The organism is Alkalimonas collagenimarina, assembly GCF_030717845.1.
GTDB classification, from domain to species: Bacteria; Pseudomonadota; Gammaproteobacteria; order Enterobacterales; family Alteromonadaceae; genus Alkalimonas; species Alkalimonas collagenimarina.
Window position 1 is genome coordinate 57,672 of record NZ_JAUZVZ010000009.1, and the last position, 57,671, is coordinate 115,342.

Annotated in this window: 52 protein-coding genes and 1 tRNA gene (2 of these 53 cut by a window edge); 29 read left to right on the forward strand and 24 right to left on the reverse strand. The window is 49.9% G+C overall.

Annotated elements, in window-relative coordinates; translation table 11 throughout:
* A protein-coding gene (locus Q3O60_RS07955) for a tryptophan halogenase family protein (RefSeq protein WP_305893383.1) crosses the window boundary here: on the forward strand, positions 1-28 show its final stretch. The gene continues 1,484 nt to the left of window position 1, outside the view; the window shows 28 of its 1,512 coding nt (coding positions 1,485-1,512); the start codon falls outside the window, past its left edge; its stop codon occupies positions 26-28.
* Between the two features lie 88 nt (positions 29-116).
* On the opposite strand, the gene Q3O60_RS07960 is transcribed toward Q3O60_RS07955, so the two are convergent.
* Positions 117-1,211, reverse strand: coding sequence for a dipeptide epimerase (locus Q3O60_RS07960; RefSeq protein ID WP_305893384.1), 1,095 nt, complete (start codon positions 1,209-1,211; stop codon positions 117-119).
* A 66-nt stretch (positions 1,212-1,277) separates the two neighbouring features.
* Positions 1,278-2,435, reverse strand: coding sequence for a DUF819 family protein (locus Q3O60_RS07965; RefSeq protein ID WP_305893385.1), 1,158 nt, complete (start codon positions 2,433-2,435; stop codon positions 1,278-1,280).
* Positions 2,436-2,823: 388 nt separating this feature from the next.
* Between Q3O60_RS07965 and Q3O60_RS07970 the strand changes: the two genes are divergently transcribed.
* The 7 genes from Q3O60_RS07970 (at position 2,824) to Q3O60_RS08000 (ending at position 12,345) form a co-directional block, all read left to right on the forward strand.
* Positions 2,824-4,698 carry a glycoside hydrolase family 3 protein gene (locus tag Q3O60_RS07970; RefSeq protein WP_305893386.1) on the forward strand — a complete coding sequence of 625 codons (1,875 nt, stop codon included), beginning with the start codon at positions 2,824-2,826 and terminating at the stop codon, positions 4,696-4,698.
* A gap of 35 nt (positions 4,699-4,733) precedes the next feature.
* Positions 4,734-6,317, forward strand: coding sequence for a penicillin binding protein PBP4B (gene pbp4b, locus Q3O60_RS07975; protein WP_305893387.1), 1,584 nt, complete (start codon positions 4,734-4,736; stop codon positions 6,315-6,317).
* A gap of 202 nt (positions 6,318-6,519) precedes the next feature.
* On the forward strand, positions 6,520-8,133 hold the full coding sequence (locus Q3O60_RS07980; protein ID WP_305893388.1) for a sodium:solute symporter: 1,614 nt from the start codon (positions 6,520-6,522) through the stop codon (positions 8,131-8,133).
* The gene (locus Q3O60_RS07985; protein ID WP_305893389.1) at positions 8,130-9,023 is read left to right on the forward strand and encodes a glucosamine kinase nucleotide-binding domain-containing protein; all 894 of its coding nucleotides are present in this window, start codon (positions 8,130-8,132) and stop codon (positions 9,021-9,023) included. The genes Q3O60_RS07980 and Q3O60_RS07985 overlap by 4 nt, the downstream gene beginning before the upstream one ends.
* A 51-nt stretch (positions 9,024-9,074) precedes the next feature.
* Positions 9,075-10,031: an N-acetylmuramic acid 6-phosphate etherase gene (gene murQ / locus Q3O60_RS07990; protein ID WP_305893390.1), complete on the forward strand. Its 957-nt coding sequence runs from the start codon at positions 9,075-9,077 to the stop codon at positions 10,029-10,031.
* 106 nt (positions 10,032-10,137) lie between these two features.
* Positions 10,138-11,391 (forward strand): diaminopimelate decarboxylase, encoded by a 1,254-nt coding sequence (gene lysA / locus Q3O60_RS07995; RefSeq protein WP_305893391.1) that lies wholly within the window; start codon positions 10,138-10,140, stop codon positions 11,389-11,391.
* Positions 11,392-11,505: 114 nt separating this feature from the next.
* Positions 11,506-12,345, forward strand: coding sequence for a MurR/RpiR family transcriptional regulator (locus tag Q3O60_RS08000; RefSeq protein WP_305893392.1), 840 nt, complete (start codon positions 11,506-11,508; stop codon positions 12,343-12,345).
* A gap of 147 nt (positions 12,346-12,492) precedes the next feature.
* Here the strand turns inward: Q3O60_RS08000 and Q3O60_RS08005 are convergent, their stop codons facing one another.
* The 4 genes from Q3O60_RS08005 to Q3O60_RS08020 all read right to left on the reverse strand — a co-directional run bounded on the left by Q3O60_RS08005 (position 12,493) and on the right by Q3O60_RS08020 (position 18,523).
* Positions 12,493-15,582, reverse strand: coding sequence for an efflux RND transporter permease subunit (locus Q3O60_RS08005; protein ID WP_305893393.1), 3,090 nt, complete (start codon positions 15,580-15,582; stop codon positions 12,493-12,495).
* A gap of 11 nt (positions 15,583-15,593) precedes the next feature.
* Positions 15,594-16,712 (reverse strand): efflux RND transporter periplasmic adaptor subunit, encoded by a 1,119-nt coding sequence (locus tag Q3O60_RS08010; protein ID WP_305893394.1) that lies wholly within the window; start codon positions 16,710-16,712, stop codon positions 15,594-15,596.
* A gap of 69 nt (positions 16,713-16,781) precedes the next feature.
* Positions 16,782-17,498, reverse strand: a complete 717-nt coding sequence (locus tag Q3O60_RS08015) for a TetR/AcrR family transcriptional regulator (protein WP_305893395.1) — start codon at positions 17,496-17,498, stop codon at positions 16,782-16,784.
* A gap of 95 nt (positions 17,499-17,593) precedes the next feature.
* Positions 17,594-18,523, reverse strand: coding sequence for a DMT family transporter (locus Q3O60_RS08020; RefSeq protein WP_305893396.1), 930 nt, complete (start codon positions 18,521-18,523; stop codon positions 17,594-17,596).
* 108 nt (positions 18,524-18,631) lie between these two features.
* Here Q3O60_RS08020 and Q3O60_RS08025 point away from each other — a divergent pair, with 108 nt between their 5' ends.
* The gene (locus Q3O60_RS08025) at positions 18,632-20,071 is read left to right on the forward strand and encodes an aminotransferase-like domain-containing protein (protein WP_369812650.1); all 1,440 of its coding nucleotides are present in this window, start codon (positions 18,632-18,634) and stop codon (positions 20,069-20,071) included.
* Here the strand turns inward: Q3O60_RS08025 and Q3O60_RS08030 are convergent.
* The gene (locus Q3O60_RS08030; RefSeq protein ID WP_305893397.1) at positions 20,051-21,214 is read right to left on the reverse strand and encodes a cellulose-binding family II protein; all 1,164 of its coding nucleotides are present in this window, start codon (positions 21,212-21,214) and stop codon (positions 20,051-20,053) included. The genes Q3O60_RS08025 and Q3O60_RS08030 overlap by 21 nt on opposite strands.
* A 161-nt stretch (positions 21,215-21,375) precedes the next feature.
* Here Q3O60_RS08030 and Q3O60_RS08035 point away from each other — a divergent pair, with 161 nt between their 5' ends.
* Entirely contained in the window at positions 21,376-21,702 is a 327-nt protein-coding gene (locus tag Q3O60_RS08035; RefSeq protein WP_305893398.1) for a hypothetical protein, read from the forward strand.
* Between the two features lie 28 nt (positions 21,703-21,730).
* Here the strand turns inward: Q3O60_RS08035 and Q3O60_RS08040 are convergent, their stop codons facing one another.
* The gene (locus Q3O60_RS08040; RefSeq protein ID WP_305893399.1) at positions 21,731-22,192 is read right to left on the reverse strand and encodes a tellurite resistance TerB family protein; all 462 of its coding nucleotides are present in this window, start codon (positions 22,190-22,192) and stop codon (positions 21,731-21,733) included.
* 98 nt (positions 22,193-22,290) lie between these two features.
* Between Q3O60_RS08040 and Q3O60_RS08045 the strand changes: the two genes are divergently transcribed.
* Complete coding sequence (locus Q3O60_RS08045) at positions 22,291-23,112, forward strand: M90 family metallopeptidase (protein ID WP_305893400.1); 822 nt, start codon at positions 22,291-22,293, stop codon at positions 23,110-23,112.
* A 3-nt stretch (positions 23,113-23,115) separates the two neighbouring features.
* Here the strand turns inward: Q3O60_RS08045 and Q3O60_RS08050 are convergent, their stop codons facing one another.
* The gene (locus Q3O60_RS08050; RefSeq protein ID WP_305893401.1) at positions 23,116-23,526 is read right to left on the reverse strand and encodes a hypothetical protein; all 411 of its coding nucleotides are present in this window, start codon (positions 23,524-23,526) and stop codon (positions 23,116-23,118) included.
* Positions 23,527-23,528: 2 nt separating this feature from the next.
* Positions 23,529-23,819: a hypothetical protein gene (locus Q3O60_RS08055; protein ID WP_305893402.1), complete on the reverse strand. Its 291-nt coding sequence runs from the start codon at positions 23,817-23,819 to the stop codon at positions 23,529-23,531.
* A 230-nt stretch (positions 23,820-24,049) separates the two neighbouring features.
* Here Q3O60_RS08055 and Q3O60_RS08060 point away from each other — a divergent pair, with 230 nt between their 5' ends.
* Positions 24,050-24,310 carry a TIGR03643 family protein gene (locus tag Q3O60_RS08060; RefSeq protein ID WP_305893403.1) on the forward strand — a complete coding sequence of 87 codons (261 nt, stop codon included), beginning with the start codon at positions 24,050-24,052 and terminating at the stop codon, positions 24,308-24,310.
* A 66-nt stretch (positions 24,311-24,376) separates the two neighbouring features.
* Positions 24,377-25,246 (forward strand): transporter substrate-binding domain-containing protein, encoded by an 870-nt coding sequence (locus tag Q3O60_RS08065; RefSeq protein WP_305893404.1) that lies wholly within the window; start codon positions 24,377-24,379, stop codon positions 25,244-25,246.
* Here Q3O60_RS08065 and Q3O60_RS08070 read toward each other — a convergent pair.
* The 4 genes from Q3O60_RS08070 to Q3O60_RS08085 all read right to left on the reverse strand — a co-directional run bounded on the left by Q3O60_RS08070 (position 25,233) and on the right by Q3O60_RS08085 (position 28,773).
* Complete coding sequence (locus Q3O60_RS08070) at positions 25,233-26,459, reverse strand: GGDEF domain-containing protein (protein WP_305893405.1); 1,227 nt, start codon at positions 26,457-26,459, stop codon at positions 25,233-25,235. The genes Q3O60_RS08065 and Q3O60_RS08070 overlap by 14 nt on opposite strands.
* A 142-nt stretch (positions 26,460-26,601) precedes the next feature.
* Entirely contained in the window at positions 26,602-27,303 is a 702-nt protein-coding gene (locus Q3O60_RS08075; protein WP_305893406.1) for a cytochrome c biogenesis CcdA family protein, read from the reverse strand.
* 5 nt (positions 27,304-27,308) lie between these two features.
* Positions 27,309-27,740, reverse strand: a complete 432-nt coding sequence (locus Q3O60_RS08080) for a thioredoxin family protein (RefSeq protein ID WP_305893407.1) — start codon at positions 27,738-27,740, stop codon at positions 27,309-27,311.
* A gap of 112 nt (positions 27,741-27,852) precedes the next feature.
* Positions 27,853-28,773, reverse strand: a complete 921-nt coding sequence (locus Q3O60_RS08085) for an AraC family transcriptional regulator (protein WP_305893408.1) — start codon at positions 28,771-28,773, stop codon at positions 27,853-27,855.
* A 76-nt stretch (positions 28,774-28,849) separates the two neighbouring features.
* Between Q3O60_RS08085 and Q3O60_RS08090 the strand changes: the two genes are divergently transcribed.
* Genes Q3O60_RS08090 through Q3O60_RS08100 form a run of 3 tightly spaced genes read left to right on the forward strand, consistent with a single transcriptional unit; the run spans position 28,850 to position 31,810 of the window.
* Positions 28,850-29,356, forward strand: a complete 507-nt coding sequence (locus Q3O60_RS08090; RefSeq protein WP_305893409.1) for a DinB family protein — start codon at positions 28,850-28,852, stop codon at positions 29,354-29,356.
* Positions 29,344-30,957, forward strand: a complete 1,614-nt coding sequence (locus Q3O60_RS08095; RefSeq protein ID WP_305893410.1) for an NRDE family protein — start codon at positions 29,344-29,346, stop codon at positions 30,955-30,957. Before Q3O60_RS08090 ends, Q3O60_RS08095 begins: the two co-directional genes overlap by 13 nt.
* Complete coding sequence (locus Q3O60_RS08100) at positions 30,917-31,810, forward strand: GNAT family N-acyltransferase (protein WP_305893411.1); 894 nt, start codon at positions 30,917-30,919, stop codon at positions 31,808-31,810. Before Q3O60_RS08095 ends, Q3O60_RS08100 begins: the two co-directional genes overlap by 41 nt.
* Positions 31,811-31,821: 11 nt before the next feature.
* Here Q3O60_RS08100 and Q3O60_RS08105 read toward each other — a convergent pair whose 3' ends face one another.
* Positions 31,822-32,427 (reverse strand): DUF502 domain-containing protein, encoded by a 606-nt coding sequence (locus tag Q3O60_RS08105; protein WP_305893412.1) that lies wholly within the window; start codon positions 32,425-32,427, stop codon positions 31,822-31,824.
* Between the two features lie 173 nt (positions 32,428-32,600).
* Here Q3O60_RS08105 and Q3O60_RS08110 point away from each other — a divergent pair, with 173 nt between their 5' ends.
* A complete protein-coding gene (locus Q3O60_RS08110; RefSeq protein WP_305893413.1) occupies positions 32,601-33,413 on the forward strand; it encodes a substrate-binding periplasmic protein in 813 nt (270 codons plus the stop codon).
* A gap of 1 nt (position 33,414) precedes the next feature.
* Here the strand turns inward: Q3O60_RS08110 and Q3O60_RS08115 are convergent.
* The 4 genes from Q3O60_RS08115 to rpsU all read right to left on the reverse strand — a co-directional run bounded on the left by Q3O60_RS08115 (position 33,415) and on the right by rpsU (position 37,974).
* Positions 33,415-33,491: transfer RNA gene (locus Q3O60_RS08115), tRNA-Ile, on the reverse strand.
* A gap of 366 nt (positions 33,492-33,857) precedes the next feature.
* On the reverse strand, positions 33,858-35,693 hold the full coding sequence (gene rpoD, locus Q3O60_RS08120) for an RNA polymerase sigma factor RpoD (RefSeq protein WP_305893414.1): 1,836 nt from the start codon (positions 35,691-35,693) through the stop codon (positions 33,858-33,860).
* Between the two features lie 84 nt (positions 35,694-35,777).
* Positions 35,778-37,535: a DNA primase gene (gene dnaG / locus Q3O60_RS08125; protein WP_305893415.1), complete on the reverse strand. Its 1,758-nt coding sequence runs from the start codon at positions 37,533-37,535 to the stop codon at positions 35,778-35,780.
* Between the two features lie 223 nt (positions 37,536-37,758).
* Positions 37,759-37,974 carry a 30S ribosomal protein S21 gene (gene rpsU / locus Q3O60_RS08130; RefSeq protein WP_305893416.1) on the reverse strand — a complete coding sequence of 72 codons (216 nt, stop codon included), beginning with the start codon at positions 37,972-37,974 and terminating at the stop codon, positions 37,759-37,761.
* A 256-nt stretch (positions 37,975-38,230) separates the two neighbouring features.
* On the opposite strand from rpsU, the gene tsaD reads away from it, so the two are divergent.
* Positions 38,231-39,244 carry a tRNA (adenosine(37)-N6)-threonylcarbamoyltransferase complex transferase subunit TsaD gene (gene tsaD / locus Q3O60_RS08135; RefSeq protein WP_305893417.1) on the forward strand — a complete coding sequence of 338 codons (1,014 nt, stop codon included), beginning with the start codon at positions 38,231-38,233 and terminating at the stop codon, positions 39,242-39,244.
* A gap of 1 nt (position 39,245) precedes the next feature.
* Here tsaD and plsY read toward each other — a convergent pair whose 3' ends face one another.
* Complete coding sequence (gene plsY, locus Q3O60_RS08140; protein ID WP_305893418.1) at positions 39,246-39,851, reverse strand: glycerol-3-phosphate 1-O-acyltransferase PlsY; 606 nt, start codon at positions 39,849-39,851, stop codon at positions 39,246-39,248.
* Between the two features lie 143 nt (positions 39,852-39,994).
* Between plsY and folB the strand changes: the two genes are divergently transcribed.
* The 5 genes from folB to Q3O60_RS08165 are packed head-to-tail and all read left to right on the forward strand — an operon-like array spanning position 39,995 to position 43,782.
* Positions 39,995-40,348 carry a dihydroneopterin aldolase gene (gene folB / locus Q3O60_RS08145; protein ID WP_305893467.1) on the forward strand — a complete coding sequence of 118 codons (354 nt, stop codon included), beginning with the start codon at positions 39,995-39,997 and terminating at the stop codon, positions 40,346-40,348.
* A complete protein-coding gene (folK, locus tag Q3O60_RS08150) occupies positions 40,348-40,842 on the forward strand; it encodes a 2-amino-4-hydroxy-6-hydroxymethyldihydropteridine diphosphokinase (RefSeq protein WP_305893419.1) in 495 nt (164 codons plus the stop codon). The genes folB and folK overlap by 1 nt, the downstream gene beginning before the upstream one ends.
* Positions 40,839-41,645, forward strand: a complete 807-nt coding sequence (locus tag Q3O60_RS08155; RefSeq protein ID WP_305893420.1) for an undecaprenyl-diphosphate phosphatase — start codon at positions 40,839-40,841, stop codon at positions 41,643-41,645. Before folK ends, Q3O60_RS08155 begins: the two co-directional genes overlap by 4 nt.
* Before the next feature lie 28 nt (positions 41,646-41,673).
* A complete protein-coding gene (locus Q3O60_RS08160) occupies positions 41,674-43,023 on the forward strand; it encodes an NAD(P)/FAD-dependent oxidoreductase (RefSeq protein ID WP_305893421.1) in 1,350 nt (449 codons plus the stop codon).
* A gap of 42 nt (positions 43,024-43,065) precedes the next feature.
* Positions 43,066-43,782 (forward strand): DUF445 domain-containing protein, encoded by a 717-nt coding sequence (locus tag Q3O60_RS08165; RefSeq protein WP_305893422.1) that lies wholly within the window; start codon positions 43,066-43,068, stop codon positions 43,780-43,782.
* 52 nt (positions 43,783-43,834) lie between these two features.
* Here the strand turns inward: Q3O60_RS08165 and Q3O60_RS08170 are convergent, their stop codons facing one another.
* Positions 43,835-45,172, reverse strand: a complete 1,338-nt coding sequence (locus Q3O60_RS08170; protein ID WP_305893423.1) for an MFS transporter — start codon at positions 45,170-45,172, stop codon at positions 43,835-43,837.
* 204 nt (positions 45,173-45,376) lie between these two features.
* Between Q3O60_RS08170 and Q3O60_RS08175 the strand changes: the two genes are divergently transcribed.
* The 4 genes from Q3O60_RS08175 to Q3O60_RS08190 all read left to right on the forward strand — a co-directional run bounded on the left by Q3O60_RS08175 (position 45,377) and on the right by Q3O60_RS08190 (position 52,017).
* A complete protein-coding gene (locus Q3O60_RS08175; RefSeq protein ID WP_305893424.1) occupies positions 45,377-47,455 on the forward strand; it encodes a M13 family metallopeptidase in 2,079 nt (692 codons plus the stop codon).
* Positions 47,456-47,745: 290 nt separating this feature from the next.
* Positions 47,746-50,343 (forward strand): bifunctional aconitate hydratase 2/2-methylisocitrate dehydratase, encoded by a 2,598-nt coding sequence (acnB, locus tag Q3O60_RS08180; RefSeq protein ID WP_305893425.1) that lies wholly within the window; start codon positions 47,746-47,748, stop codon positions 50,341-50,343.
* A gap of 114 nt (positions 50,344-50,457) precedes the next feature.
* Positions 50,458-51,519, forward strand: coding sequence for an SMP-30/gluconolactonase/LRE family protein (locus tag Q3O60_RS08185; protein WP_305893426.1), 1,062 nt, complete (start codon positions 50,458-50,460; stop codon positions 51,517-51,519).
* A 75-nt stretch (positions 51,520-51,594) separates the two neighbouring features.
* On the forward strand, positions 51,595-52,017 hold the full coding sequence (locus tag Q3O60_RS08190; protein ID WP_305893427.1) for a secondary thiamine-phosphate synthase enzyme YjbQ: 423 nt from the start codon (positions 51,595-51,597) through the stop codon (positions 52,015-52,017).
* 23 nt (positions 52,018-52,040) lie between these two features.
* On the opposite strand, the gene Q3O60_RS08195 is transcribed toward Q3O60_RS08190, so the two are convergent.
* Positions 52,041-53,261 (reverse strand): multifunctional CCA addition/repair protein, encoded by a 1,221-nt coding sequence (locus tag Q3O60_RS08195; RefSeq protein ID WP_440132263.1) that lies wholly within the window; start codon positions 53,259-53,261, stop codon positions 52,041-52,043.
* A gap of 76 nt (positions 53,262-53,337) precedes the next feature.
* Here Q3O60_RS08195 and Q3O60_RS08200 point away from each other — a divergent pair, with 76 nt between their 5' ends.
* Both Q3O60_RS08200 and Q3O60_RS08205 read left to right on the forward strand, forming a co-directional pair.
* On the forward strand, positions 53,338-54,249 hold the full coding sequence (locus Q3O60_RS08200) for an ExeA family protein (RefSeq protein ID WP_305893429.1): 912 nt from the start codon (positions 53,338-53,340) through the stop codon (positions 54,247-54,249).
* Between the two features lie 28 nt (positions 54,250-54,277).
* The gene (locus tag Q3O60_RS08205) at positions 54,278-55,087 is read left to right on the forward strand and encodes a general secretion pathway protein GspB (RefSeq protein ID WP_305893430.1); all 810 of its coding nucleotides are present in this window, start codon (positions 54,278-54,280) and stop codon (positions 55,085-55,087) included.
* Positions 55,088-55,101: 14 nt separating this feature from the next.
* Here Q3O60_RS08205 and Q3O60_RS08210 read toward each other — a convergent pair whose 3' ends face one another.
* Both Q3O60_RS08210 and putA read right to left on the reverse strand, forming a co-directional pair.
* A complete protein-coding gene (locus Q3O60_RS08210; RefSeq protein WP_305893431.1) occupies positions 55,102-56,217 on the reverse strand; it encodes an HD-GYP domain-containing protein in 1,116 nt (371 codons plus the stop codon).
* A 139-nt stretch (positions 56,218-56,356) separates the two neighbouring features.
* A protein-coding gene (gene putA, locus Q3O60_RS08215; protein WP_305893432.1) for a bifunctional proline dehydrogenase/L-glutamate gamma-semialdehyde dehydrogenase PutA crosses the window boundary here: on the reverse strand, positions 56,357-57,671 show its final stretch. 2,456 nt of this gene lie beyond the right edge of the window; the window shows 1,315 of its 3,771 coding nt (coding positions 2,457-3,771); its start codon lies off the right edge, out of view; the stop codon is at positions 56,357-56,359.

Here is a 57,671-nt window from a genome sequence, read left to right on the forward strand (position 1 = left end):
CCAATATTGCAAGGCAATCGGTCGCTGAGCAATCGTATCAACGAGTGAAAAATCAGGCATAAAAAAATCGGTGAGCACTTTGCCCACCGATTGGAATGACGACAGGGAGAACGCCGTCAGGGCAACATCACTAAACCTTTAATGCTCTGAATGCCTAAGCCTGGTGCATCGTTGATGCTGATATCTGCACCATCGAAATTCACACTGCCAACCACCGGGTCGAAGGCACACAGCGATGGGCCATCTAAATCGACTTTGGTGATCACATCGGATTTTGCGACGGCCAGGTGTACCGCAGCAGAGACACTGACACTGGTTTCCAGCATGCAGCCAATCATGCACTGCATGTCGTAAAATGAGCAGATATCTGCGATTTTAATGGCATTGGAGATACCACCGGTTTTCATCAGTTTGATATTGATAATGTCGGCAGCACGCATTTTGATTAAGTCGATGACTTCGCGTGGGCTAAAGGTAGTTTCATCGGCCATCACTGGTGTATGCACCCGATCCGTCACGTACTTTAAGCCATCAATATCCAAGGCTTTGACCGGCTGCTCTACCAGCTCTAGCCTGACGCCAGCATCTTCCAGCTTATGAAGCGCATAGACTGCTTCTTTTGCTGTCCAGCCCTGGTTTGCATCCAATCGGATCAAGGCGCGGCCTTCTACAGCGGCATAAATCGCTTTCACCCGCTCAATATCAACACCAATGTCTTTGCCAACTTTCACTTTCAAGGTTTCAAAGCCACGATCCACTGCATCGAGCGAGTCGGCGACCATTTTATCGATGTAATCGACACTGATGGTCAGATCGGTGGTGAGTTTCGGTACGCCACCACCCAACATTTTGTAAAGTGGGGCTTTGTATAATTGAGCAAATAAATCATATACAGCGATTTCAACAGCAGCTTTAGCGCTGTAGTTTTTCATAATACAGTTTTGAATGGTACGAGTGACATGGTTCAGATCAGAGATATCCAGACCGATCAGTTTGGGCTTGATCACGGTACGGATGGCTTCAATGATGGAGCCGTGAATATCGCCAGTGATCACCGCCGTGGCGGGTGCTTCACCATAGCCAATATGGCCGGTGTCCGTCTCAATCATCACAATGACGTCTTCAATCTCATTCACGGTTCGAAGCGCCGTTTTAAAGGGCGTTTTCAGTGGAACTTTCACCATACCCAAACGGATATCAGTTATTTTCATGTGTAACCTCAAAAGCAAGCAACCAATCGCTTATTTCATCATTATTACTATAGGTTGGCTCTGACTTCAGGCCAACCAGGATAATATCTTTCCAACCAGCAAGCCACCAGCGGTTCCAACCACGTAGCCAAGCATAGCCATGAGCACACCCACAGGGATCAATGCTTTGGAGTAGGCTGCTGCCAGAATAGGGGCTGAAGCCACTCCACCTATATTGGCAAGCGAGGCAACACCACAGGTGAAGAGATCCAGTTTAAATACCTTTGCGACCAGTGCCATCAGTACGCCATGAATACACAAGATCATCAAACCAGCAGTGACATAGAGCGGCGCTTTGGCTAAATCGGCAAAATCAGCCCTGGAGGCAATTAAAGCGATGATGATCAATAACATTATTTGTGATAATTCGACAGAGCCTGCCATTTTTCCTAAACGGCTCATCGCAGCCAGAACACCGAGCAGGGTAACCAGTAAAATGGTCCAGGTCATGGTGGTTAAAAATGCCGTCGTGGGCAGCCAGGCTGCTACTGCCTGACTACCTGCTGAAACCAGCAGACTGGCGCTTAGTAAAACCAATAAGTCGATTTGAGTCACTGGCTTTTCAGTCGCCTGGCTGGCAAGGCGCTGCCCCGCTTTTTCCAGCTGGCTGCTATCAGCCTTGGTCCAGCCATTAAATTTGGCTGCGTAAGGCACTAAAGCCAGCAGGATCATCACCCAGAGGGCATAGTCGATAGAATCCATCAACAGGGTGTAGCCCATGCGGCTATCAGGCACATTTAGGGCAGACTGAATAGCGGCCATGTTGCCAGTACCGCCCATCCAGCTACCCGAGAGAGCGGCAAACGTCTGCCATGCATCGCTCTCAAGCCAACGATTAAATACGGCAAAGGTGATAATAAAGCCCAGCATGATAGTGATTACGGCAGTAAAAAAGGCCCCCAACATGCGGGGACCAAGGTGGGCAATCGCTCGTAAATCACTTTTCAATAACATAAGGAAGATCATGGCAGGTAGCAGGTTATTTCGCACCACCAAATAGGTCTGGCTGATACTGTCCGTTTGCGACCAGAGACCAAAGCTGGAAGCTAGCATCACACTAAAGTACAACAGCACAATACCAGGCAGAATGGTAAAAATACGCCAGCCACTGTGTTTTTCGACTAAGGCAAGAGCTGCTGCAAAACAGAGCAGTACGGTTAGAAACAAAAAGCCATCGGTAATCATCTTGTCATTAACACCCTAAGTAATGGGATAGTGCGTAATTAAATATTCTATCTTGAATAAGACATTAGCATAAATTATTCCGATGGGAAATCTTTTTGCTGGATAATTCAACAGCAGTTGTGGATTGATGTGGTTGAAGAATATCTTTGCAAGGTCATATTATGATGATTTTTTTGAATAAAAAATTCCTTTTATTTCCTGTTCTGGAATAATTTAGTTGTTCGTTTCAGGACGGTTTGTTATGGTGGTGTCACTTTTTCGTTGATACACATTGGTTATGAAAACAAGTGAGTTCGCCATAAACGGTAACAAGCATAAAAAAAGTGTACTGCATTTTAGTTGGATTGCTACTATAGCTTTGTTGATAATTTATCTGGGGTGGCAAAGCGTGTCTGACCAATTGAGTCTGGAACAAAAAATTGCGCAAAAAATGATGATTGATGTGCGCTATTTCTGTCAGGAAAGCAAGCCGATGAGTTCGTCAGACAACTCGCCAGTCCCTTGCCGCTCCGCAGTGACTCGTTTGCCTGACGAATTGCATACTCTGATTAAAGACACCAGCTTAGGTGGTGTTATTTTGTTTGCTGAAAACCTGCAAACTGTCGAACAAATAATTGATTTAACCCAGCAATTGCAAGATGCAGCTTTGCAATCAGCTGCCGCTCGTCCACTGTTTATTTCGATTGATCAGGAGGGGGGGCGTGTGTTTCGTACCCCCAGAGCCATCACTACCGGTTTTGCTGGCAATATGGCCATAGGTGCCACCTATGCCAGACATGGCGTAGATTATGCGGGGGAAGTGGGTGCCGTGCTGGCTAAGGAGTTATCGGTGCTTGGAATTAACACCAATCATGCGCCGGTCATCGATGTAAACAGCAACCCTGACAACCCGGTGATTAATGTGCGCTCTTTTGGTGAACAGCCGCAGATGGTGGCTGAATTATCTGTTGCTATGCTAAAGCAGATGCAGCAAGCAGGTGTGATGGCGACGTTAAAGCATTTTCCCGGTCATGGCGATACCCATCTCGACAGTCACTTGGCATTGCCAGTCGTCAATCACCCGCGCCATCTGATTGAGCGCGTCGATTTGGCTCCTTTCCAATGGGCAATTGATTACAGCAAGCCTGCCATGATCATGACCGCACATATTCAGTATCCGGCACTGGATGACAGCCGTGTGAGCAGCCGTGACGGTGAGTCGCTGATTCGACCTGCCACCATGTCGCGAGTGATCCTGACCGATCTACTACGCCATCAGATGAACTTCGAGGGATTAGTGATCACCGATGCGCTTGATATGGCCGCCATCAGTCACTATTTTGAGCCAACAGAAGCCGTGATTGAAACCTTTGCCGCTGGGGCTGATATCGCCTTGATGCCATATCCCATTCGAACCGTAGATGATATTGCTGCATTGAAGGCCATGATTGCTGATATTGCCGCCGCCGTTCGACAAGGGCGGATTGATGAAAGCGAACTGGATCAGTCATTGGCGAGAATTACCCGATTGAAGCAATCTTTTTTGGCAGACAGCAAAGTCGTTGCCGATCGCAGCCATTTGTATCAGCAGGCTAAGGCTGTATTAGCCCAGCCATCTCACCGGTATCTGGAGCAGCGTCTGGCCAATGAGTCGGTGACACTTGTGCAGGCGAAAACTGGGGTTTTGCCACTGCAAAGCAGTCAGGTTGAGCATGTACACCTTATTGCAGCGACGGAGCTGCAGGCAGCGATGCTGCAACAAGAGTTTCAACACCATTGGCCTGCACTGGCGAATGGTGAGGTGCGGTGGACCCAGTCGGTATTTTCTGACTGGCAACAAGTAGAAGCCGAGCAGCTCAGTGCGCAGGCAGACTGGGTGATCCACGCGGGTTGGCAACGGTTGGCTAGTTTAGTCGATATCGGTGGTATGGCCGATCAAGCCTCTCAGCAGCGTCCTGCCATTAGCTATGACGATGCCATGAAGGCTAGTGAGCTGGCGCTGGGTGCTGCCAGAGCACAGCAGCGCCAAATATTCTTACTTGGCTTTGGCACACCCTATGAGCTCGAACCCTTATTACCACTGAGCGATGTGGCCATTGTAGCCTACCACCATGGTATTCACCGCGATGCCGATAGCGAGAGACTGGCAGGCCCCACATACAGGGCGGTTGTGGCTGCATTATTCAATCAATCCCCCTTTCACGGGGATCTGCCTGTGCAGCTAAGCATGCCACACTGTGACTTGTGTATTGATGACAGCCTGTCGCAGCAGGGGGCTCTGTGATGTATCGAGCTTTATCATGGCTGGGTTGGTGCTGCTTGAGCACTGCTTCTGTGTTTCCTGCAACTGCCTCTACCTCTGAGTGGGAGATGCTGCTGCGAGGCCCGGCGCAGCTTGAGGTGGAGTTGCCAGAGCAGCGTAGTCAACGTCAGTGGGTCAATGACCGACGGATGTTTTACAGTTATCAGGGGCAAGGCACCTTGTGGCTGGATATGCAGCAGGCGAGTGCGGCGACGATTATGGTGAATGGCAAGTCACTGAACTTGCCTGAAAACATCACGCAGCAGCCGATGATCCTATCGTTGGCGGATTACACCCGGGATGGCTTGAATCAACTGCATGTGAAGGCCGTCGAGCCGGAAAATACCAGTATTCAGCTGCGACTGTCCTATCCGGTGTTGCAGCAAGGCAGCGCGGCCGAAGCTGGCTTTTCTTCAGCACGCTTGTCCGAGCTGGATGCGATGATTGAACAAGAAGTGGCAGATGGTTTTCCCGGCGCTGTGTTAGTGGTAGTAAAAGATGGTCGGGTGATCAAAGAAAGCGCTTATGGCTATGCTAGCCGCTACGACTCGGAAGCCAGAGACTTAACAAACCCAGAGCCGATGCAGACCGACACCTTGTTTGATATTGCTTCAAACAGCAAAATGTACGCGACTGTGTTTGCCCTGATGAAGCTGGTGACTGAAGGCAAGTTGGATATCAATCTACCGATCCAACACTATATTTCCGAGTATCAGGGGGATGGTCGCGAACAAAGACTGGTTCGGGATTTGCTGGACCACAGCGCGGGGTATGGCCCGGAGTTGCACTTTTTTAGACCAGATAACCGGTTAGGTAAGGATTTTTACTCCATTGATGCGCAACGCACCCGGCAGTTGTTAGCCACAGCAGTGCCCTTTGTGCGCGAGCGCGGGCAGAAGTCGGTCTATAGCGACACCGGTTTTATGCTGTTGGGCGTCTTGATAGAGCGGATCACCGGCCAGCCGCTGGATCGGTATCTGGAGCAAGCCATTTATCAGCCGCTGGGGCTGGAGCAGACGTTGTTTAACCCGCTACAAAAAGGCATAGCGCCGCAGCGTATTGCTGCCACTGAACTGGATGGCAATACCCGTGGCGGCATGCGCCAGCAGTTTCCTGCCATGCGCCGCGGCGTATTAAGAGGCGAAGTGCATGATGAAAAAGCATTTTACTCGTTGGCTGGGGTAGCGGGGCATGCCGGACTGTTCAGCACTGCCCGGGAGCTTGCTGCCTTGATGATGGTCGCCAACTATGGAGGCTATGGCGATGTGTCGTTATTTAGCCCTGCAGTATTGCAGCAATTTGTACGGCCAGGTACTCGCGATCATCGTTTTGGTATGGGCTGGCGCATGGCAGTACAGGGTGATCTGGACTGGCATTTTGGCCCCTACGCTAGCCGTTATGCCTATGGACATACTGGCTGGACCGGCACGGCAACGCTTATAGATCCGCATTACGATTTACTAGTGGTGCTACTGACCAACAAAAAGCACTCGCCGATCCGTCGTGATGCGTCGGGGTATTACTTTGCTGGTGACCGTTTTGAAACCGGCCGTTATGGCAGCGTAATGAGTAAGATTTATGAGGCAATGTTAGGGTTGTAGAACTGCTATAACATACTTGAACCAGAGAGCTTTGTGTAAGGACTGGGTGGCTGGAGATACTTACTCCACCGGCTTCAAGGATCACGTCCCTGTGCCCTTTCAGCCTGCGCAGCATCCATGCTGCTGTTGCGTAAGTACACCAGCAAACCAGCCCTAGTCTTGGATCGTAAGCTTACTTAGGGATAAAGCATCAGGAGTTTGCATGGATATAAAATTGACAGCGCTGGACTGGCTGGTATTTGCCGCTTACTTCGTGGTGTTGGCGGGGATGGGGTGGTATTTGAGCCAGCGTCGCTCCGGCGATGCCCGCGATTACTTCTTAGGTGGTAACCAGATGCCTGTCTGGGCGGTGGCTATTTCGGTGATGGCGACCTCACAATCGGCTGCCACTTTTCTGGGGGGGCCTGATCAAGGTTTTCGTGGCGACTTGACCTATATGGCCACCAATATCGGTGCATTTATCGCCGCCTTTGTGGTGATGGCATTTTTGATCCCTCGCTATTATCAGGCACGAGTCAGTACGGTTTATGGCTTGTTGGAACAACGCTTTGGAGCGTCTGCCAAGCGCCATGCCGGTGGCATGTACCTGTTTGGCCGGGTGTTTGCCAGTGGTGCCCGTCTTTATATGGCCGCGATCGCTGTGTCGATGGTGATGTTTCATAACATTCAGGCCGATAGTGTGGTGATGTCTATTTTGCTGCTGGCTTTTGGTGCGCTGGCATATTCAGTCGTGGGAGGAATTCGTTCGGTTATTTATACCGATGCGTTGCAATGCGGCGTCTATGTGCTGGCGGCTTTGGCTGTGCTCGCTTATTTATTGTGGATGATCCCGGCTGATATGAGCACTATTTTTAGTGCGCTTCGACAACCACTGGATGGCTCCGGTTCAAAATTAATGGTGCTGGATTTTTCATTGGATTTCAGTTCGACTGGTGTCTTTACGTTTTGGTCCGCTATTACCGGTTTTGTGCTGCTGAATATTGCAGCCTTTGGTATGGATCAGGACATGACCCAGCGCGTCCTCACCTGTAAAGACGGCCGCTCGGGCGCTAGCGCTATGTTGCTGTCGGTGGTGATGATTATTCCGGTGATGTTGCTGTTTATTTTTATTGGTATGCTGCTGTATATTTTTTATCAACGGCCAGATTTAATGCAGCAGGGCACTGAACTGGGTACGACTTTCGCAGGGGAGTCCGTCACCGTGTTTATGTACTATGTATTGAATGAGATGCCAGCAGGACTAAGAGGCTTGGTGACCGTGGGGGTAGTAGCTGCTGCGTTATCGACCATGACTTCAGGTTTAAACTCAATGTCTTCTGTGTTGATTCAGGATTTATACCGGCCATGGAAAGAACGTCGCCACGTGAAGGATTCAGACACATCTCAGAGCCAGAGAGAACGACACTTTGTTCGTGCTGGTCAGCTTGGTATGTTGCTGACTGCGATGGCGTTATCCGGTATGGCGGTATTGTGTTTTTATTGGCAGCAATACAGTGATATGCCGCTGCTGGCATTTGCGCTCAGTGTAATGGTTTTCTCATACAGCGGCTTATTAGGGGTGTACTTTACCGTGCTGTTGACCAACCGTGGTAATGCCCGCAGTGTTACTGCCGCACTCATTACTGGCTTTTTGGTGACCTTATTCTTTCAGCCCTATGTACTGAGTTTATTTGATCCATGGTTTGCTGGTTGGGATTTAGGCTTTACCTGGCAGTTATGTATCGGTACCTTAATTGCTTTTGTGGTGTGCTGTTTGGGACGATCTGTCCAGCACACGCCATCCATTCAACTTGACGCTACAGGAGACGCACAGTGACCGATTTCGTACTGGGCATAGATGCGGGAGGCACCAAAACTCTGGGCCGGCTGCAACAACGGAGTACAGGCCGGAGCTGGCAGCTGAAAATGGGCTCAGCATCGCTGACCAATGATTACAATAATGCTGCGGCGACCTTGTATCAGCTGATCAGTAACTTATTTGAACTGGCGCAATGCACCGGCGAGCAGGTGACCGTAGTCGCTGGGGTACCTGGGGCCGGCAACTTGCAGCTACGCAAATCGTTGGAGCTGCACTTAGCAGAATTATGCCCGAATTTATGGATCACCACCGATGCCAAAACCTCGGTCTATGGTGCTAACCATGGTCAGCCGGTTGTGGTGGTTGCCTTGGGAACCGGCTCTGTCGGTATGCGACTGGAAGCCAATGGTGAAGAGCGCCAGTTTGGTGGCTGGGGCTTTATCATTGGTGATGAAGGTAGTGGTGCTATTTTAGGCAAGATGGCGGTTCGTCAGGTCTTGGATGAGTTAGATCGTACCCGTCGTTTCGGCTCCAGGTTGGCCAAAGCGGTGACGGCGGTTATCGGTACTGATCCAGCGAATATTTTATCCTGGTTGAAAAATGCGGCGGTTAATGATTTCTCGCGTCTGGCCCCGTTGGTGTTACCGCTTGCTCAAACCTGTCCGCAAGCCTCTACAGTCTTCAAACGTTATTTGGTGGATGTGGTGGAATTGATCGACTTATCTTGTCTGGAGGTCGATTTACCGGTGGTTATACTCGGGGGGCTCGCTGAGGGGACTATTCCTCATTTGCCGGAGCGGATCCGCCGCAACATTATTCCTGCTTCAGGGACTTCAGTGGATGGCGCTCTGCTACTGGCTGATAAGTGGCTGGGCGGTGAGTTAAAAAAAACCGAGCCCATGTTTTAAATGACGAGTAAAACACCTGAGTGATAAGGGAAACCAAATGAGTACATTGCTATGAATCAAAAGCCAGAATTAGCTGAGGCGCAAGAGCAGCAACTGCTTGAGGAACTCAATGTCTTCTTATCGGAAAGCCGTAACCCGGATACTCTGGATTTGGATACACTAAGTACCTTGCACTTGCTGGAGCGGATTAATCAGGCTGATCAGCAGGTGCCGCTTGTGATCAAACAGATTTTGGCTGATGTTGCTAAAGCAGTTGATGCTATCGTGGCTGCTTTCTCAAAGGGTGGGCGTTTAATTTATATCGGCGCTGGCACCAGCGGACGTTTGGGCGTATTGGACGCTGCGGAATGTCCTCCCACTTTCAGTACACCTCCTGAGCAGGTGCAGGCGCTGATCGCTGGCGGTGAGTCCGCCATTTTACGCGCAGTGGAAGGTGCTGAAGATAGCAAAGAACAGGGGGTAGCTGACCTGCAAGCCATTGAGCTTAGTGCGAAAGATGTCGTTGTTGGTATTGCGGCCAGTGGCCGTACACCTTATGTGGTAGGCGCCCTTGACTATGCCAATCAGGTGGGTGCAATCACGGTCGCCATCAGTTGCAACCCAGATACCGCAGTGTTGAACACTGCGGCTATTGCGATTTGTGCCGCGGTCGGTCCTGAAGTGCTCACCGGTTCTACCCGTATGAAATCAGGCACGGCACAAAAGTTGATTTTAAATATGCTATCTACTGCCAGCATGATCAAAAGTGGCAAAGTGTATCAAAACCTTATGGTCGATGTGCATGCCAGCAATCAAAAGCTCTGGGTAAGAGCGGCTCGAATTGTCACTCAAGCAACGGGCTGCAGCCATGAAGTAGCGAAAGCGATGCTGGCCGACTCTGATTACAATGCCAAGCTGGCGATTTTACGTATTTTAACGGGAAAAGATCGACAGGCCGCAGGGCAATTGTTGCAAGAAAAACAGGGTTTTTTGCGTGAAGCTATCGCAACGACTGATTCGAGCGACTAAAGTTTTCAGGACAACCCCTGCATTGGGGTGGAATAATTTATTCTATGCAGCTATGATGATGAATAAATAATTCAACTCCCTGTTGCAGGGGTCTGGAGTCCTTGTTATGGCTATCGCTTATCAGCAGCAGGAATTGCACATCGAGCAACTTGCTGCATCCTCTTTATTGCAGCGCTACGGTTCCCCGTGCTATGTCTATTCCAAACAACAATTCCTCGCTAATTTTCATGCGTTTGAACAAGCTGCGACGGGCTTGGATGCGTTGATCTGCTTTGCCGTCAAAGCCAACTCCAATCTGGCAGTATTGAGCTTGCTAGGCAAAGCGGGTGCTGGAGCGGATGTGGTATCTGGCGGAGAATTACGCCGTGCGCTGGCTGCGGGTATCCCAGCTGAACGGATTGTGTACTCCGGGGTTGGTAAAAACTCAGCGGATATGCAACTAGCACTCAATGCGGGGATCTTGCAATTTAATGTGGAGTCGGTCCCTGAGTTGGAGCGATTGAGTCGTGTTGCTACTGAGTGTGGCAAAGTCGCAGCCGTTGCGGTGCGGGTCAATCCAGATGTGGATGCCGGGACCCATGAAAAAATTGCCACAGGCAAGGCCGAGAATAAGTTTGGTATTGCCTGGCAGCAAGTGGATGAAGTGTATGCACTAGCAGCTCGTCTGCCGGGGATCTCCATTCAAGGGGTCGATATGCATATCGGCTCACAAATTACCAGTTTGACTCCATACCGAACTGCCTTTGAACGTATGCTGGAATTAGTGCAAAGGCTGCAGGCAATGGGGCACCCAATCCAGACCATCGATATTGGTGGTGGCTTAGGTGTGTTGTATCCCGATACCAAACAAGCGGTGAGTATTGCCGATTACATGGCGTTAGTTCGCGAGGTATTTGCTAATAGTCAGTGCCGTCTGATCATGGAACCTGGTCGCTCACTGGCTGCAAATACGGGTGTGTTGCTGTGTCAGGTCGAGTATATCAAGCAAGGCCCCCAGAAGCGGTTTTTAATTCTGGATGCGGCGATGAATGATTTATTGCGTCCGGCCATGTATGGTGCGGTGCACGATGTCTGGCCGGTGCGACAAGTGCCAGAGCGTGAGTTGGTACGTTATGATGTAGTGGGGCCGGTGTGTGAAACTGGCGATACCTTTAGTCTGGGGCAGCTACTGCCTGAGCTACACGCTGGCGAGGCGGTAGCGCTTGGACAGGCTGGTGCTTACGGTGCGGTGATGGCGTCGTTCTACAATACCCGCGCCATCACACCTGAGGTTTTGGTCAGTGGCAATCAGTCTGCTTTGATCCGTCGGCGTATCGAGGTCGATGATCAGCTCAATTGGGATCAATTGCCAGATTTTTAACATTGTTTACCGCGGATAGGCTGTCGGGTTATAGTAGGGCAAGATAAGGATATTAATAGCCTATTGTCGCCACCCTGGCTCGGATCTGGCCTTAACACGAGTATAAAAACAATTATGGTGTGTCTACTGAAAATCAGAGGTTTGCAGGATCAAATGTCTGCTATCGAACGCAAGCTTGCTGACTTTATTCTGGATAATTCGCATTTGTTACGCGATTACTCGTCGCAGCAGTTGGCTGATGCTGTGGGTGTCAGCCAATCCAGTGTGGTGAAGTTTTGTCAGAAAGTTGGTTACAAAGGCTATCCAGATTTTAAACTAGCAGTCAGCGAAGCCTTGGTGGCTCAATCCAGCTATAGTCGTGATGAACCGACCGATGTGACGAAAGCTCCCTTGGCAGAAGTGGAACAGTTTCAATACCAGCTGGCCGCTAACTTTCGTACTCTAACCGAAATCAATGAAACCAAGACGTTAGAGCGGGCGGTCAAAGTACTGGATTCTGCCGATAAAATTTTGCTGTCAGGTTTCGGTGGTTCAGGTCTGGTAGCGGCCGATTTTTCTTTTCGTTTGCAGCAATTGGGCAAAACCGTCTGTTATCATCCGGACCCAGCAGTGCAGTTGCAATTTAGTGCTCAGTTGACTGAGCAGAGTGTGTTACTGGCCGTGTCACAGAGCGGTGAAAACCAAGATGTGCTGCGATTGGCCCGGCAGCTTAAACCGCAAAAAGTCCAATTGATCTCAGTCACTTCATTTAAAACCAATCCCCTTAGTTTATTAGCGCAGACCGCATTGTATGTGCTTGGGGGGGACAGCAGCCCCCGGTTAGACCCTTTACTGGAACAGTTAAGCGCGCAACACTTGTGTCACTTACTGTATTTACAGCTCAGCAAAAAAACCAACAATGCGAAAGTGCTTGAGCACAGTCAGCGGCTGATGAAAGAACTGGCTCAGCGATAGCGACTCCAGGTATAGATCTTCTCGTTTCTTGTAGCTGGTTTAGTGATGCCAGCAAAAGCCCTGTTTACAGGGCTTTTTTGATGCGAAAAATTAATGCAGAAAAAAGCCAGCGACAAGCGCTGGCTGGGCAAAAGACTAAGTAAACACTTAGTCAGAAGGAACAGGTGCAGCATGTACCGGCTGCTCGTTGCTTTGCGGCTCAATGGTTTTGGCCAGCAACAAGTACATGGCTGGTACCACAAAGAGTGTGAAGGCGGTACCAATGGTCATGCCGCTGGCAATCACCAAGCCCATGGCGTAACGTGAGGCAGCACCAGCACCACTGGCCATCAGCAATGGGATCATGGCCAGAACGGTGGCGGCTGTTGTCATCAGAATAGGCCGTAACCTGACGGCGGTGGCTTCTTCTATGGCCTCACGTTTACTGCGGCCCTCGGCCTGCAGCTGGTTGGCAAACTCGACAATCAAAATACCATGCTTGGCGATTAAGCCGACCAGAGTGAGCAAGCCAACCTGAGTGTAGATATTCAGACTGGTAAAACCGAGGCTAATAAATATCAGCGCCCCACAGACACTCATCGGTACTGTGACCAGAATAATCACTGCGTTTTTAAAGGACTCGAACTGAGCTGCCAGCACCAGGAAAATGACAATCAAAGCAAAGAAAAAGGTGACCACTAATTGCTGACCCTCTGCTTTAAACTGACGAGACTGCCCGGCGTAATCCACGGTAAAACCGGCTGGTAGTAGCTCAGCAGCAATGTCCTCAAGTACCGCCAAGGCTTCACCTAAAGGGACACCCGGGCGAGGTACCCCTGATATTTTTACTGCATTGAGTTGTTGAAAGCCCTTCAACGCTTGCGGTTGCACACTTTCTTCCAGATGGATCAAAGTTGAAAGCGGCACCAGCTCACCATCGCGATTGCGGGTATAGAAATCTTTCAACTGCTCTGGGTTCAACCGCTCTGAGCGCTCAACCTGAGGGATCACCCGGTATGAGCGGTTATCCATGGCAAAGCGCCCCGCATCTGCACCGGCTGTTAGGCTACCTAGATCGGCAGCAATTTGTTGCATGCTAACCCCCATCAAAGCGGCTTTTTCGCGATCGACATGCACGGTCTGGCGTGGCCGGTTGATTTTTAAATCGGTATCGACAAAGATAAAGCGGCCACTGGCCATGGCGCGGCCCATGACCTGCTGTGCAACCTCTTGCAGTGCTTCATACGATTGGGTCGAGCCTATTACGAACTCAACCGGCAAGCCACCACCCGGTGAGGGTAAGGAGGGCGGCACCACTGCAAAGGTGTTCAGTCCAGGCAGGGACTCAAGAAACGGCGTGATTTGCTGGTCTAAAATTTCCTGGGTCGAGCGTTCACGCTGATCCCATGGCGCTAATACCAAGCCAGCAATGGCGCTGTTGGTACCGCCCATACCATTAATGATAAAGACATTCTCCAGTTCCGGGATATCATCCAACAAGCGGTTCAGTTCTTTGGTGTTGCGCTCTAAGTAGTCAAGGGTAGCGTAACTATCTGCTTCGGCAATAGAGAACACGAAGCCCTGATCTTCAGCCGGCTCCAACTCCGCAGGGCTGCTGATAAACAAGAAGTAACAAGACACCAAAACAATGGCACCAAAGGTCAGTAAGACTGGATAGAAGTTTAACGCGCCATGCAACTGGCGTTGATAGCCCCGGCGTAAACTGGCAAAGCGGCGATCTAACCAAGCTTCTAAGCGCGGTTTTTCGGCTTCGCTTTTATGCGCTTTTAAAATATAAGCACACATGACCGGCGATAAGGTTAATGCGACCACACCAGATAAAATAACTGTGGCCGCTAAGGTAAAGGCAAACTCGACAAAAAGTACTCCCGTCAAGCCACCGACAAAGCCGATAGGAATGAAGACCGCCACCAGGGTAGTGGACATGGCAATAATAGGCCAGGCCAACTGACGCGCACCTAGTATGGCGGCTTCGGTACGCGATTTGCCTTCTTCCATAAAGCGGTGAATATTTTCCAGCATGATGATGGCGTCATCCACCACAATACCAATGGCAAGCACCATGGCCAGTAATGTCAGGAGGTTGATGGAAAAACCTAGCAGCCACATCAAAAAGAAGGTACCAATCAACGACACCGGAATCGCAAGTGCAGGAATAATGACACTGCGCATTGAGCCCAAAAAGGCATAGATCACCAACACCACGATCAGCAGGGCTAAGACAATGGATACCACCACTTCATTGATCGCATTTTCAATGTATTCAGTTGAATCATATGGGATATCGGCTGATAAGCCCTCAGGCAGCTGAGTGATAATATCCTGCTCCCAGACCCGACGTACGTCGGCAATCACATCCAGGGCGTTGGCATCTGGGGCAATTTCAATGCCCATAAAGGTAGCGGCTAGACCATTAAAGCTGACGGAACTTTCATAACTTTCAGCACCAAGTTCAACAGTAGCAATATCATTTAACCGCACCAAGGCATCACTGTCAGAGCGGATCACCAGCTGTTCAAATTCACCCTGACTGCGTAGGTCGGTTGCAGCATTTAAATCCACTGCAACCATCTGGCCTTTGGTACGGCCAAGTGCTGCCAGTACATTGTTACTACGCAGAGCCGTGCTGACATCACTGCCTGTAATACCTAAAGAGGCCATCCGGGTTGGATCCAGCCAAATCCGCATGGCAAAGGTACGAGCTCCTAAAATTTCGGCCCGCTGTACGCCTGGGATCGTTGCTAGCTGAGGCTCTACCACCCGCACCAGATAATCGGTGATTTGGTTGTTACCCAGCACTTCACTGTAAAACGACAGATACATGGCAGCAGTGTCTTGCCCCACTTTCAAATCGACCACAGGATCGCGGGCGTTTTCCGGCAGCTCAGAACGTACTTTGTTCACCTGTGCGGCTATTTGCGTCAGCGCTTCATTCGGATCGTAATCCAGTCGTAAATAGGCTTCGATGCTGCTCATGCCAGCAACTGAGGTTGAGACGATGTAGTCTATACCTTCGGCGGCCGCGATTTCACGTTCCAATGGGCTGGTGATAAAGCCTTGGATCAAATCAGCATCGGCGCCGATATAGGTGGTGGATACCGTGACGACGGCATTTTGGATCTCTGGGAACTGACGGACATTCATATCAAAAATGGCACGAAATCCCAGCAACAGTATAAACAGACTGACCACGGTCGCCAGTACGGGTTTACGGATGAACACATCGGTAAAACGCATAACGCCGCTCCTTATTGATTCTCTGGCTGTGGATTGAGATCGGCACTGGGTTGCGCATTGCCATTTTCACTCACTTTGACAGCTGCTCCGTTGCGTAATTTCAATAAGCCTGAGGTGGCAACACGATCGCCGGCTTCGAGGCCATCAAGCACCCGGATCAGATCACCACGGCTTTCGCCCGTTTGCACAAATCGTTGAAACGCTTTTAGTTGGCCATCCTCTTCCCGTAGCACGAAGACCGAATTGCCATAGGTATTAAATTGCATGGCTGTTTGTGGGATCAGCAAGACATCCTGCTCTTCCCCCGTATGGACATCAATTCGAGCAAACATGCCCGGTCGTAGTAGTTGATCCGGGTTTTCAAAGGTGGCCTGAATTTCGACACTGCGGCTGGATGCGCGCACAGCCGGCGCAATAGCGGTAATTTGGCCGGTAAAGGTTTGATCGCGATGGGCATCCACTTGGATGGACAGGTTTTGCCCCGGATGAATTTGCGATAAACGTTGCTCAGGCAAGGTAAAGTTTAGATAAATCGGGTCCAGTGATTCAATGGATACCACAGCAGAACCCGGTGACACCAACTGACCTAAATTAACACGACGAATGCCGGCAATACCGCTAAATGGTGCTCGAATGACTTTTTGTGCAATTCTGGCCTGCTGAATGTTAACGGCAGCACTGGCTTGCTCGGCCTCGCTTTCACGACGGCGCAATTCAAGCTCAGAAACGCTATTGTCTTGATACAGGCGTTGCGTCCGGTTTAGCTCCAGCTTGGCTAATTGCTCGGCAGCTTTGAGACGGGACAATTCGGGTTGATCGATGCTGTCATCCAATTGCACTAAAATCTGATTTTTTTCAACAGCGCTGCCATTCTCAAACAAAATCGCATTGACGATGCCGCTGGTTTCTGCGGTTAGCTCTGTGCCTTGTACGGCAACAAAGCTGCCCACCGCTTGAATAGCAGGTTCCCAGCGATCGGCATAGGCTTCTGCTGCGGTAATGCTAGCCACTGGCATCGGCATGTTATCAAAAAACTGATTCATAAAATGATTGCCAATGGCTTTGTAACCAAAGATACCGCCAAACACGATGATGACGGCGAGTAACATCAGACTCATGCGCTTAAACATGATTGCTCCTTGATAGGCTGCTCTGCAGCCTGCTGTTTAAATGAAAGCCGTTGGAAGGGCTATCTTGTTTCATGAATGAATATTCAACTGTTGTTCGATTTGTTGTACCAGGGTTTGCAACGTCTCTGTGCTGGATAAATCCAATAAAGGATGCCAGCTCATGCCATTGAGTAATCGATTCATGTTGCGGTACATGGTCATCGGGCCACGAGGAATGGAAAAGGCTTCCAACAACCCCTGTGTATGGTCCAGCGTATGACTTCCCTGACATAAAGCCCAGGTGCCGTAAGCAAGCTCCATCGTACTGGCTCCTTGTGGATCCAGATCACCATCATCAATCGCTTGCTGCACAATGCCACTCACAATGCGGCATATGGGCTGGCCACATTGCAGCAGTTGGCTGCGTCTGGTTTCAGATGCATTTTCCCATACGGCTTCCGTCATTACGTATTGCGATAACTTGACGTAGTTGGCCTGACGCTGGTTGAAGTCTTGCTCGGCGACGCAGATGGCAAAGATACGTTGGCGTGATGGAGCTTGCCACTGCTCAATGCGTTCAAACAACTCCAGATGCAGTGCTGAATGCCGGGCCATTAATGCCATCAACAAATCTTCTTTTGAAGTGAAGTGCTGGTATAACGTACCGGTAGCATAATCGCAGGCCTTGGCCAGTTTGGCCATTTGCAGTTGCATAAAGCCTTCCTGTTCAATGAGCTGTTCAGCCGCGTCTAAAAAGAGTTGTTCCCGCTCTTCGCGCTCGCGCTGCTTTCGTTCAGATGTACCCATAGCCACCTCTATTGATAAGGCGGCATATTTTGAACTAGATTCAAAAAACGATCAAGCATTCATTTTGTGAACTTATGTAACGATTTATTGCAGTGCTATGGCACTGTGGCTAGTTTTTTGCGCGGTTTAAAACGGAGCCAAAGCGGTTTCAACTTATGAAAGGGGGTTAACACTAAGGCGTTGCCGGTAAGCACCAAAGTGAAGCCAATGAGCGTACTTAGTTGCCATTGGAAGTCTTCAAACAGTGAACTAAATACCACGGCTACTAAAGGGAATAAGACAATCACATAACTGGCTTTTTCCGGGCCCATTCGTTTCAATAGCGCAAAGTAGCAACCAAACGCAATGACTGAACCAAACAACGACAAGTACAATAACGACCACAGGTACTCTGGTGTGCTGCCGATGCTGAAGCTTTTGCCATTGAGGAGTGCTAAGGCGGTAAGAGCTACGGTTCCATATAGCATGCCCCAGGCATTCATTGGCAAGATAGCCAGACCTCGACGTGAATTGTGGACACTGAGCATATTGCCGAATGAAGCGCTGAGGGTACCCGATAGCACCAAAATCAAACCTAACAAGCTTGTGTTGAGCAGTGATCGTTCCGCTAAGTCTGGTGCAAACAGGACAACAATCCCACCAATGCCGAGCAGGGCGCCGACATAGATCCGCTTGGCGATGGGCTGACCAAAAAACAATCGGGTATTGATGATGTTCATCAACAGTAAGGTAGAAAATGCAATGGCAGCCATGGCTGATGTCAGATAGAGCTGCGCCTGATACAGCAAGTAATAATTCAAGGCAAAGTTAAGTAGTGCCATCAGGGCGACACTAAGGTGTAGCGGTAACGGCATCCGCATTGGCAATCGGCGCCACCAGCACCACAGCCATAATAACAACGCGGCAAGACCAAAACGATAGACCAAAGAAACTTCCACCGCTACGTCGCCCAGCTGAAACTCGATAGCAAACCATGTCGAGCCCCAAATCAGGACGGTGATCAGGTAGAGTAAAGCAGTGTGCATGTGTGGCTCCCTAACAGAAAGTCTGCGATCACTGGGCATACTAGCGATTTTCTGTATACTCACCATATACAGAAAATGAAAAATGTGACCTATACAGACGGGGTGTGGATGAATCCAGTGATTCAACGTGATCAAGCCGAGTTTTTGTACCAGCAAGTGGTTCGGTTGATCCGTCAACTGCAACAACAACAGGTATTACGGATTGGGGAGCGACTGCCGTCACTCAGGCAACTGAGTCAACAACTTGGGGTTAGCATTCCGACGGTGCGCCAGGGCTATGAAGAGCTGGAACGATTGGGGGTGATCGAAGCCCGGGATCGTTCAGGGTATTATCTGAAAGCCGAAAGCCAGCCCTCATGCCGGCCGGGCCGTTTGCCGCTGAACAGTGAGCCAGTTCCGGTGCGTCAGCAGACATTACTGGAGCAGTTTTATCAGGCGGTACACCAGCCTGGTATTTTGCCATTGGGTATTGCTCAACCGAGTATGGCTCACCCCTCCGAAAAAGCATTGCTGCGTACTATGCGTCGTGTCACCACGCTAGCCGGCCACCAAGTGATGCATTATGGCCCGATTGATGGGTTTGCACCGCTTAAGCGTCAGTTGGCATTTCGCTATCTGGATGTGGGGTTATCCTTGCAACCGGATGAGCTGATCATCACCAACGGTGGTCAGGAGGCTTTAGCCATCGCTTTGCAGGCGGTCGCCAAAGCTGGTGATGTGATTGCGGTGGAGTCACCAACCTATTTTGGAGTCTTGGAGTTGATTGAAACTCTCGGCATGATGGCGGTCGAAATTCCAGTCTGCCCGGATGATGGCATCTGGCTGGATGATTTGCAGCATGTGCTGGAAACTCAGCCGATCCGGGCCTGTGTATTTTCATCGTCGATCAGTAATCCGATGGGATCTTTTATGCCCGACACGCAGCGTGAGCAATTGGTCACGCTGCTAGAGCAGCGCGATATACCATTGATAGAAGATGATGTGTACGGTGAGCTCTATTTTGGCGTTCAGCGTGGCCGACCTGCGCAGTGTTTCAGCCGTAAAGGTTTAGTACTGACCTGCAGCTCATTTTCCAAAACAGTGGCCCCGAGTTATCGGGTTGGCTGGTTGCTGCCGGGGCGTTTTGGCACTGAAGTATGGCGGTTAAAACGAGCGCTATCTTTTTCGTCCTCGTTGCTCAATCAGTGGACCATGTCTGAATTTATTGTCAGTGGGGATTATGATCGCAACCTGAAAAAACTTCGCCAGGCCTTACGATTAAATAAAGATCGAATGATGGCATTGGTGCAGCAACACTTTCCCGTGGGTACCAAAGTCAGCCATCCGCAGGGCGGTGCTGTGCTCTGGATTGAACTGGCCGAAACGGTGGACTGCAATCACTTATTCCAGCAAGCCTTGCATCAGCAGATCAGTATTGCACCGGGCAGTTTGTTTTCTCCCAGTCAGAAGTTTACTAACTGTTTCCGACTGAGTTTTGGAGTGCGTTGGCAGCCGGAGGTTGAGCAAGCGATTCAGACGCTGGGGCAATTAGTAGTTGTTGCGCCGTAATGCTTGTTCGACATCAATACCAACCGTTAGCACGCCACTATGCTGGCCTGCTTCATCCACTATGGCCAGACTCAGTTGCACTTGAAAGCGTTGGGTAGATGCATCAAACACGACCGCATCAAGGAAATAATCTTTGTCTTGCTGAAATACGTTGAGAAACTTGGCCTCGTTGCCTTGCCAATAATCTGAGGTAATGGCACTGATCGCGACATTTTTCCCTTGTTGGTCGGTGACAATAATTTCATTAACGAGCCCTGCTTGCTGCTGTTGCCATTGCTGCAAAAACTGCGAAAGGGGCTGTTGTAGCATGCGGCGACCGAGCTGTGGTTCCATCTGCTCAACCTCATCTATCCATTGTTGATCTTTGGCGTGGAGCTGTGTTGGTGGCATTGGTTTGGTATTGCTCGCTAAAACGCCTTCGATCACCGCAGTGGAGCTGGCTAGTTGCTTAATTGGCGTTAACAGTAACTGAAGGATTTGTTCCTGCTCAATGGGAGAAAGTGCAAATGGTGCTTGTGCACAGGTATGGATATGTTGATTAAATTGGCTAAGAAACTCGGGATGCTGTTGTAAAAACTGATACGAAACAAATAAACCCAGCGGCACGTAACGGAAAAAGTCGCGTCGATAGGAGCGGGCATCAATAGCTAATTGTTCGGCGGCAAAGGCGAAATCTTCTAAATCAAGCAAGACCTTATCAATACGTTGACGCTGCAATACCTGCATGAGCTCGGAGAGAGTATTGACTTCAACCGCTGGCTTAATGCCTGTAAATTCATACCAATTGGCTTGATGACTACCGCGAATGACCCCATATACGATGGTATCGTCGCTTTTGCCAATACTGTCCGGGTGGGTAAACCAATACCAATTTTCCAGAAACATCGGGGCGGACAGCTCACCATAATGCTGCATTTCGGCTAGTAAAATGGCGGTAAAGTAGCCATCGAGCCGTTGCATTCTTACTTCTTGACGAGCTCGTAGCCAAGGCAACGTTTGCAACTGATAAGGCATTCGTAATTGCTGCAAAATGCAGTGTACTTGCCGTGAGGCATTATTTGGAGATGTCACCGGAACATTGGTGCCCAACTGGATTGGGCTGCTACTCAATAGTAGCAAGCTCAGGATAGGACTTATCAGCATAAAGAGACAAATATAGCAAAAATGTTTATTGACTATAGCATGATTTTAACGAGTCGCAGGTTCAGGCTGCGCTCAGCTTTCATTGGTTACACTGGCAGAAGGCATGACGGTTCCGGGCTTTTGCCGTATGATGAACCCATAGTGGGTAAGAGGTAGTGAGCATGATGTTTTCTTTTCGGCGTCAAACAGGCAGCTGGCAACAGCGTTGGCAGCAGCAACAGCAAGCGGGTCCTGTTCAACGATTATTAGCCTGGCTGGTTATGGGTATAGTGTTGTTGTTTGGTGCTATGCTGATGTTGGTGCTTTTGGTATTCAGCTGGTTGTTGATACCGATATTGTTATGGCGTTACCGGCGCAAGATGCGCGCATTTCAACAGGCAGCTCAACAAGCGCAACAACAATACCAAGGGCAGGCCAATGAAACAAAGCCAGGATCCTCACCCCATCGGGTGATCGAAGGGGAAGTGCTCGATAAAAAAGAGGACTAATGGTGTAGCCGAGCTATCCTAAGGGCTTTCAAGCCTTGTCAGGCTGAACGGCTAATTTGCATTGAATAAAATCACTGTGTCGAATGAACAATAAATCGGCGACCTTCCGCAACATCGCTTCCTCATGCGGATCCAATTCACCATCATGATAGGCAATGCGCCATAGCTGCTCGATAAAGTCGAGTCGCTGTGGGTAGCTGTAATCGGTCATTTTTGAAGTGAAACGGTGCAGGCAAACCGCATCTGCTGATAACGCTTTGGCACGTTGAAACACTACTTCGGCGTCACTGGCACTCAATTTAAACTCGTCTTGTAAATATCGCAGTACCAAATCATGCTCGTCGCTCGGGTCTTGAAAGTCGGCGGCAGCGACTTCCAACATCAGCACTACCGACATCAATTGCGCTTCATCCACCAGCCGTAATGCCGGACAGTCCTGTGTTTGTGGTGTCTCGCTGTTTTCCAGTAAGCGTTTAAAAAGTTGAAACATGAAAACCTCATTTAGCGGTTGCGGCTCTAGTATGAGCCTTGTTTTTTGTACCGCTTTACCCAATTGTAAGATCAATCTGTCTATTTCGAGTCTCTGCCGTGCCATTAGTTCTGTTGTTATTGATTACGCTGTTGATCATCGGCTGGATCCTCGGTCGGCCCTACCTGCAGCGCTGGCGCCGACAGCGTATCATGGCTCAGCCTTTTCCACATGCCTGGCGAAAAATTGTCAAGCGTCGACTGCCTTTTTTCTGGGCGTTACCGGCCGATTTGCAGCTCAAGCTGAAGAAGCATATTCAGGTTTTTTTGCATGAAAAAGACTTTGTCGGCTGTGGTGGCCTCGTCATCACTGATGAAATCCGGGTCACCATTGCGGCACAAGCTTGCTTATTGTTACTGAATCGGCCAGCGGATTACTACCCCGGCTTGCAATCCATTTTGGTGTATCCCGCTGCTTTTATTGTACCGCAACGCCAACCAGATGGCGCCGGTATTGTCAGTGATCAGGCCGGGGTGTTGTTGGGAGAATCGTGGGGGCAGGGTAAGGTGATTTTATCCTGGCAGGATTCCCTGCGAGGTGCGGCTCATCCGACCGATGGCCATAATGTTGTGATCCATGAGTTTGCTCATCAGCTGGATCAACAAAAAGGCTATGCCAATGGTGCCCCGGTACTGGGCTCCAGTAGTGATCTCAAAGATTGGAGTGAGGTATTTCAACGAGCTTTTCAGCATTTGCAACAGCAGTTGGCACGAGGCGAGACTACCTTAGTTGATCCATATGCTGCTACTAATCCGGCAGAGTTTTTTGCCGTCGTAACCGAAGTGTTTTTTGAACAGCCTCGGCAGCTGCAGCAACAACAGCCTGATCTGTACCAGCAATTAAGTCAGTTTTATCAGCTGAACCCGCTGAGTTGGCAGTAATTTTTATAGGTTTTGCTTTTTTGCTAGCACTTTTCCGTAGTCCCACAGCGCGAAGGCAATGGGTAATATGATTAATATGACTAGCAAAAAAATCATGGCTGCTTCAGTTGTCGTATAGTTATCTTCAATAAATAAGGACCACCCATTTCCTAAAATAAGCAAAATCCAAAGGATGGCAAGCAATTTCCAGAGTAAAGCCTTACCAAACTCTTTATGCCGCTTATAACTAAAACAACCTATGGTTGTAGTGACAGTGAGCCCTAAAATAGCGGTATACGAAATAATATCCCAGTTACTCAAAACCGTGATACCTGAAACGACCTCAGATAAAGTTGAAATCACAAAAAGTGTTAGGTAGAGCAGACTTAAAAAGAAAACGAGTGTTTTAAATGCTGATTTCTTATTAGTGTCCATAGTCAGTGCCAAAAACCGAATGGAATTTCACTTGGATCAGCTGGTAACTCGCGCCATCCCTCTAAATTATCAATATAGCGTTTCCTAAAGTTACTTCGCTTGGCTCCCGTCGGAGCAATGCCTTTTAGAACTTCAAAAAGACCGCGGGCTTCAGCTGAATGTCGTCCTTTTGTTTGAATAATGAAGACTAGTGATGGATAGAGGTTATTATAAATAGCGTTGGCCGCCCGCTTGGATGAAAATACACCAACAACCAGCTCAATCGGCTTACTAACAAGATTAAACACTTTCATTCTTTGCTCCCTCAAATGAATATGACGAAATAATACATAAGCATCAATCTATTTTCAATTGTTGTTTTTTTGTTTTTATTTGGAGTGTCATGGCTGCCTTTTCTGCTGCGTGTTCCCAGCCAATTTGTAGCTTTATTTACAAAGCTTATTCAGGTTTATCTTCACGGTAAGGTTGAAAACCAAGATGAAAGCATAGGCGTATACAAGGTTTTGCATATGGATACTTTTAGATGAAAGCTAGATTTCTGAGCGAGAGTGATGTATCGCGTGTTATTGAAATGGCTTGGGAAGACCGAACGCCATTTGAAGCTATTGCTGCGTTGTATGACCTGAATGAGCCTGCCGTGATTCGCTTAATGCGACGAGAATTAACCGCTGCATCTTTTCGCTGCTGGCGTAAACGAGTCACTGGTCGTGTGACTAAGCATGCTCGCTTACGTTCACCAGATATCACACGGGCGTACTGCCCGACTCAATACAAGCATCGATAAAGCCTTTTGCTTCAGAACATGACTTCGGCTAAGGTTAGGTATGGATCCTTGTACCAGGTTGAACGTATGAGCTGGCTACGCATTGTTAGTTGTCTTTTCCCGGTGTTTTTTTGTACTCATGCAACTGCTGAATCCATTCGAACCGTGGTATATGCGTTACCACATGCCCAGCAAGACCCAGATAATAATTACTACGTTCGTTTGTTAAAAGCTGCACTTGAGCATGCCGATGGTTCATTTGAGGTGCAATCAACAAAAGAGTTTATGGTGCAAGGCAGGGCGCTGCGTGAAATTGGCCGTGGTAACGAGGTGGATGTCTCTTGGAGCATGACATCGCCTGAGCGTGAAGAAATCTTGCACGCTGTGCCGGTTCCAATTGATAAAGGATTGATTGGCTGGCGGGTTTTGTTGGTTCGGCAGCCAGAGCCGCTGCAACTTCAACAGCGTAATAAACAGCAGTTTCGGTTTGTTCAAGGGCACGATTGGCCCGATACACAAATACTGCAACACAATGGTTTACGGGTAGAAACGACAGCAGAGTTCAGCTCACTATTTGCCATGGTCAGCGCCGGGCGGGTCGATGCGATGCCTCGTTCGGTGCTTGAGTTTGAGGATGAGTTGCAGACAGTGGCTTCATCGTTATTTGTAGCTCCGGATGTGCTGCTGTATTACCCCGCAGTTCAGTATTTTTTTGTGGCAAAAGAAGATAAAGAGCTGACATTCGCTTTAGAGCAGGGGCTTCAGCGTGTGTTGGATAATGGGATATTTGACCAATTGTTTGAACAAGAGTTTGGTAAGACGCTTCAGTGGCTTGAGCAACAACATCGACAGGTACTGATACTGGAAAATCCATGGTTTTCTTTACCGGAAAGGGTGCGTACTCTTCAACTTTTACAGCCATTGCCATCGCACTTTGAGCACATTAACTGGCAATAACCACGCAATTACGACCTTTCTTTTTCGCTTTATACAACGCCTGATCGGCTCGCTTTAGCAGCAGTTCGGGTTTCTCTCCTTTCAATCGAATGGCACAGCCTAAGCTAATGGTGATTTGTACCGTTTTGGTTTTCCCCGCCTGACCACGCTGTTGCTTGCCTTGCTGTGTATCTTTTGGCCGCTCGGCTTGCCGCACTACAAGCGGATAATCTGCTACCTGCTGGCGGACTTGCTCCAGCTGCTCTTGCAATCGTTTTGGGTTGGCGTGATGAAACACCAATGTAAATTCTTCACCACCATAGCGATAGGCTGTCATACCGGGTTGCTTGGCTAGAATAGCACCTAATAAACGCAACACTTGATCGCCGACATCGTGGCCATAGGTATCATTAAACTTTTTGAAGTGATCGACATCCAGCATGGTGACGGCACTTTTCTTACCCAGGCGGTTCAGATGAGCCAGCAAAGCACGTCGTTGCGGCAGCTGAGTCAGCTCATCAATGTAAGCCAATTGCAGCATATGCATGGCTAAAGACAACAGTAAGGTGGTACTGGCGGCGATTGTCGCCCAACCGGACATGTCAGGCTGCATAAAGCCAATATTAAACAGCAGCAACGCCAGCAGCACAGCAAACTGAGCCAGCGTATGGCTTTTAAATTGACGGTAACTAAGAACCGCCAACCAAAGACAACTAATGAAGGTAATATAACCCAATTGTCCCCACATCAACGGTGAGCTTTGGCTGAGAGGCAGTAACAGCTGATGATAATCAGGCCAGGATGATGTCCATGCTGCCAAAGGAAGCAGCAGTAACAGACCGGGAGCAAGCAAAGTGATCAGCAATAACAAGATGCCAGCTTTGGTCCATAAAGGAGGTCGAGGTAGTATCGCCAGTAGCCATAAATAAGTGACTGAAAACAGAGGCAAGAAAAAATACAGTGCAGCGACGTCAGGTTGTGTCAAAGGTTGTTGCAGCCCAGCTTGCACCACCCAGTAGTGACCTGTTAGAAATGCCAGCCAGTAGAGCCAGTCGGTTTGGCGCATTAGTAGTGCTAATGAAGCGACAAAAGCCAGCACTAAATAGGCGGTCAGCGGAAAGGGCAGAGCATCAAACAGAGCAAGTTCAGGGTAGAACCAGCTGGCTAAGGCAAGTAAAAAAAGTGGGGCAAGCACAAGTAAATGCAATGAAACCTCGTTTTGGTTCAGCGACATCCTTGCGCATTGAGTGCGTTGGCAGTTTAACAAGTAAATGGTACAGGATGAACAGGTTTTTTTTGCCCATCTATAGTGAGTATGGTGGTGATGCTGCATAAAAAAAGCCGGCAAAAGCGGATGATATGCCGGCCCGAAGTGATTAAATCAGTGTAACCCAGTCTGGCAAGTACTCTATGGCCCAGGTTTCCATCACTTTATCAAAACCGGTAAAAATCATCAGTGCGATCAGCAATAACGCATAGCCGAGCAGCAGTCTGCCAACTTTACCTGAGGTGCGAAGGGTGCTGAGTTTCGCGCCTGCGGCATAGCCGATGCCCACTAAAGGCAGCGCAGTACCAAGGCCAAAGGCCAGCATCACGGAAAACGACATCAGCATGTTCTGGCCAGTGGATGCCAGCGCAATGGCGGCTCCGAGCGTGGGGCCAACACAAGGCAACCACACCAGCCCTAACGAACCACCAATCACAAACTGGAAGGCGGGGCTATCGGATGATTCAGCAACCTGACCACCAGCAGGTACCCGGCTGGTGAGGCGAGATAGCAGCATGGTGAACTGCTGATTGAGCCAGCCGACTACCAACACTAAGCCCATCAGTAGCATAAACACAGCCGCCACAGTTCGCATGATATCGGGAGACAAGCCCGCGCTGAGCAGCAAGTAAGTTAATAAAGACCCGCCAAGAGCAAAAGTAAGTGCCAAGCCAGCGGCCAAAAACCAGACACCGGTTTTGGAAGCTCTCATCGCTGAAGCGGTTACTGCCGGGATCATCGGAAGTACGCAGGGTGAAAGCAGGCTAAGCACGCCTGCTAACAGAGCCAGTGGAATTGCCGTGAACTCCATAACAATTATTCAGCCGCTGAATCGTGTTTTTGCAGCTCAGCAAAAATAGTTCTCTCGCGGGTTTGAGCGACACTAAACCACAGCTGCTCTTCGCCACGATACAGTGCCAATGTTGATTGACGTGGTGCTTTAAAGTAAGTGACCCAGTCTTTTTGTTCGTCAAAGTCGACTTCCAGCACCAGAATATCGCTGTCTGGATACTTGGCAAAGTAATCATTTAACACCCTATGCTGACGCTTGCAGGTTGGGCACCAGGTGGCGTAGACATCAATAAGTACCAATTGATTATCAGCCTGAGCTTGACGAAATACGGCTTCGCTAAAAGGCTGCTTGTGTTTTTCCAGATGCTCCGTAGAAGCATTGGCCGGTGTAAAGAAAAAAAATGCAGCGGCGGCTATAGTCATAACTGCGAGAGATACAGTGGTGATGATTTTCATAATAAAACCTCATTGATTGAATGTTCGCAAACAGTCTATGCAACGAGGGTGGCGAGCACATCAGCCAATGCATCGGCTGAATCAACCAAAACACCGGTAACATCACTATGCTCTAGTTATGTAGAGCTCTAAACTCACCAGGTGACAAGGTCTCGTGTTGTTTAAAAAAACGAATAAAGGCAGTGGCTGATTGATAACCCACTTGTTCAGCGATCATCTCAAGGCTCTGTTCACTATGGATCAACAAGTAGCGGCAACGTTGCAGCCGTAACTCATCCAGTAGTGATTTTGCTGTCATCGACATCACTTTGTGGCAGCGCTCGGCAAAGGCGCTTTTGGATAAAAAGGCCAAGGCAGCCATGTTGTCGACCGACCAATCAGCGGCTGGTTGGTCCATAATAGCCAGTACCACCCGGCGTAGCGCCGGATCTTTTAGCGCTGCCAGCAGGCCTTGCTGCATGCTGTCGTCACTGAGCACCTGGCGCAACAAGTGCAGCACCACCACATCACTTAAGCGGCTGATAGCGGCCTGATAGCCGGGTTGGCGGGCCTGGGCTTCCTGCCGGATCAGCTGGATTAACGGGCTTAACCGGCCGGATTGTTGGTTGGCAGGCAGGTGAATGTAGTCCGGCATCACCTGAAACAGATTGGCGGTGAGTGGTGATTCGACCGCAATATCGTAGCAGACTAAGCCTTGCTCTATGTGATCGGGTACGCAGACATTGACTAAGTCGACTTCGCTGGAGTGTTCGTTGACCGGCTCGTCACTAAGCCAATGCCGGAAACTGTGGCTGAAAAAAATGGCATCGCCGGCTTCCAATTGCACTTGCTGATGCAGTCGGCCCGGAATTGCCATCCAAACCCGGCCTTGCGTCACCACATGCAGGGCCGCTTTGCTCGACTTGTTAGCCAGCATATTCCAGTGACCACAAAATCCGGACTCAAAATGCAGTTCAGAGCCAAAAGCCAGTTGAGATAATAGCTGTTCCAGCGGTTCTGGTGTTTCAATGGATGGGGCCGGTGTTTTGGTCATTGTTGTCTGCATGAAATAAAACTATGGTAGTAGTGGTTAGTCTACGATCATTGCGCGTAGTTGTAACCTATAACTCATGGACAGACAATGCATGCAAATTATTGAACAGAATAGAAGGCAGCTTGATCTTCTGAAAAGTATCCTGAGACAAGTCACCAAAGAGCATTATCAGCAAAAAAAAGCATGGCCTGGTCAGCCATCTGTTGGTAAGCATGTCCGGCATGTGCTGGATCATTATCAACAGTTATGGTTGGCAACGGAGAGTGGACGATTGGACTACCGCCTGCGATTAAGGGATGAAGGGGCTCAAACTGACCCTGCCATCGCACTGCAATGGATTGAACGGCTGGAAACTTGGTTGCAGTGTTTAGAGCATACCGATTTAGAGTATCAGCTGCACTATCAATTTGCCGAGGGTGAGACCTACAGCAGTTTGCACCGGGAGCTGGATTTTGTTGCCAGTCATTGTGTTCATCATCTGGCCTTGATCCATGCATTGCTTGATGCATGCGGTTACTCCTTGCCGCAAGCGGCTGGCATACATAGTTCGACTCAGGAGTATCATCGACGATGTGCACGGTAAGTTGGTGCCTTCAGCAAGATCGGATGCAGATCTTGTTCAACCGGGATGAACGCAAAAGCAGAGTGGTGGCAGTTTGGCCTGAGCATTATCAGCAAGCTGGTGTTGAGGCCATCATGCCGATAGATCCTGAAGGCGAAGGCAGTTGGCTGGCGGCCAACGACCGTGGCATGGTGTTCTGCCTGCTTAATGACTACGTATCCACCTATCAGCCGACTGAAGCCATACGGCGCAGTCGAGGTCACTTGCTACGCACTCTGGCTCATAGCCCGGAGTGGCAAGAGCTGGATGTGATATTACAGCCTGAGTCTTTACTTTGCTACGCGCCTTTTCGGTTGCTGGTGTTTGTTGGGCTACAAGAACCGTTGCTCTGGCACTGGGATGGACAGACACTACGTCAACAATGCGCACCCCATTCGCCACTGTCTAGTTCGAGTCGTTGGCCGATGCTCATACCGGAACTTCGGGCGCGTTATTGGCAACGGATGATGGCAGTTGAACCATCGGCTGAGAACCAGCTTCTATTGCATCAGCAAGCCAAACCCTTGCATGCTTCTATGGGGATTGCCATGCAGCGGCAGCAAGTGCAAACCGTCAGTATTACCCGACTTCAACTCAAACCCGATAGTATCTGTATGGAGTATTGGGATGGACACCCAACTATGCACCAAGCCACACCTGATCGCAGTTTGGAGCTGAAGCTGCTGCCAAGGTTGGAGCAAGCGGAAGATCGCTTCGATTCCCAGCTTGATGTACGTGGCCTTATGCAGCGCTTTAGTCCGGCCGTTAGCCACCGCTTAAGACGCTGGCAATGGTCGCTGCTGCGTTGGTTATTGGCAGAAAAACCATTAAACCAAGGCCTACAATGGCTGAATCAACAACCGGCCGAACGCTTTTGCGACATCGCCATACAGCGGCTTGGTTTGCAACCACGTGTTGTCGCCTGTCGCTGGCCAGCGTCAGCCAGCCGGCCCGTTTTTGTTTGCAATCATCCAACAGGTGGCATTGATGGCTTAGTGTTGATCAGTCTGTTGCAAAAGCGCTATCCAGATTTAAAAGTCATTGCCAACGAAGTCTTGATGGAAGTGCATCAATTGACGGATCGCATTGTGCCGGTATCGGTGTTTGGCAATGCCCGGGCATCACTTCCAGTTGTACAGACTGCTTTTGCCAGTGATGCACCTTTGCTGATTTTCCCGGCGGGCCGTACGGCACGGGTAGAGCCTAACGTGGGGCTGGATGATGGACCTTGGGCGAAGTTAGCCGTGACGCTGGCACGCCGCGAACAGCGAAGCATGACAGTTTTGCACCTACAAAGCCGCAATTCACGATGGTTTTACTTACTGGCACGATTACGACGTAGGTTTGGGATTACCAGCAATCTGGAGATGCTGTTGTTGGTGCGGGAAATGCTGAAACCGGCGACAAAACAGCCCACGCTTTATGTGGATGTACCCATGCACCCGGTGGAGTTAACGGCATTAGCTGATACGGATCGACAGCGTATTAGCTGGTTAAAACACCGATGTTACCAATTACCCCGAGTGTATCAGGAGGAGCCCGATGACACAGTTAAACCCAGTTGCAGCCGCCGAGCCAACTGATGCAATTCAACAAGAGTTGGCAGCCCTTAGCCCAATTGCTGAGGTGCGAGGCTTGCAGGTTTTCAGTGCTCAGGCCGCTCAGATCCCATCCACTTTGCTAGAGATTGGCCGTATACGCGAACACGTGTTTCGCGGTGCTGGGGCCGGGCGTAATCTTGAGCGCGATCTCGATGTGCTCGACTATGGTGATGCCGCGTATTTTCAATTGATTGTCTGGGATCCAAAGCGCTCTGAGCTTGTGGCCCTGTACCGCTATCAGCTGGGTTGGCTGGCGGCCAGGCATGGCGTCGCTATTTTACGCACCAGTCAGTTGTTTGATTACAGTACGGCTTTTTATCAGCAGGTAGTGCTTTACGGCATCGAGCTTGGGCGTTCGGTGGTCAATACCGAGGCCAAAGCCAGATCGCTGGGTTTTTTTGCGCTCTGGGCTGGGCTTGGTGCTTTAGCTCGTCTGCATCCGCAACTGCGCTATTTTTTTGGCAATGTCTCGTTGTATCAAAGTCTTGGCCAAGACGCGATCGATGCCATGGTGCAGTTTTGTCAGCAGTTGTATGCTCCACCAGAGTCGATGATGCTGGCAAAAACCGGACTAGCCTTTAGATCAAGTGGTCAGCTAGACACTGCATCATTGATGGCACAAGAACCAGCTGCCAGAGTGAAACACTTACAGCAGCTGCTAAAACGATTCGGTTGTCGCTTGCCGCCTGTTTTGCAGTCGTACTTAAGTGTAGGCAATGGCGTTTGGTTTGATGATGCCGCACTGGATAACGACTTTGGTGAGGCTTATGAACTTAGCATCATCGTGCCGCTAACGGCTGTCAGTGGTGTCATTCGCCAACGTTTTTTGAATTAGAGGCAGTGCTGTTAAGGTTTAGTGGATATTTTCGATGAACCCAACCCACCACTTAACACCAGCTGTAAGGCTTCGGCTGGTTTCATATCGATGTTGGTAGTGCAGCTTACCGGTACGATGATGGTATAACCACCCACGTTGTAAGCCATTGGAATAAACACCGCAAGCTGCTCTTCATCCATCAGGGACGACATCCGGTCGCCTTCAATACCGCCTTTTTTGGTGATAATACCAATCAACTCGATTTCCGTGCCAGGAAGTTTCACCATGACTACAGAGCCATCGGAAAAGTTTTTGCCGGACATCACGTCCATCATGTCCTGAATAATGCCATACACCTGCTTGGTGCCTGGTAGTTTCATCAAGACTCGACCAGGCAGGCCCCACAGCCAACCAAAGCTCCGCCAGCGTGAACTAAAGCCGATCACAGTACACAGCAATAAAAAGGCCACAATCGCCATTCCCGGCAGATAAAACTCGCCCGGTAAGACCAACTCAAGGACAGGTGCCAAACTTGCTTCGACGGCTGTGAGCAGCCAACGCACGATTTCAATGGTAATGATGAGTGGCAGAATAATGGCGAGACCTTTCACCAGACTTTTTGCAATGATTCTCATGATGGTTCCTTGGCAGATCGTTCAATAGGCTGTGAGCATGCAGAGCATCATAAAGAAATAACTGTGCAATGACCATGCAATGGGCTAATTCAGCAAAGATAGACGCGTTCTCGTGACAAGTTGTGATTTGTATTATACTTAAAGGTGGATATTGTTTAGTCGTAGGCGGTTTTATGAACGCATGGAGCGTAGCTGTGCTGTGGTTTGGCAGCATGCTGATGATACAGTCGGCGGCTGGGTATTCGGGGGAGCATCCTGAACTACTGTTTCTGACCGAGCACAGTCCACCCGGCCAGTATCTCGATCAGAGTGGGCAGGTGGCTGGTGTTACCGTTGAGCTAATCCAACAACTTAAGCAGCGTGTGGGGCAGTCAGGCTCCATTGAATTGCTGCCTTGGGCCCGGGCTTTTGAAATCGCCAATACCCATCCCTCCATTGCGCTGTTTGAAACTGCCCGCACCACCGAACGAGAAAAGCTATTTCAATGGGTTGGCCCATTGAAATATGTTCAGACATCCCTGTATGGCCGGGCAGACCGATTTGAGCATCATGACAAGAATGTAAGGTTGAACCCAAACTTAATTGCTTGCGAGTATCGCAGTTCTCTTCATGTTAGTCGTCTGCAGCAATATGGCTTTGAAGAGGGACGAAACCTGGTCCTGACGCTGTCGCATGGCGATTGTTTTCAGATGCTTATTTTGGAGCGGGTCGATCTGATTGTATTGCATGATGCGGCCGTGACAGAAAGGCAACAGCAACTTCAGGCTAGCAACCAAACAGATTTGGTTAAGTTACAGCCCATCCGTGAGGTGGAGTTGTATCTGGCTTTTTCCCGGGATATCTCCAGTGAACAGGTCGCAATCTGGCAGCAAGCGCTTGCTCAGAGCTATCTGGATGGCACTATGCGTGGCTTGTATCAGGGGATTTATGCAGAGTCGATGTTAGAGCGATTGGAGCAGTGGGCTGAGCAGGTGGTAGGGAATTGAATGGTGGCCCCTCCCAGACTCGAACTGGGGACCTAACGATTATGAGTCGTGTGCTCTAACCAACTGAGCTAAGGGGCCACGCTAATAGAAACTTTTATACTATGTGTATTCACATCCCTGATGATCTTCACTCAGCTCGGCCATCCACGGCCTCGCGTTCATTGCTTTCGAAGTGATGTTAAATCACTTCTCATCACCTGCCGGTGACCGCGCTTCACCTAAGCTAAGGGGCCACGCTAATAGAAACTTTTATACTATGTGTATTCACATCCATGATGATCTTCACTCAGCTCGGCCATCCACGGCCTCGCTCATCTCAACAAAAAACGGCTTGCAGTATAGAAAGTTTTATTGCTGTTGTCATCTGGCTTTCGCAGTTGATTGCCATCAACTGATTATTTTTTCTGCAAAAATGAAAGGCGCCGATTAAGGCGCCTTGCAATTTTACTCGTCGAGGAAGCTTTTCAGCACTTCGGAGCGGGAAGGATGGCGCAGCTTTCGTAGCGCCTTGGCTTCAATTTGCCGGATCCGCTCTCGGGTCACGTCAAACTGTTTGCCTACCTCTTCCAGTGTGTGGTCGGTATTCATATCAATACCAAACCGCATCCGCAGTACTTTGGCTTCACGGGCCGTTAAGCCTGCCAGTACTTCGTTGGTGGCGTTTTTCAGGCTTTCCATGGTGGCAGAGTCGAGTGGTGATTCACCGCCGACATCTTCGATAAAGTCACCCAGATGCGAATCTTCATCATCACCGATGGGGGTTTCCATCGAAATAGGCTCTTTGGCGATTTTCAACACCTTACGGATTTTGTCTTCTGGCATCAACATGCGTTCGGACAACTCTTCTGGCGTCGGTTCGCGGCCCATCTCTTGCAGCATTTGCCGTGAAATACGGTTCAGCTTGTTGATGGTTTCAATCATATGCACCGGAATACGAATGGTGCGAGCCTGATCGGCAATTGAACGGGTAATGGCTTGTCGGATCCACCAGGTCGCATAAGTAGAGAACTTATAGCCACGGCGATATTCGAATTTATCCACTGCTTTCATCAAGCCGATGTTACCTTCCTGGATCAGATCCAAGAATTGCAAGCCACGATTGGTGTACTTTTTCGCGATGGAAATAACCAAACGCAAGTTGGCTTCGACCATCTCTTTCTTGGCACGGCGCGCCTTGGCTTCACCAATCGACATGCGGCGGTTGATGTCTTTAATTTTTGAGATGCTGAGGCCGGTTTCTTCTTCAACCTTTTTCAGTTTCTCAATGCAGCGGTAAAGATCATCCTGGAAATCAGCCAACTTTGCAGCGTACGGCTTCGAACCTGCTATTTCTGCATCGATCCAAGCCACGGATGTCTCATTGCCAGTAAAGGCTTTCACAAAGGCTTTTTTTGGCATTTTGGCGTGTTCAACGCTATGCTTCATCAGCAAACGTTCTTGCACACGAACCCGATCCATCATTTCACGCATGTTCTTGACCAAGCGATCAAACTGCTTGGGAACCAGACGGAAACAGCGGAATACTTCACTCAGCTTAAGAATTTCTTCTTTGGTGATCTCGTGTTCACGGCCATTGTTGACAATGGAGTGACGGGTTACTTCATACTGTTGTTGCAGCTCGCCAAACTTAATGCGGGCTACTTCTGGATCTGGCCCGGTATCCGCTTCTTCAGCGTCATCATCATCGTCATCATCATCATTATCATCATCTGATGCACTTTCAGGCACTTCAGAACCGATGTTGGTGGCGATAACCGGAGCTTCATCCACTTCATTCGGGTCGACAAAGGCAGTGACAATGTCGCTAAGCCGCATTTGATCTGCTTCGTATTTGTCCCATAAATCAAGCAAATAAGTGATGGCTTCAGGGTACTCTGCAACAGAAGTTTGTACCTGATTGATGCCATCTTCAATACGTTTGGCGATTTCAATTTCGCCATCGCGGGTGAGTAGTTCTACCGTGCCCATTTCCCGCATGTACATCCGAACTGGATCGGTGGTGCGTCCCAGCTCTTTGTCCACGCTTACCAATGCTTGTGCTGCTTCTTCAGCAGCATCGTCATCAGCGGCGGCATCGGCCATGATCAAGTCATCAGCATCAGGTGCAGATTCAAACACCTGAATACCCATGTCATTGATCATACGTATAATATCTTCGATCTGCTCCGAGTCGATAATGTCTTGTGGAAGGTGGTCATTGACTTCCGCAAAGGTAAGATACCCTTGCTCTTTACCTTTCAAGATCAGGAGTTTGAGTTGCGACTGAGGACTTTGCTCCATAGAGGCTATGCTTCCACTCAAGTTAATTAATAAACGAATTGCGAACTGGCAATTATAACAAACTGCGGCATTTCTAGCCAGCAATTAGCTGGTTGCTGATCGCGGTTTTCTGCTTTTTAATGCTTTTAACAGCAATAAATACTCTTGTTGCTCGTCCGGGCTGAGCTTTTGCAACTTGGCGGTGCGTTCTAATGCTTCCAGCCGTTGCTGTAAATAATGATCTTCGATGGAGCCAAAGGAGTCGATAAACTCCTGCTCAACTTGCTCGGGGTCCAGTTGTGGATCCCACATCGCAAGTTTGTTTAGTATCGAATACTCTTTGCTATCCCGCCAATATTCCAGCAGCTGCGCGGTACGTATCTGCGGGTTGTTCAGAATGTGCTGTTGTAAATTCAGCAACAGTGTTATACCCGGCAAATTCGTCCCTGCCAGTTCAGCGGCTTGTGGGATAGTGGTGGCAAGCCGCGGGTATTGCAGCAAGAGTGCAATGGCTCGACGCATCGGCGTCATGCTTTGGGTTTTAGGTACTGAATAGCGGGCGCTACTGCGTGTGGCGGTAGCGCTTTGGCCGCGATCACTTTGTTTGCCAACCAAGCTGTAGAGCTTATCTTCCAGTTGTTCGCGATAAAAATCACTGGGTATTTGCGCAATCAACTCTTTGCCTTTGGCCAGTAAAGCCGACTTACCAGCATCGGAGCTGGGGTCATGTTCCTGCATTAGATGCTCAAAAAAATAATGCTGCAGCGAGGTGGCTTGTTGAATACGCTGTAAAAACGCATCTTTGCCTTCTTTTTGTACCAGTGTATCGGGATCTTCGCCATCGGGAAGAAACACAAAATTCAGTTCAACCCCATCTTTGAGTTGTGGCAAGGCATTTTGCAAGGCGCGCCAGGCCGCATCTCGGCCAGCCCGATCGCCATCGTAACAACAGACCACCTGGCGACAATAACGAAATAGGGTTTGCATGTGCTCTGAGGTGGTGGCAGTGCCTAAGCTGGCAACGGCAAAATGGATACCATACTCTGCGAGCGCCACGACATCCATATAACCCTCAACCACCAGCACTTGCTCTAACCGGTCTTGTTGCTGGCGAGCTTCATACAAACCATAGAGCTCACGGCCTTTGTGAAACAAGCGTGTTTCAGGCGAGTTCAGATACTTAGGCGTACCATCGCTAAACACCCGGCCACCAAAGGCGATCACCCGGCCGCGGCGGTCACGAATAGGGAACATCAGGCGGTTACGGAAAAAATCGTACTCCCGGCCTTGCTCATTGCGATTGGTTAACTTCAGTTCAAACAATTGATCCCGGGCTTTTGTCCCGCTTTGGCCGAGCTGCTTCAGGATAAAGTCCCAACTATCGGGGGCAACCCCAATGGCAAAGCGCTCGATGGTACTTTGCGTTAAGCCACGTTTTTGCAAATAACTCTGGGCCAACTCACTGCTTGGGCCTTGCTGCAATTGGCGTTGCCATAACTCGGTGGCTTTTTGCATCAGCTGATAATCGTCAGCCTGACCTGTTGGCCGCGCTGGTCCTCCGCCTTCACGGGGTACTTCTATATGATGCTGTGCGGCGAGTTCTTCAATGGCTTCAACAAACTCCAGTTGTTCGTACTCCATCAAGAACGTAATGGCATTGCCATGCGCACCACAGCCAAAACAGTGATAGAACTGCTTATCCTGGCTGACTGTAAAAGAGGGGGTTTTTTCGTTATGGAATGGGCAGCAGGCGGAATGATTCCGGCCTTTTTTCTTCAACGGAACTCGTTGATCAATCAGCTCGACGATATCGGTTCGAGCCAGCAAATCATCGATAAACTGTCGCGGGATCTGTCCTGCCACTGGATTGTTTCACTTTGCTCAGAAAAAGACAAACCGTGCCTTATGAGCACGGTATGTTGTCAGCTATTCACATCGCTTGTTTCACCGGGTTGCTGCAGAAGCTCAACAACCTGCGATCAGGGCCAAAGTCTGGGTGTTGCCTGTTTATACGTTGCACGGCAGTTTATAGAAACCTTGGTGACTACAACTGCGCTGCAATAGAATGCACTTAATCGTGTACAGATTAGTACAAACGGATACGGCGTGCATTCTCGCGAGAAAGCTTTTTAGCATGACGTTTTACTGCTGCTGCTTTCTTACGCTTACGAACCCAGGTTGGCTTCTCAAAAAACTCTTTAGAACGAACATCGGCCAAAATACCAGCTTTTTCACAAGAGCGCTTGAAGCGACGCAGAGCGACATCAAAGGGTTCGTTTTCTTTTACTTTAACTACAGGCATTAAATTCTCACCTCGGATTACTATGGTTACTCATTAACCAATACGATTAAAAATGGTGCCGCATTTTACTCAAAAGCGGAGGGGCTTGTAAAGTGATTCTGTCTATTGCTGGTGATTTATCGTCGATCCCATTACAATTCGCCTGTTTTCAGCGGCTAATTTTGGCCGTTGGGCAGAGGATTTGAGCATATTGCGCCGAGCGGTACCATTATTTTCTGCTTGCAATAAAACAATTCAACGAATAATTGAGGTTGCCATGCGGGTTCTGGGTATTGAAACATCTTGTGATGAAACAGGCATCGCTATTTATGATAGCGAACTTGGCTTATTAAGCCATGTGTTGTATAGCCAGATCGACCTGCATGCGGATTACGGTGGTGTGGTACCAGAGCTTGCGTCGCGTGATCATGTTCGTAAAACCCTACCTTTAATCCGTCAGGCACTGGAGGAAGCAAACTGCACAGCAATGGACATTGATGGTGTAGCGTACACGGCAGGGCCTGGTTTAGCAGGAGCTTTATTGGTTGGTGCTTCCATTGGCCGCAGTCTGGCCTTTGCCTGGCATAAGCCAGCGGTGGGAGTTCATCATATGGAAGGCCATTTATTAGCTCCGATGTTAGAAGCTGAGCCACCTGCCTTTCCTTTTCTCGCCTTACTGGTGTCGGGTGGGCATACTCAGCTGGTTGATGTTCAAGGGATTGGTCAGTATCAGTTGTTGGGGGAATCCATTGATGATGCTGCCGGAGAGGCTTTTGATAAAACGGCTAAGTTGATGGGGCTGGACTACCCCGGTGGCCCCTTGCTGGCAAAAATGGCGACTCAGGGTGATGCCAAGGCATATCGCTTTCCACGCCCGATGTTGGACAGGCCAGGGTTGGACTTTAGTTTTAGTGGTTTGAAAACCTCGGCAGCCAATGTCATTGCCAAAGCCGGGCGCAGTGAACAGGAGCAGGCTGATATTGCCGCATCGTTTCAGCAGGCCGTAGTCGATACTCTGGTAGCAAAGTGTGAACGAGCCTTGCAGCAAACCGGATTAACCCGCTTGGTGGTGGCTGGCGGTGTTAGTGCCAATACCTCACTGCGCGAGCAATTGGCTGCTTTGTTGCAAAAACGGGGGGGGCAGGTGTTTTACCCACGTAAAGAGTTTTGTACAGACAACGGGGCGATGATTGCGTTTGCTGGTCATCAACGGTTAGTGGCGGGGCAGCAGCAGGATTTGACTATTGCTGTGCAGCCACGTTGGCCGATGGAGCAGTTGAGTGCACTGTAGATCACTCTTTTAAGTTTTTGCCTTTATCCCAGACCCGGCTTTCCTGGCCATGCCACAGCCGGAAAATATTTTGTCGATGACGGGCAATGATCAGCAGGCTTAGCATAAATACCGGTAGGGTATACATAGGTTTAATAAACCAGGTGAAGATAGGTGCTAAGCCTACAGTGATAATAGCGGCTAGTGATGAGTAGCCCGTAATCGCCAATACCACGACCCAGCTAGCGATCAATAGCCCGGTTAACTCCAATCCAATTGGCATCATGGTGCCAAGGGCTGTGGCGACGGCTTTACCACCTTTAAAACCGAAAAACAGCGGATAGATATGGCCGAGGCAAGCGCAGATACCAATGAGCCCAAGATACAAGGGTTCTATGCCTAAAAAGTAGGACCCCCATACCGGGATGGTACCTTTCAAAATATCAAATAACAGCACCAATGCCGCTGGCAATTTACCGCCAGTACGCAGTACATTGGTGGCACCGGGATTATTGGAGCCAGTGGTTCGGGGATCCGGCAGGCGAAACAGGCGGCTGACCAGAACTGCAGACGAGATGGAACCAAGCGCATACGCCAATAGCATCATCATTAAGATCAGCGGTGTCATCAGTGCGGTTCCTCAGCTCGTCATATCTTTTGTGTCGAGGTACTGTTTTACGTTAAGATCGCGTTTGCCCGGTCAGTGTGGTGACAACAAAACCTATCGACCTACCTGATCATCTTACCCCGAACGTCATGCGGAATGAACTGATGGATAGCGTTTTTATTAAAAAATTGTGCATCGATACGGTGATTGGTGTGTATGAATGGGAAAAAGCCATTCAACAGCGCTTGGAGCTGGATCTGGAGTTAAGCTGCAATACGGCAGTGGCTGCCGCGCAAGATGATATTCGCCAGGCGTTGGATTACAGTGTTATTGCCCAGCAAGTCACGGATTTAGTCACGGCTGAGCCCATCGAGCTCATTGAAACCGTAGCGGAGCGGGTGGCCACTTTGCTGCTGGCTAATTTCAGTACGGATCGGGTTCAGGTTACCGTTCATAAACCTGGGGCCGTACCAACTGCTCAAACTGTTGGTGTGCGCATTGTTCGGGAACGCAGTTAATGGCTTTTATTCTCGTTAGTGTCGGCAGCAATATCGAGCGTGAATACCACGTCCGCGTAGCGATTGATGAACTGACGCGAGCCTTTGGCACCCTGATGATATCATCGGTATACGAGAGTGAAGCGGTCGGTTTTGACGGCGACCCATTTTACAATCTGGTGGTGGGGGCAAATACCGACTTAGCGGTCGCTGAGTGTGTGCACCTGTTTAAGCAGATTGAAAACCGGCATGGTCGTAAACGCAACGTGGCCCGCTTTTCTGGTCGCACCTTGGATCTGGATTTACTGACGTATGATCAACTGGTGTGTCAGCAACCGATTGAGTTACCGCGTGATGAAATCACCAAGAATGCTTTTGTACTCTGGCCTATGGCCGAACTGGTGCCTGAACAAAGGCACCCAGTGGCAGGGTTAACCTATCAGCAGCTGTGGCAGCAATATACCAAACATCAAAAGTTATGGACGGTTCCTTTTTCATGGAGTGAAGTGAAGTGAGTGTATTTGAAATCATTGTATTGGCCATAATTCAGGGTATTACTGAGTTTTTACCGATCTCGTCATCGGCCCATTTAATTTTACCTTCAGCGATTTTGGGCTGGCAGGATCAAGGCATTGCTTTTGATGTGGCGGTGCATGTGGGTACCTTGTTGGCGGTGATGATCTATTTTCGTCAGGATGTGGGGCAATTAGTCGTGGGCTGGGTCAATTCGTTGCGTGGTCAGCAAAGCAGTTACGGCACCCTGGCCTGGATGCTGATTGTCGCAACGATTCCTGCAGGTCTGGCTGGTTTGCTCTTTGCCGGCGTCATTGAAACTTTTTTACGTTCTCCCTGGGTTATTGCGGCCACCACCATCGTGTTTGGCTTGTTGTTGTTAGTTGCGGATCGAGCCGCAAAACAAAACAAGGATGTCATGCACTTAAGCTGGCGGCAGGTGGTGATACTGGGTTGTGCTCAGGCTGTGGCACTGATCCCAGGCACGTCACGCTCTGGTATCACCATGACAGCAGGTTTACTGCTTGGGCTGGATCGGATCAGTGCCGCTCGTTTTTCATTTTTGATGTCAATTCCAATTATTGTGCTGAGTGGCGGCTACCAGGCATCCAAGTTACTGAGTGAGCCGGAAGCCTACGATACCTTCGCTTTAGGCTTCGGTGCGGTATTAGCCTTTATCAGTGCGCTTATTTGTATTCACTTCTTTTTGAAAATCATCAGCCGTATGGGCATGCTGCCCTTTGTTATTTACCGGTTGGCGCTGGGCCTTGGCCTGGTGGTGTTTCTGACCTGGTACTCTGTCTGAGTTGAGTATGCCATGAGCGGAGCTGATCATGTACGATCCGTTACTGGATAAAGAGCCCGGAGTCGGGAGTCCTTATCCGCAATCGTATTGGTTTGCTAAGCAGGCCGGGCCATTATCGCAGCACCCGTCCTTAAACGACGATATTACCGCAGATATTGTCGTCATTGGAGCCGGTTACACCGGCTTGAATGCAGCGCGTGAGCTGGCCGAGCGTTTTTCACAACAGGTGGTGCTGCTGGAAGCACATCAACCTGGCTGGGGTTGCAGTGGTCGTAATGCTGGTTTTGTTTTAAAAGGTACCGGGCGTTTGGGGCCTTTGCAACTGGCTGAGCGCTTTGGCATCAAGCAGGCAAAAGCGTGTTATGCTGAGTACCAGCACGCCTTTGAACTGGTCGATGCACTGCAACAGCGAGGTCGTATATCCTGTCAGCGGCAGGCACCGGGTTACTACAAACTGGCTCATCATCCACGATTTTTAGCTCCTTTTCAGCAACAGCTGGAGTTTGCTAATCAGCAGTTGGGTCAGTCATTGCAACTTCTTAGTCCGAGCGAACTGCAGCAGCAGTTGCCGGATCAGCAGGCTAAAGGCGCGCTGTTCGACCCGGACTGCTATGGTCTGAACCCATTAGAGTTGGTGCTTGGTTATGCAGACATGGCTAAACAGGCGGGTGTTACTCTGTATGGCGGTTCGCCGGTACTCAGCTGGCAAACGCCGCAGGGCTTGCATCGCCTCATCACGCCGCAGGGCTCAGTTCGGGCAAAGAAAGTACTGATTGCCACCAATGGCTATACGCCGAAAAATTTTCATCCGCTGTTACAGGGGCGGTTGTTACCGGTGCTTAGCAGTATCATTGTCACCCAGCCATTAACGGCTGATGAGCTGGCCCGCTGTGGTATTCAGGGCCAGCCCATCGTGATGGATACCCGGGCGCTGAAATACTACTACCGTTTGCTGCCGGATGGGCGCTTGTTGTTTGGCGGACGTGGGGCGATACGTGGTCGTGATGCTGATAAGCCTCGTTATGCTGCCCAGCTACTGGCTGCGTTAAAGCGAAGCTTCCCTGCGTTACAGCAGATCACCGTGGATTATCAGTGGAGTGGCTGGGTGGCCGTATCGATGGATGATATGCCGCATCTGTATCAAGCCCCTCAAGATAGCCCCTATGCCGGTGTTAGTTATGCCGCAGGCTATTGCGGCAGCGGTTTATCATTTTCCGCTTTGGCCGGCCAGCGGCTGGCCGAGCTGGCGATGGGGCAGTCCATTCCATTGTTACCATGTTATCAACAACCGCTACGTACTTTTCCGTTTGCTCGCTGGCGCCGAGTTGGTCAGCGGCTGTATTATCAGTGGGGCCGCTGGCAGGATCAGCGGCGTTAATTCAAGTACTCGCAAGGCTAACTTAAGCGTAAAGGAACTTAAATGAACAAAAGTGTGTTGACCAACCTTATTGCTGCGGCATTGATTCTGTTGGGATGGGTTCTGGCCCAGCCCTGGCTGTTGACGGTCGGTTTATTTGCTTTATCCGGCGCCTTAACCAACTGGTTGGCCATACATATGTTGTTTGAAAAAGTGCCCGGCTTGTATGGCTCAGGCGTGATCCCAGCGCGGTTTGAAAGCTTTAAGGGCAGTTTGCAGCAACTGATGATGACGCAGTTCTTTTCAGCTGAGAATATCGACCGCTTTTTACGCCAGCAAGATGAGTATGGCGAGCCGATGCGGCTGGAACTCGGGCCGGTGATTGAGCAAGTCGAACTGGATCCTGCCTTTGATGCCTTACTTAAAGTCGTCGAGGGATCAAAGTTTGGCTCTATGCTCAGCATGGTGGGTGGCAATAAAGTACTGCAGCCACTGCGGGAGCCTTTCATTCAGGAATTAAAAACGGCTCTGATCGATATAGCGGATTCGGATGAATTTCAACAGCAGGTATTGTTGCAGCTGGAGCAACCTGAGCAAATGCAGCACATGCAACAGCATATCGAAACCATCGTCGCTGCGCGTATCAATGAACTGACGCCCGAGCTGGTGAAAAGCATTGTGCAACAGATGATCCACGAACATCTCGGCTGGCTGGTGGTCTGGGGTGGTTTCTTTGGCGGCCTGCTGGGTTTGCTGGCTGCATTGTTGTTGAATCAGTAAGCACACTGCAGGCACTTAGCCTGCGGGTGTGCTTTGTTTATTTAAGTTAACCTTACCCCGGATGCTGATGTTCAGCCGCGGTTTCGTTGTGATGCCCCGGTGTTGCCATCGGCTTGTTCTCATGGCGCCATAACAACAAGGCGAAGATGAGGCCGGTGACGGCCAGACCGGTGTAAAACCACATGCCCGGTGCATAGCCTGCAATGTTGTCGGCACTGGCTTGGTTCATATCGTTCAGATAACCAATTACCGGCGGTACGATGGACCAGCCAATTTGCTGGCACAGCGTCATGGTAGCGTACGCCGTCCCTAAACGGCGTTGATCCACGGTATAGGCGACCGAAGGCCACATGGCGGCTGGTACCAGCGAAAACACACAGCCCAGCAACAACATCACCAGCAATAACGTGAGCGGGATGGCACTGCCAAATACCATCACCGGCACGCCCGCAGGCAGATAGGTAACGGCCAGAAACAGCGGCAACATCATCAAACAACCGAGCGTCATAAAGAGCCCTCGTCGGCCGACTTTATCAATCAATAAGCCAAAGAGTGGTGTAGCAATAATGGCGGAGACCATCATCATGCTATTCAGCATGCCAGCGGCTTCGCGCGCCAGACCATGCGCTTCTTGAAAGTACATGATGGCAAAGGTACGAAATGGGAAGATGGTGGAGTAAAACACCACACACAGTGCCACGATGTACCAGTAACGCTGGCCAAACAGAAACAACTCTTTGAACTTCAATTGGTCGGTTTGCTCAGTGACGCCGAGATTAAAACGACCTTCACAGCGCTTTTCCTGCAGCCAATACAGTACGGCTGCCGTGACTGATATACCGGCAAAAGCAGTGGCCAGCCAGAGTGGATCTTGCCAGTTGCTGTACAATGGGCTGGCAAAGTTAGTCGACCAATCAGCTGATGCTGAGCCAAGTCGCGATAGCGATAAGTTGATGCCAAAGGCAAAGCTAAGCTCTTTGCCTTTAAACCATTTCGCCAGCACCGTGGTAGCAGCGACAATCAGCGGCTCTGAGCCCAGGCCCAGCAGCAAACGGCCACTGGCCATGATCTCATAGCGTGGGCTCAGTGCAGTGACCACAGCACCGACTAAGCAGATACTGGCAAACAACAGCAGTGCGCGTTTGGTACCATAGCGGTCGATAATAATCCCGCCAATCAGCAAGGCGACGATGGCACCCAGATTGTATACTGAGATTAGAAAGCCGGTTTGCTGATTGCTGAAACCGAGATCGCTTTGCAACAAGTCGATTACGGGGCCAAGTGAATCGTAGACATAATAATTGCCAAACATGGCCAGGCTGACAAACAGCAGTACCAGCCAGCGATGCAGCGGGGTTGGCCGCGGTAACGCGGCAGTGGACGTAGTCATGGTGGTCGATTTCTCGTTATTAGTATGTGTTTGATAAAAGATCGAAGTGTTCACTCTAGCTGAGCCTGTGCTATCAGGCAATGGCAGACTATAGCCAATAAATGCAGCTGCTCATTCAGGTTTTGTTACAAAAGAGGTTTGCAGCCTGTGAGCAGATGGCAGTAGTATGAACAAAACAGAACAATGTCTCATAGGATACCTACAATGAAAAAAGTTAGCTTATTGGCCGTTAGCGTGGCGATGGCGCTAGGTTTAGCGGCATGTGACAGCAATTCCGGCAGACCAGGGCAGCAGGAACAAGTGGCGTCAGAGATGACAGCACAGAGCGCACTCAGCTCTGGCGTTGATGTAGAGAACTTTGACAGTAGCGTACGATTGCAGGATGATTTTTATTTGGCGGTCAATGGCAAGTGGATCGAGAATAACCCTATTCCTGCGGATAAATCACGCATTGGCTCTTTTGATATTTTAGCGGATCAGGCGCAACTGGCCGTGAAAACTATTATCGAAGAAGTGGCCGCCAGCGACAATCTGCAGCCAGGTTCAGATGCCGATAAGCTGGCTAGTTTTTACAACAGCTTTATGGATATCGAGCGGATCAACCAGCTTGGTTTAACGCCAATCCAAGCACAGTTGCAACGCATTGAGCAATTAGAAAGCAAAGCTGAGCTGGGGCAGGCGGTAGCCGAACTGCAACGCGATGGGGTTGGTGGTGTTTTTGGCTGGTATGTCAACAACGATGCTCGTGAGTCGACGCAGTATGCGGTGTACTTATTTCAGGGCGGTTTAGGGTTGCCAGACCGTGATTATTACTTCAATGAAGATGATGACTCCTTACGGATCAAAGCTGCGTATCAGGACTATGTTGCCGATATGCTTGCTTTGGCCGGTCATGACGATGCCGCCGTTGCTGCTGAGCATATTTTGGCGCTTGAGCATGCGCTGGCTGAACATCATTGGACCCGTTTAGAAAGTCGTAATGCTGATAAAACTTACAATAAATTATCGGCGGATGATGTCATTGAGCTGATGGGCAGCTTTGATTGGGCCGGTTACGGCAGCACCATGGGCTTGCCAGCAGGGCAGGATATCATTGTGGCTCAGCCGTCGTATTTTTCTGGTTTGTCGGAGGTTATTGACGCTACAGAGCTGAGCACTTTGCAGGCGTATTTAACTTATCGCACGGTGCATAGCTTTGCGCCTCAGTTAAGTCAAAATTTTGTTGATCGCCGTTTTGCATTCTACAGCCAGACCTTGCAGGGTGTAGAAGAGCAACAACCACGTTGGAAGCGCGCCGTAGATACCACCAATGGGGTATTGGGTGAGTTGGTGGGTAAATTGTATGTCGAGCGTCATTTCAATGAAGACGCCAAAGCTCGGATGGAAGCTCTGGTCGATAATTTGATTAAAGCCTATGGCGAGTCGATTAAAGAACTGCCATGGATGTCTGACGATACCAAGGTGGCGGCGCTGGAAAAATTAAGTACCTTTACCACCAAAATTGGTTACCCGGACCAATGGAAAGATTACTCCGATCTTGAGATTAAAGCCGATGATTTAATTGGTAACAGCATTCGAGCCAATCACCGTGCTTATCAGGAGATGGTTGATAAATTGGGCGGTCCTATTCAGCAGCATGAATGGTTTATGACACCGCAAACGGTGAATGCCTATTACAACCCGGTGATGAACGAAATCGTCTTCCCTGCGGCTATCCTGCAGCCACCATTTTTTGATATGGAAGCTGATGATGCGGTGAACTATGGTGGGATTGGTGCGGTGATTGGCCATGAAATTGGCCATGGCTTCGATGATCAGGGTGCGAAATACGATGGCGATGGCAACTTGCGCGACTGGTGGACAGCGGAAGATTTAGCCCAGTTCCAGCAGTTAGGTGCTCGTTTAAGTGCGCAGTACAGTCAGTTTGAGCCGTTTCCGGGCGTATTTGTTGATGGGGACGTGGCCTTGGGCGAAAACATTGGCGATCTGGGCGGTATGACGGTGGCACTGCGTGCTTACAAAATGTCGTTGGATGGTGAGGAAGCACCAGTGCTGGATGGCTTTAGTGGCCTGCAGCGTTTCTTTATTGGCTGGGCACAGATCTGGCGCTCGAACTACCGGGAAGAGGCGTTGCGCCGGCAAGTAAGCACTGGTCCTCATTCACCTCCGCACTATCGGGTGATTGGCGTATTGCCAAATATTCCTGAGTTTTATCAGGCTTTTGATGTGCAGCCAGGCGACGAAATGTATTTGGCAGAAGAGGAACGCGTCAAGATCTGGTAATCATTTTCTGTTATACTTGTCTGGCTTGTGCGACACCGTTTCCGGTGTCGCACTTTTATACCAAATGATACCCGTCGTCTTTTAACCAGACATGAATTGGCTAGAGAACCCTGTTTTCATTCAGCCAACTTATACCGACTATAAGCGGATGAGGGGCAGGCCGGATGTCATTCTGGCGCTGAATTTCTTATAATTCATGCGGGTTCATTTCCAGAGTCGACTCGGTGAGGTAGTGTCCAGCAGGACAGCAGCCCACACCGATAGCCATCAACGACCAAGAGGACATTACTGTGCTACAAGAATATCGCGAACACGTCGCCGAACGCGCGGCGGAAGGCATCCCACCAAAGCCACTCAATGCAGAGCAAGTTGCTGGCTTGATAGAACTGCTGAAAAATCCACCGCAAGGTGAAGACGCCTTTTTGGTCGACCTGTTGGAAAACCGTATTCCGCCAGGTGTAGACGAAGCGGCCTATGTGAAAGCTGGCTTTCTGGCCGCTGTCGCTAAAAGCGAAGCGCAATCACCACTGATTTCCGCTGAGCGCGCCACTGAGCTACTCGGCACCATGATGGGTGGATACAACATCGAGCCGTTGATTGAGCTGCTTGATCACGACACCCTGGCTCCTTTAGCTGTGAAAGCGTTATCACACACCTTGCTTATTTTTGATGCTTTTCATGATGTCACCGAGAAAGCGGATGCCGGCAATGCCTATGCGAAACAAGTTGTGCAATCGTGGGCCGATGCTGAGTGGTTTGAAGCCAAGCCAAAAGTGGCGGAGAAAATCACAGTTACCGTATTTAAAGTCACCGGTGAAACCAATACCGATGATTTATCGCCAGCACCAGATGCCTGGTCACGGCCAGATATCCCACTGCATGCTTTAGCCATGCTGAAAAACAGCCGCGAAGGCATCGAGCCGGAAGAGGCTGGTGTGCGTGGTCCACTGAAGCAACTTGAAACCTTAAAAGAAAAAGGCTTCCCACTGGCTTATGTCGGTGATGTAGTAGGGACTGGTTCTTCGCGCAAATCTGCTACCAACTCGGTGCTGTGGTTTATGGGTGACGACATTCCATACGTGCCTAATAAGCGTGCTGGTGGTTTTGTTCTTGGTAGCAAAATTGCCCCGATCTTCTTCAACACTATGGAAGACTCTGGCGCTTTACCGATTGAAGTGGATGTTAACGAATTAAATATGGGCGATGTGATCGACATCTTCCCGTACGAAGGCAAAGTCTGCAACCACGAGACAGGCGCTGTGCTGGCTGAGTTCACGTTGGCGACCGATGTCTTGCTGGATGAAGTGCAGGCAGGCGGCCGTATTCCGCTGATCATTGGTCGTGGCTTAACGGATCGGGCTCGCGAATTTTTGGGGGAAGGCCCATCGGATAAATTCCGTCGTCCATTACCAAAAGACGATAGCGGCAAAGGCTTCACTTTAGCGCAAAAAATGGTTGGTAAAGCTTGTGGTGTTGCCGGCATTCGCCCTGGCACTTACTGTGAGCCGAAAATGACCACTGTGGGCTCGCAAGATACCACAGGCCCAATGACGCGGGATGAACTGAAAGACTTGGCTTGTTTGGGCTTCTCAGCTGATTTAGTGATGCAGTCATTCTGTCACACGGCAGCTTATCCAAAGCCTGTCGATGTCGATACGCATCACACCTTGCCTGATTTTATTATGAACCGCGCTGGTGTCGCATTGCGCCCAGGCGATGGCATTATCCATTCTTGGTTAAACCGCATGTTGTTGCCAGATACCGTGGGTACCGGTGGCGATTCACACACGCGCTTCCCGATGGGGATTTCGTTCCCGGCAGGCTCTGGTTTGGTGGCGTTTGCTGCGGCAACCGGCGTGATGCCATTGGATATGCCTGAGTCGGTGCTGGTTCGCTTTAAAGGCGAGATGAAGCCTGGTATCACTTTACGTGATTTAGTGCATGCCATTCCTTATTACGCCATCAAGCAAGGCTTGTTGACGGTCGAGAAAAAAGGCAAGAAGAACATCTTCTCTGGTCGTATTCTGGAAATCGAAGGCTTACCGAACTTAACGGTAGAGCAAGCCTTCGAATTATCCGATGCCTCAGCTGAGCGTTCTGCCGGTGGCTGTACCATCAAGCTGTCCGAAGCCTCGATCGCCGAGTATCTGGAATCGAATATCGTCATGCTGAAGTGGATGATCTCTGAAGGTTACGGCGACCGCCGCACCATCGAGCGTCGTATTCAAGCCATGCAAGAATGGTTGGCGAAGCCTGAGTTGATGGAGGCCGATGCCGATGCCGAATACTCAGAAGTCATCGAAATTGATCTGGCTGAAATCAACGAGCCTATCCTGTGTGCACCAAATGACCCGGATGATGCTCGTCTGTTGTCGGAAGTGGCTGGCGATAAAATTGACGAAGTCTTTATCGGCTCGTGCATGACCAACATCGGCCACTTCCGTGCAGCCGGTAAGTTACTGGATAAGTACAAAGGCCAGTTGCCAACCCGTCTGTGGATAGCACCGCCAACCAAGATGGATCAAGCCCAACTAACTGACGAAGGCTACTACAGCATCTTCGGTAAAGTCGGTGCCCGCACCGAAATGCCTGGCTGTTCATTGTGCATGGGTAACCAGGCTCGGGTAGCGGAAAACTCTACCGTGGTATCTACCTCGACGCGGAACTTCCCGAACCGTCTGGGGCAGGGCGCCAATGTGTATCTGGCGTCAGCCGAACTGGCTGCGGTCAGCTCGATCATCGGCCGCCTGCCAACCGTGCAAGAGTATCTGGATTACGCCAAGCAAATTGATGCCACGGCTGCCGATACTTATCGCTACCTGAATTTCCACAAAATGTCGCAGTACACCAAAAAAGCCGACAACGTGATTATTCAGCAAGCGGTATAATGCCTACCGCTACATAACAAAAGACCTGCCTCGGCAGGTCTTTTTGCTTTTAAGCCTGAATAAATTTCGGTATTGTCTGGGATGACTGAGTTGGCCACCTTAAAAGGATGTTTCATGAAAAATTTTTTATTGTTAGTGCTGGTGTTGGCTGGCAGAGGTTGCAAACGAATGAAAGCATTACCTGTGTTGTTGATTATGCTGCTGTGGCCGGCCAGCTCTGCACTTTTTGCTGCATTACCAGATAAGCCTGTTCAGGTGTTGCAACCGGAGATGACGCTCATTGTGGCAGCAGATGCGCAACTGGAGCTGCTGGCCGAAGGCTTCGAATGGTCAGAAGGGCCTATTGAAGATCCGACAAACGGTGATATTGTTTTTTCTGATGTACCAACCAACAAGGTTTATCGCTGGAACGAGCGCGATGGCTTAACTTTGTATTTATCGCCTTCTGGTTATACCGGTTTGCACCCGGAGGATAATCCGCAGCAAGGTGCAAATGGCCTGATTTTTAACCATGATAAGCAGTTGGTAATGGCGCAGCATGGCGATAGACGCTTGGCTGTATACGCTGGTGATGAGCAGGGTTCTGCGCACTACCAAACATTGGTCAATCATTATCAGGGCAAGTTACTGAACAGCCCGAATGATCTGGTACAGCACTCCAGCGGTGCTTATTATTTCACCGATCCTCCTTATGGTTTAAAAGGGGGAGATAACTCAAGCCAAAAGCAGCAGTCTGCAAATGGTGTTTATCGATTAGCACCAGATGGCCAGATGAGTCTGCTGATCACTGACTTAAACCGGCCGAACGGTTTGGCATTTTCACCAGACGAAAAAGTGCTCTATGTTGCTAATTCACAGCGAAGTGCGGCCCAATGGTGGCGTTATTCAGTCAATGCCGATGGCAGTTTGTCGGATGGTCGTTTATTTTTTGATGCGACTGCCGCCGCGCAGCAGTTATCTGGTCTGCCTGATGGCTTAAAAGTACTGCCGACAGGTTATTTGCTGGCAACGGGTCCTGGAGGGGTTTGGGTTTTTAGCGCTGAAGGGCAACATTTAGGAACTATACAAACGGGTGTGGCTGCGGCGAATGTGGCATTGGCTAACGACAATCGCTACTTATACATTACCGCCAGCAGTTATTTATTGCGTATAGCGCTTCAGCCGCAATCAAAATAACAACCAATCTCCTTATTGAACGTTGCTGTACGCACAACGTCAGCAGACAAAGTCTATTCAGCAGGCAGGGTTGTAATGCACTACATTCAACGAGAGTTATTGTTATCGCCGTATCGACGGGGTTTTCATCTGATTACCGATGACATCATCCGTGCGATGCCGGAACTGGCAACATTACAGCAGGGGCTGCTGCATGTGTTTATTAAGCACAGCTCGGCATCGCTGACGGTGAACGAGAATGCCGACCCAACGGTGCGCGGCGACTTCGAGCGTTTTTTCAGCCGTGCGGTGCCAGAGAATGAGCCTTACTATCAACACAATGATGAAGGCCCTGATGATATGCCAGCTCATCTTAAAGCCAGCTTGCTTGGCTGCAGCGTGACCCTGCCAGTGACGGCAGGGCGCTTAAATATGGGGATATGGCAGGGCATTTATCTGGGCGAGCACCGTGACCGCGCCAGTGGCAGAACGCTGGTGCTCACCTTGCATGGTAGCTAGATTGCTAGCCATTATCCCAGCTTTTAAGTCCGTTTAGTGGTTTGAATCGCCTCTAAACGTGCCTGCTGCAACGCCTGCTTAATGGCTTCACCTTTCATCCCCGGCTGGATAAGCGCTTTTACGTTGACAGCAAGTGCCGCCTCGGCCAATGCAGGCAGCAGGGTTTTGGCTGGATAGTCGGCCTGCTCAAAGCCGGTACGGCCGCGTAAATCCGCCATACAGCACAGCAGTATGGCTTCCAGTCGCTCGGGCTTGCGCCATAGATCGATGCCATCAAACAGTTTAAGTACGGTACTGGCTTTAAGCTCTGTGGCCCGATGGATCAGCTGGTGGTACTGACAAACCAACAGTGCCAAATCCCGGCAATCATTGGGGACTCGTAAGCGCTGACAAAGTTGGTTTATCAGTGGCAGGCCGGTGTGTTCATGGCCATGGTGTGAGGGCCAGTGTTCCGGCGGAGTCAGCCCTTTGCCAAGATCATGCACCATGGCAGCAAAGCGAATATCAATGCGCTCCGATAACTGTGCGGCTTGTTGCAGCACTAACAGGGTGTGTATGCCGGTATCAATTTCCGGGTGCCATTTGGCCGGTTGTGGCACCCCCCACAAGGCCGCTAGTTCGGGCATTAACTCCGATAGTGCACCGCACTGTTGCAGTAAGTCGATAAAAGCTTCTGGGTGCTTGCACGATAAAGCCTTGTTTAGTTCCTGCCAGACGCGTTCTGCTGCCAACGTGCGCAATTCACCGCTTTGGCTGAGCTGTTGCATCAGCGCTAAAGTCTCATCGGCCACCCGAAAACCCAGATGATAGTAGCGGGCATAAAAGCGAGCGACTCGCAGAACCCGTAATGGATCCTCGGCAAAGGCAGGCGAGACATGGCGTAGAATCCGTTGCTCGATATCATGCACTCCACCGTAAGGATCGATCAGCGAGCCATTTTCTGCTTGGGCGATGGCATTGATGGTCAGGTCGCGTCGGGCTAAATCTTGCTCTAGGGTAACATCAGGCGCTGCGTAAGTAACAAAACCGGTGTAGCCAGAGCCTTGTTTACGCTCGGTGCGGGCTAGCGCGTACTCTTCTTTCGTTTTGGGGTGCAAAAATACCGGGAAGTCTTTGCCGACTTGCTGATAGCCCTGATCAAGGAGCTGTTGTGGGTGCGCACCCACCACCACCCAATCTCGTTCATGAAAAGGGTACTCGAGTAATTGATCACGTACGGCACCACCAACAAGATATATCTGCACAGGCTTTCCTGAAGTCGCTTTTTTTGCCATTATAGCGAACGTTTCTCCATTTCCGAAATCAGCAAAGGATGCGCCGATGTACACTGGCTTTTTTGGCCTGAACAGTCCGCCTTTTTCAATTGCTCCCAATCCGGATTTTCTTTTTCTGAGCGGGCGCCATGCGGAAGCACTTGCCCATTTACGTTATGGGTTAGGGGATGCCGGCGGCTTTGTCTTGCTCACCGGTGAAGTGGGGACTGGAAAAACCACCGTGTCCAGAGCGTTATTGCAAGAGCTGGATGATAGCACCCAGCTGGCATTTATTTTGAACCCGACCTTATCTGAGTTGGAGCTGTTGGCATCGATTTGTGATGAGTTGCGTATTCGCTATAAAAAATCCGATGCCAGCTTGAAGGTATTGGGTGATAAGATTAAAAACCGGCTGTTGAAAAACCACCAGCAAGGCAAGCAAACGCTGCTGATCATTGATGAAGCCCAGCACTTACAACCGGCGGTACTGGAGCAACTGCGTTTATTGACCAATCTGGAAACCAATAGCCGTAAACTGCTTCAAGTGATCCTGATTGGCCAGCCTGAGCTGCAGCAGTTGCTGCAACGGACAGATCTGCGTCAATTGGCCCAGCGCATTACCGCCAGATACCACCTGATGCCGTTGACTGAAGATGAGGTGGTTCAGTATTTAAGTTACCGCTTAAAAGTAGCCGGTTCAGAGCGGCCGGTGTTCGAGCCGTCGGCGATTCGAATGCTGTATCAGAGCAGTCAGGGGATTCCCCGCTTACTGAATTTACTGGCCGATCGAGCCATGCTTGCTGCTTTTGCAGGGCAGCGGCCTTTGGTCGGCAAAGATGAGGTTCGTAAAGCGGCTGCGGAAGTGTTACCTCAGTCCGGGGAGAAAGCGGTCTGGCTGCCTCCTCTCTGGGTGTGGTGGCTGTGGATAGTGCCGATAGTGGCATTGCTGGGCTATGGTCTTGGCCGGGTGCTGGCTTGAACGATTAACGAATGCAAGAGAGGTTCAGATGTCCATTTTAATGGATGCTTTAAAGCGCCAGCAACAGCACACGATTGCGGCTCCAACCAACAACTCGCGCTCTCCCTTCTGGCTTGGATTACTGGTCGGGATGTTAGGGTTATCCATTGCGTTGCTGGTGGGTTACTGGCTAGGGCTGCAACATCAAGCTACCGGGTCAGCAGCAAAGCCGCCTGCTAGTGAAGCCAGCCAGCAGCAGATTTTGGCGGCGTTAACGGTTGAGCCCGATGTGTTAGCAGTTGCCAAGCCAGTGGCTGAGCCTGAAGCTGCCGGCGCGGATGATGAACTGAACAGCACACAAGCTATTGCTGAAGTTCGTACTGAAGCCAAAATAGAAGTTAGTGCAACAGGAACGCCGCAAGAGCCAGCAGCCAGACAGGACGAGCCACAACAAGTCGTCACAGCTGAACGCCCAGCCCGGGCGAGCATGCCATCGCTTAGCGACATTGATGAGCAGGATGTCACCTCTGAGCTTCAAGAGCGATTCTCACAAGCGATGGATGCAACCAATCAGCAAGGTACTCCGAGACAAAGTGTACAAATGCACAATGCACCCGCAGCAGATATCAGTACACTGGATGAGCATACGCAGCGTCAACTGCCAGCCTTGCGTTTTGAGGCGCATGTGTATGCCAGTACGCCTGCCCAGCGTTGGGTGAAGGTGAATGGTCGTACCTTGCAACAGGGGCAGTGGCTGAGCACCGATGTGCAGATTGTGGAGATTCTCCCCAACTTTGTGTTGTTACGTTTTCGACAGCAGGAGTTTAGTGTGGCAGCACTGACAGAGTGGAGTTACTGAGCGAGCGCCAGGCGTTAAAGATAGTTACGCGCATTCAGGCCGTACTGAGCCAAATCAACACAATGTTCAATAGGGTCATCATGGTGCTTAGCCAAGTCAAGAACTTTGGGGGGCAGGTGATGTTGATGCAGGCTATGATAAAACACTTTTACTTTTGGCTGCGTTGGTGTTTTATGGCTATTTTCAAGTACCAGCGCCAGCTTACCGCTATGCAACAAGACCACACTGCCTGGTGGGTAAATACCAATGCAACGAATAAAGCGCTGTGTCAGCTCGCTATCCAGTTGATGAGGCGTTTTATCCAGTAACTTCTTACTCGCCAACTGTGGGTTGATGGTTTTTGTCTCCAGAGGATGGCATAGATTGTCGTAATGATTGACGATGGCTAGCATACGGGCGCCGAGGGTAATTTGTTCACCATGCAATCCCTTAGGTGAGCCTGAACCATCCAGATGGGCACAGTGCTGCGCGATCCAAAGCGAAACCTCATGCGGTAACCGTTGCAGTGGTGCAAGTAGCTTTAAACTGGTGGCAATGGCGCTGACATCGGATGCCTCTGGGCCGAGTTGAATTTTCCCCATATCATGCAATAAGGCAGCAGTAATCAGATCTTGAATCTGATTATTGGATAGCTGCAGTTGCTGTCCAAACGCAGCCATATAAACAGCACAATTGATGGCATGTTGCAGTAACTGATCGCTACTGCTCGCCATACGGCTTAAACACAGCATTACATCCTGATTGCGGCTCACCGCATCCGCCAGCCCACAGCTGACTTCAGTCACCAGCTCCAAATCAATCGGTTGGTTTTGACGGCAGGAACTCATTAAACGGCTTTGTTTGCGTTGCAACGATTGAAATACTTGCTCACCTCGTGGCAGCTGATCGGAAAAGTCTGCTCTGTGGCTCGGTACTGCTGCATCTTCTATTAGCTGCAAAGGCAAATCTGATGGTTCAGGCCGTAAGCTTAGATCCGCTTTAGCTGGATCAATGCACACTCGTAAGACCCCTTTGCTGCGTAGCAGCTCAATGGTTTTTTGATTGCGGATCAGGCCAGCTTCTTTGATCAGAATATCACCAGTTTGGCGACTGACTTTAACGACAAAGTCACCTGGCTGGAGTTGTTGCAAAGTTACATCCTGTAATGCCATAAAAACATCAGTTCCCTAATAATACGACGCATCGTTAAGTGTAGCCTGAGTAACTTGAAATTAACAGTAGTCCCATTCAACCTGTGGTAAGTGGCTGAATGGGAAGCTACTTACATCTTCAGGTATTATCAGCCATGGTCATCAGCGATGCATTGCCCCCTGCGGCTGTGGTATTGATGGTAATGGTTTTCTCTGTCAGCAACCGGTGCAGCAAGCGATGATCTGCGGGTGAGGTGATCAGAGGTAAAATTGCGCCTTCCCGATTGGCCAACAGCTCTGCTGCTAGTGGTTTGATGGCACTGCCAGCTTGCACTATTGCTGCACTAAGGTCTGGGGCTGCTAGTAAGGTGGTCATGCTGGTGAGTTTAATGACGGACATCAGTTGAGCGGGCATACCTGCCTGGCTTAATGCTTTGACGCAGGCCTCCGCTTCCAGCAGATCCGCCTCTTCTACGGCGGTGATCACCGCATTGCCAGCCGCTAATGCTGTAATGGTTGCGATCAACCAGTGGCTAAAATCACCGGTTTCATCGCGCAATAAGGCAATACTACCCCGGGGTTCTAACCACAGTTCATTACTCTCGCCGGTTGGTCCGGGTAGGCGGATCGGCGCTGCCAGCTCTTGTTCAACCCATCGCAGTTGCTCTCTGGCGGCTGTGATCACCTGTTCTAAATCGGGCTCCTGTTTAACAACCACGTTGTTGGTCGCCAATGAAGCCAGAAACTGGCGAAGTACAGAGCTGCGTTGGTACACTGATAGTTGTTGCCAGATAGCTTGAGCAGATGCAGCCGCCGGCATGGCATAGGCGACGGCTCGACTGGTGGTTTCTGCCAGCAGTTGCTGGTGCTTTTCTTCTGACAGTTCAGCATCTTCGACCGAATGATTGTCTCTGACCAAACGTTGTAAATACAGGGGGCCACCTGCTTTGGGTCCGGTACCCGACAAACCCCGACCACCAAAAGGTTGTACACCCACCACGGCACCAATCATATTGCGATTGACGTAAATGTTGCCGGCTTTGATGGCATGAGCCACTTTGGTGGTGACGGCTTCAATCCGGCTGTGAACGCCCATGGTCAAGCCATAGCCAGTGGCATTAATTTGATCGATCACTTTATCCAGCTCATGCGCTTTGTAGCGCACAATATGTACGACAGGACCAAATACTTCCCGTTCGAGCAGGGTCAGATCATTGATTTCATAAAGGTGAGGTGCAAAGAATAAATGCTGATCACCCTGCGGGATGGCGCAGGCATAATGCAAGGTTGCTTTGTCGCTCAAATACTGCACATGGTTGGTTAGGCGCTCATGGGCTTTATGGTCTATGACCGGTCCAACATCATGGCGTACGTAAGCTGGATCGCCGACACGCAACTCTTTCATCGCGCCCACCAGCATGTTGATAATTTCATCGGCTACATCGTCCTGCAAA

What these genes read in the sequence shown, in the direction of transcription:
- Q3O60_RS07960 (WP_305893384.1), bottom strand. Translation starts at nt 1,211, where the DNA reads ATGAAAATAACTGATATCCGTTTGGGTATGGTGAAAGTTCCACTGAAA.
- Q3O60_RS07965 (WP_305893385.1), bottom strand. Translation starts at nt 2,435, where the DNA reads ATGATTACCGATGGCTTTTTGTTTCTAACCGTACTGCTCTGTTTTGCA.
- Q3O60_RS07980 (WP_305893388.1), top strand. Translation starts at nt 6,520, where the DNA reads ATGGATATAAAATTGACAGCGCTGGACTGGCTGGTATTTGCCGCTTAC.
- murQ (WP_305893390.1), top strand. Translation starts at nt 9,075, where the DNA reads ATGAATCAAAAGCCAGAATTAGCTGAGGCGCAAGAGCAGCAACTGCTT.
- lysA (WP_305893391.1), top strand. Translation starts at nt 10,138, where the DNA reads ATGGCTATCGCTTATCAGCAGCAGGAATTGCACATCGAGCAACTTGCT.
- Q3O60_RS08000 (WP_305893392.1), top strand. Translation starts at nt 11,506, where the DNA reads ATGGTGTGTCTACTGAAAATCAGAGGTTTGCAGGATCAAATGTCTGCT.
- Q3O60_RS08005 (WP_305893393.1), bottom strand. Translation starts at nt 15,582, where the DNA reads ATGCGTTTTACCGATGTGTTCATCCGTAAACCCGTACTGGCGACCGTG.
- Q3O60_RS08010 (WP_305893394.1), bottom strand. Translation starts at nt 16,712, where the DNA reads ATGTTTAAGCGCATGAGTCTGATGTTACTCGCCGTCATCATCGTGTTT.
- Q3O60_RS08015 (WP_305893395.1), bottom strand. Translation starts at nt 17,498, where the DNA reads ATGGGTACATCTGAACGAAAGCAGCGCGAGCGCGAAGAGCGGGAACAA.
- Q3O60_RS08020 (WP_305893396.1), bottom strand. Translation starts at nt 18,523, where the DNA reads ATGCACACTGCTTTACTCTACCTGATCACCGTCCTGATTTGGGGCTCG.
- Q3O60_RS08025 (WP_369812650.1), top strand. Translation starts at nt 18,632, where the DNA reads ATGAATCCAGTGATTCAACGTGATCAAGCCGAGTTTTTGTACCAGCAA.
- Q3O60_RS08030 (WP_305893397.1), bottom strand. Translation starts at nt 21,214, where the DNA reads ATGCTGATAAGTCCTATCCTGAGCTTGCTACTATTGAGTAGCAGCCCA.
- Q3O60_RS08035 (WP_305893398.1), top strand. Translation starts at nt 21,376, where the DNA reads ATGATGTTTTCTTTTCGGCGTCAAACAGGCAGCTGGCAACAGCGTTGG.
- Q3O60_RS08040 (WP_305893399.1), bottom strand. Translation starts at nt 22,192, where the DNA reads ATGTTTCAACTTTTTAAACGCTTACTGGAAAACAGCGAGACACCACAA.
- Q3O60_RS08050 (WP_305893401.1), bottom strand. Translation starts at nt 23,526, where the DNA reads ATGGACACTAATAAGAAATCAGCATTTAAAACACTCGTTTTCTTTTTA.
- Q3O60_RS08055 (WP_305893402.1), bottom strand. Translation starts at nt 23,819, where the DNA reads ATGAAAGTGTTTAATCTTGTTAGTAAGCCGATTGAGCTGGTTGTTGGT.
- Q3O60_RS08060 (WP_305893403.1), top strand. Translation starts at nt 24,050, where the DNA reads ATGAAAGCTAGATTTCTGAGCGAGAGTGATGTATCGCGTGTTATTGAA.
- Q3O60_RS08065 (WP_305893404.1), top strand. Translation starts at nt 24,377, where the DNA reads ATGAGCTGGCTACGCATTGTTAGTTGTCTTTTCCCGGTGTTTTTTTGT.
- Q3O60_RS08070 (WP_305893405.1), bottom strand. Translation starts at nt 26,459, where the DNA reads ATGTCGCTGAACCAAAACGAGGTTTCATTGCATTTACTTGTGCTTGCC.
- Q3O60_RS08075 (WP_305893406.1), bottom strand. Translation starts at nt 27,303, where the DNA reads ATGGAGTTCACGGCAATTCCACTGGCTCTGTTAGCAGGCGTGCTTAGC.
- Q3O60_RS08080 (WP_305893407.1), bottom strand. Translation starts at nt 27,740, where the DNA reads ATGAAAATCATCACCACTGTATCTCTCGCAGTTATGACTATAGCCGCC.
- Q3O60_RS08085 (WP_305893408.1), bottom strand. Translation starts at nt 28,773, where the DNA reads ATGACCAAAACACCGGCCCCATCCATTGAAACACCAGAACCGCTGGAA.
- Q3O60_RS08090 (WP_305893409.1), top strand. Translation starts at nt 28,850, where the DNA reads ATGGACAGACAATGCATGCAAATTATTGAACAGAATAGAAGGCAGCTT.
- Q3O60_RS08095 (WP_305893410.1), top strand. Translation starts at nt 29,344, where the DNA reads ATGTGCACGGTAAGTTGGTGCCTTCAGCAAGATCGGATGCAGATCTTG.
- Q3O60_RS08100 (WP_305893411.1), top strand. Translation starts at nt 30,917, where the DNA reads ATGACACAGTTAAACCCAGTTGCAGCCGCCGAGCCAACTGATGCAATT.
- Q3O60_RS08105 (WP_305893412.1), bottom strand. Translation starts at nt 32,427, where the DNA reads ATGAGAATCATTGCAAAAAGTCTGGTGAAAGGTCTCGCCATTATTCTG.
- Q3O60_RS08110 (WP_305893413.1), top strand. Translation starts at nt 32,601, where the DNA reads ATGAACGCATGGAGCGTAGCTGTGCTGTGGTTTGGCAGCATGCTGATG.
- rpoD (WP_305893414.1), bottom strand. Translation starts at nt 35,693, where the DNA reads ATGGAGCAAAGTCCTCAGTCGCAACTCAAACTCCTGATCTTGAAAGGT.
- rpsU (WP_305893416.1), bottom strand. Translation starts at nt 37,974, where the DNA reads ATGCCTGTAGTTAAAGTAAAAGAAAACGAACCCTTTGATGTCGCTCTG.
- tsaD (WP_305893417.1), top strand. Translation starts at nt 38,231, where the DNA reads ATGCGGGTTCTGGGTATTGAAACATCTTGTGATGAAACAGGCATCGCT.
- plsY (WP_305893418.1), bottom strand. Translation starts at nt 39,851, where the DNA reads ATGACACCGCTGATCTTAATGATGATGCTATTGGCGTATGCGCTTGGT.
- folB (WP_305893467.1), top strand. Translation starts at nt 39,995, where the DNA reads ATGGATAGCGTTTTTATTAAAAAATTGTGCATCGATACGGTGATTGGT.
- folK (WP_305893419.1), top strand. Translation starts at nt 40,348, where the DNA reads ATGGCTTTTATTCTCGTTAGTGTCGGCAGCAATATCGAGCGTGAATAC.
- Q3O60_RS08160 (WP_305893421.1), top strand. Translation starts at nt 41,674, where the DNA reads ATGTACGATCCGTTACTGGATAAAGAGCCCGGAGTCGGGAGTCCTTAT.
- Q3O60_RS08165 (WP_305893422.1), top strand. Translation starts at nt 43,066, where the DNA reads ATGAACAAAAGTGTGTTGACCAACCTTATTGCTGCGGCATTGATTCTG.
- Q3O60_RS08170 (WP_305893423.1), bottom strand. Translation starts at nt 45,172, where the DNA reads ATGACTACGTCCACTGCCGCGTTACCGCGGCCAACCCCGCTGCATCGC.
- Q3O60_RS08175 (WP_305893424.1), top strand. Translation starts at nt 45,377, where the DNA reads ATGAAAAAAGTTAGCTTATTGGCCGTTAGCGTGGCGATGGCGCTAGGT.
- Q3O60_RS08185 (WP_305893426.1), top strand. Translation starts at nt 50,458, where the DNA reads ATGAAAAATTTTTTATTGTTAGTGCTGGTGTTGGCTGGCAGAGGTTGC.
- Q3O60_RS08190 (WP_305893427.1), top strand. Translation starts at nt 51,595, where the DNA reads ATGCACTACATTCAACGAGAGTTATTGTTATCGCCGTATCGACGGGGT.
- Q3O60_RS08200 (WP_305893429.1), top strand. Translation starts at nt 53,338, where the DNA reads ATGTACACTGGCTTTTTTGGCCTGAACAGTCCGCCTTTTTCAATTGCT.
- Q3O60_RS08205 (WP_305893430.1), top strand. Translation starts at nt 54,278, where the DNA reads ATGTCCATTTTAATGGATGCTTTAAAGCGCCAGCAACAGCACACGATT.